Origin of the sequence: Magnetospirillum moscoviense (genome assembly GCF_001650635.1) — a bacterium.
Classification (GTDB): domain Bacteria; phylum Pseudomonadota; class Alphaproteobacteria; order Rhodospirillales; family Magnetospirillaceae; genus Magnetospirillum; species Magnetospirillum moscoviense.
This window is the reverse complement of the sequence record NZ_LWQU01000141.1, coordinates 1-54,275: the sequence shown is the minus strand read 5'-3', so window position 1 is coordinate 54,275 and position 54,275 is coordinate 1. Positions and strand designations below refer to the sequence as shown.

The following is a 54,275-nucleotide window of genomic DNA, read 5'->3' as shown; positions in this document are numbered from 1 at the left end:
TCACCATCCGCTTCGACCGGCCCAACGTGTCGTATGAAAGCGCCCTTTACACCGCGGTCAAGAGCGCCATGGATCGCCGCCCCGGCGCGTCCTTCGATGTCGTCGCGGTGTCGCCGGCCGGCTCGACCCCGGGCGGTGCCGCCCTCGGCCAGAGCTCGGCCCGACGCAACGCCGAGCAGGTGGTTCGCTCGCTGACCCAGATGGGTCTGCCGGCCAGCCGCATCCGCGTGTCGCAAAGCGCCAGCGCCTCGACCCAGACCGGCGAGGTCCAGGTTTTCGTCCGCTAAGACGTTTCGCTTACAAAAAACCCCGGAAGCGCCGCTTCCGGGGTTTTTTCATTGAGGCGCGTCACGCTTCCAGCAGATGAAGCAGCTGGCCGCCCGGCCCGAAACAGGCCGCCGTCAGCGGGCCGCCGAAGCCGCAGCCGGCATCCAGGGTGGCGGAAAAGGCCCCGACGCGGACGCCGCCGCGACGGCGGTCGGATCCGCGCACCACCAAACGATAGGAACCGTAAGGCGCTTCCATCATCTCGAAGGCGGTCGAGCCCCACCAGAAGGCATCCATCTGGGCCGACAGCGGACGCGAGGGATCAATGCCGGCATGGACGAACAGCAGGCCGTTATCGTCAGTGTAGGCGGCGTGGCGCAGCACGCTCATCAGCGTGGTGTGGCCGTCATGGGTCCGCATGTTCTGACGCAACTGGCCGGTCCAGCGGGTCAAGGCCAGAACGCCCTCGCGGGCGTTGGCGAAGCCTTCCTCGACCGAACCGCCATAGCAGGCGAGCGTCGGCTCCAACCCATGCTCGATCATCCATTTCAGGACGTCTTGCGGCGCCGGCGCGAACTGCAATTGCAGCAGCTTCTGCCACATCTCCTCCTGGGCGCCGCGCAGATAGACGATGTCATCGACCTCGACGCCGGGACGGGCCAGGAAGGCGCGGCGGAACAGCAGCAATTCATCGATGGTGTCGCGCACGGCCGGGCCATAGCCCAGATAATCGCCGAGATAGACGATCTGATCGCCGGCGGCCATGTCGTCGGCCAGGCGGCGATGCAGGGATTGCAGCCGCTGCAACTCGCCGTGAATGGCGGCAACCGCCCACACCCGGCCGGAACCGCGCAAGCTGGCGAAGACATTGTTATCGGACAAAGGCCCTGCCCCACAAAAGCAAACCGGCGGCAGGGGCACCCCAGCCGCCGGTCCATCGTACAGCGACGGAAGAATCCGTCAATCGTGTCGGCACATTAGGCCGCTTGCAACAGCTGCTCCAGCTTGGCGGCGGCGGCTTCCGGCTCGATCCGCTCGACGGCGGCCAGTTCCGAGGCCAGACGCTCGAGCGCGGCTTCATAGATCTGGCGTTCGCTATAGGACTGATCGGGCTGATTGGCGTTGCGGTAAAGGTCGCGGACCACTTCGGCGATGGAAACGGGATCGCCGGAATTGATCTTGGCCTCGTATTCCTGGGCGCGACGGCTCCACATGGTGCGCTTGACCTTGGCGCGGCCCTTCAGAGTGGTCAGGGCGGTGTCCATGATGGTCCGCGACGACAGCTTGCGCAGGCCCGACTTGGTGGCCTTGGCCACCGGCACCCGCAGCGTCATGCGGTCGCGATCGAAGGTGATGACGAACAGTTGGAGTTTCAGGCCCCCGATCTCCTGGTTCTCGATGGCCACCACCTGACCCACTCCATGGGTCGGGTACACCACGTAGTCACCTTCGGCGAAAGACATGCTCGACATCTGTTCAATTCCTCGGAATGTCCACCCGCGAAACGCAGGCCCCCTTGCCCGAATCCTTGCCGATGACGGCAGGGACTCCGGCCTCGGCCAAAGGGCGGGCGGAAGGTTTAGACTTCAGTTGTTACCGTTTAAGGGGCGGCAGGCCGCCCGTAGGCTCGCACCATCAAAAAAAAAGCCCGTGTTCGCCGAGCTTCGCGTTCCACCGAGCCTGATGCGGCGGACTGGCTCTTATAGCACGATGGGACGATCGAATGACAGTGAAAAAGCCCGGCCACCTTGCGGTGAGCCGGGCCATTTCTGCATTGCTGCCAACCAAGATTGGCAGGCGTGACGGCGAACCGATCAGGACTGGCCGGGCTTGTCCGACAGCATCGAGGCCTTGCCGGGCTTGCCATTCCAATCCTGGGCGTCGGCGGGGGCGTCGCCCTTCTTGGTGATGTTGGGCCAGATGCTCGCGAACTTGCGATTGGTCTCGGTCCAGTCGGCGGTCTTGGGGTCGCTGTCCGGGAAGATCGCCTCGGCCGGGCATTCCGGCTCGCAGACGCCGCAATCGATGCATTCGTCCGGGTTGATCACCAGGAAGTTCTCGCCCTCATAGAAGCAATCCACCGGGCACACTTCGACGCAATCCTGGAACTTGCACTTGATGCAGTTCTCGGTCACCACATAGGCCATAACACCACTCCCTTGAACCTGATAGCTGGCACATAGCACAGCCCGGCCCGAGGCTCAACCCCGGCCGGGCTGAGGTCTTTACAGCGAGTTTCGCAGCTTGACCGCCTGGCGGCGGCGCCTGGCGATCAGGTTGAGCGCCTCGACCAGAACCGAGAAGCCCATCGAGAAGTACAAGTAACCCTTGGGAATATGGTAGCCCAGGCCGTCGGCGATCAGCGCCGTGCCGACCAGCAGCAGGAAGGACAAGGCCAGCATCTTGACGGTGGGGTGCTTCGACACGAAGCCGGCCAGCGGGCCGGCGGCGAACAGCATCACCACCATGGCGATGACGACCGCGGCGACCATCACCTCCAGTTCATCGACCATGCCGACGGCGGTGATGACCGAATCCAGCGAGAACACGATGTCCAGGATGCCGATCTGGATGATGGTGGTGACGAAGCCGGCGGCGACCACCTTGCCGGCTCCGGCCTCGCCCTCGTCCTCGCCTTCCAGCGAGCCGTGGATTTCGTGGGTGGCCTTGGCCAGCAGGAACAATCCGCCGCCGATCAGGATGATGTCGCGCCACGACACCGCCCGCTCCCAGATCGAGAAGACCGGCTCGGTCAGGCCGATGATCCACGACAGCGAGCCCAGCAGGGCCAGCCTGGTCAACAGGGCGAAGGCCAGGCCGGCGCGGCGGGCGGTAGGGCGCTGCGCTTCGGGCAGGCGGTCGGACAGAATGGTCAGAAAGACCAGATTGTCGATGCCCAATACGATTTCCAGCGCGGCAAGCGTCGCCAGACTGATCCAGATTTGCGGATCGGCAAGCCATTCCATGTCGGTGATGTCCCCGGGGTGAAAGCAGTGGGCCGCAGTGTAAGTGAATTTGCCGAGGATTAAAGGGGAAGCTCGACAAAAACCTCGTCGGCATAAAGGCCTTGCGCCTCGGCGGCCGGCCCGCGACGCCCCCCCAGGGCGACGACTTGCACCTGGCGGAAACGGCGTCCGGCCGGGAAACACACCACATCGCCGACCCTGACCGCTTGGGCGACCTTGCCGACGGCTCGGCCGCCCACGGTCACCAACCCGTCCTCGATCGCCTTCTGGGCCAGGCCGCGGGTCTTGAAGAAGCGGGCGAACCACAGCCACTTGTCGAGACGCAGTCCGTCCGCCACCCTTTTACCCGCACTTGGAATAGCCGCACGAGGTGCAGGTGTCGCAGCCTTCCGACCGGATCAGGGCCGGTTGATTGCATTTCGGGCAGTGGCGCAGGCGGCTGCTGTCCAGATTGACCACCTTGCGGTCGTCGCGGGCCTCGGGCGGCTCGCGGGCGGCCTTGGGATCGGCGATGAAGCCGATATCGATCATGTGGCGCTCGATCACCTCGCCGATCGCCGCCAGCAGCGACGGCACATAGCGACCGCCGACCCATTGGCCGCCGCGCGGGTCGAACACCGCCTTCAGTTCCTCGACCACGAAGGCGACGTCGCCGCCCCGGCGGAACACCGCCGAGATCATCCGGGTCAGCGCCACCGTCCAGGCGTAATGCTCCATGTTCTTCGAGTTGATGAACACCTCGAACGGGCGGCGCCGGCTGTCTTGGATGACATCGTTGATGGTGATGTACATGGCGTGCTCGCTTTCCGGCCAGCGGACCTTGTAGGTCTTGCCGGGCAGATCCTCGGGCCGATCCAGCGGGCGGGTCAGATGGATCACCGCGCCGGCCTCCAGATGGTCCTCGGGCCGTGGGGTGGGCTTTTCCAGCGGCAATTGCGGCTCGTCGACCGGGGCCTGGGTCCGGCTGTCGGTCTTGACCTCGAGCACCGCGCCGGTGATGTCGTTGGGGCGATAGGTGGTGCAGCCCTTGCAGCCCAGTTCATAGGCCTGTTCATAGACGTCGCGGAACGCCTCGAAGCCGATGCTTTCCGGCACGTTGATGGTCTTCGAGATCGAGCTGTCGATGTATTTCTGCACCGCCGCCTGCATCACCACATGCTCGGACGGCGTCAGGCGCTGGGCATCGACGAAGGCCGAGGGCAACGGCGCGCCGTCGCCCTTCATGCGGCGGAACAGGCGATAGGCGTAGTCGCTGACCTCTTCCTCGCGGCGCGAGCCGTCGGGCTGCAGCACCGAGCGTGTATAGGTGAACGAGAACACCGGCTCGAGCCCCGACGACACATTGTCGGCGAACAGCGAAATGGTGCCGGTCGGCGCGATCGAGGTCAAAAGCGCGTTGCGGATGCCCTTTTCGGCGATGGCGGCCCGCACGTCGTCGTCCAGTTCCTTGACCGTCTCGCCGGCCAGATAGGCATCGCGGTCGTACAGCGGGAAGGCGCCTTTCTCGGCGGCCAGGTCGGCCGAGGCGAGATAGGCCTCGCGGCGGATGGCGGCCATCCATTGCTCGGTCAGGCGGATCGCCTCGCGGCCGCCATAACGGGCCCCGCACATGATCAGCGCATCGGCCAGCCCGGTGATGCCTAGGCCGATGCGGCGCTTGGACCGCGCCTCGGTCCGGTGGGCTTCCAGCGGGAAGCCCGAGACTTCGATGACATTGTCCATCATGCGCACGGCGACGCGGACGATGTCCTTCAGCCGCGCCATGTTCAGCCGGGCGCCGTCCTCGAACGGCTTGTCCACCAGCCGGGCCAGGTTGACCGACCCCAGCAGGCAGACGCCATAGGCCGGCAAAGGCTGTTCGCCGCACGGGTTGGTGGCGTGGATGGTCTCGCAATAATGAAGGTTGTTCATGCGGTTGATGCGGTCGATGAAGATCACGCCCGGCTCGGCATAGGCATAGGTCGCCCGCATGATCTTGTCCCACAGCGCACGCGCCGGCATCGAGCGATAGACCGTGCCGTTGAAGGTCAGCTCCCACGATTGGTCGGTCTTGACCGCGTCCATGAAGGCGTCGGTGACCAGCACCGACAGGTTGAACATGCGCAGCCGGCCGGGTTCCTGCTTGGCGTCGATGAAGGCTTCGATGTCCGGGTGGTCGCAGCGCATGGTCGCCATCATGGCGCCGCGGCGCGACCCGGCGCTCATAATGGTGCGGCACATGGCGTCCCACACATCCATGAACGACAACGGCCCCGAGGCGTCGGCGCCGACCCCCTTGACCGGCGCGCCCTTGGGCCGAAGCGGCGAGAAATCATAGCCGATGCCGCCGCCCTGCTGCATGGTCAGCGCGGCTTCCTTCAGATGCTCGAAGATGCCGCTCATGTCGTCGGGGATGTCGCCCATGACGAAGCAATTGAACAAGGTGACGCGGCGGTCCGAGCCGGCGCCCGACAGGATGCGGCCGGCCGGCAGGAACTGGAAGTCGCTCATGGAATCGTAGAAGCGCTCTTCCCACAAGGCGGGATCGGCCTCGGGCTCGGCCAGGGCGCGGGCGACGCGGCGCCAGCTTTCCTCGATGGTTTTGTCCACAGGACGCTGGTCAGCGCCCTTCAGTCGGTACTTCATGTCCCAGATCTGCTGGGAAATGGAAGCCACCTGCGTCATCGCCCCGTCCTCCACGCCGCCACGCTTCGGCGGCGACGCCTCCGAAGTCCTGTCGCTCTGATTGGAAACCGGGTTCGACCCCCGTTTCGACGCCAGTCTAGGCTTGGCGGAATGGCGTCGTCAAGAACCGTGTTCTTTTTTTGTTTCCACAGGACAAGCGCTTGATTCGGCAGGCCGGAACCGGCTTATCCACGCTTATCCACAGGCGACCTCGGGGGGAGACCCGAGCCATCTTCCACACACTTATCCACAGGCGGCAATCGCCGGCCCGCTGGATCGCGGCCAGGAAGAGGACACCAACTTTTGGAATTGTGAGGTGATTGCGATGTCCGCATTCCGATGAGAACGTCGGAAGCACCACAACAGGGTCTATGCGGAGATGCCGACCGCTTCGGCCACCAAACGGCCGGTGGCCCCTTCGATGCGGGCCTGCAGTTCGACCATGAAGGCCTTACGGTCCATGCCCGCCGGGATCGGCTCTAGGAACTCGATGATCGCGCGGCCCGGCTTCTTGGCAAACGAACCGCGTCCCCAGAAGCAGCCGGTGTTCAGCGCCACCGGCACGCAAGCCTGGCCCAGGGCGCCATACAGCATGGCGATGCCGGTATGATAATCGGGGGCGGCGCCGACATCCATGCGGTGCCCCTCGGGGAAGATCAACACCGGACGGCCGGCGGCGGCGGCGGCCTCGGCGCCCTTGACCATTTCCTTCAGCGCCTTGGTGCCGGCTGCGCGGTCGATGGCGATCGCCCCGGTCTTGCCCAGATACCAGCCGAAGATCGGAATCTTCAGCAATTCCTTCTTCAAGATCACCGCCGGGCTGCCGAGCATCAGGAAGAAGGCGAAGGTCTCGAGCGTCGATTGATGCTTCGAGGCGACCAGCGCCGCCCCCTGGGGGACCGTGCCGCGCACTTCCCAGCTCAGGCCGCAGGTCACCTTCAGCAAGATGAACACGCCGCGGATCCAGAACGAGGCCGCCGCCGAGACCGCCCGCTCGCCGGCCAGCAGCAGGGGCAGGTACAAGGTCCCCAGGATCAGGGTCCAGGTCTGAAGCAGCACGAAGAACAGGGCGGAACGGAACGCGGTCACGGCAGGGCCTTCCTTGGCAGGAACCAGTGGCGGACGATGGCGGCGCCATATTTGGCATATTCGGTGGCCAACAGCAAAGCCGTCCCCGGCCAGCGCCACCATTCGCGGCTCTTGACGCTGTCGGGGAAGACCGGATGCGGCACGATCATCGCGTCGGGCAGGGCGCGGCGGAATTCCAACAGGGCGCGCGGCATATGGTAGGCGCCGGTCACCAGCCGCACCGACGAAACCTGCCGACCGGCGGCCCAGCCGGCGGTCTCGATGGCGTTGCCGACGGTGTCCTCGGCGGCGTGGCCCAGCACCACCTGATCGGACCGGGCATGCTGCCCCGGGCCGGCATGGCGCAGAATGTCGGCCAGATCGACGCCGCGCGGTACGCCCGAGACGAACAATTGGCCGGCCATGTCGGATTGCAGCAGCGCCAGGCCGGTATTGACCCGCTCGCGCCCGCCGGTCAGCACCACGATGGCGTCGGTCCGGGTGGTTTCGTCCTCGACGCTCTCGGGCACCGCCACGGCGACGAACCACAGGAAGCCGGCCGCCCAGGCGCACGCAAGGGTCAGCAGCAGGGCGACGACCCGGATCATGGCATCCGGGACAGCACGCCGTGAACGGTCAGGCGCGCCGTATACATGGCCAGGATCGCCGCCAGCACCGGCAACAGGCCGACCACCACCCAGCCGGACAAGGGCACAGACAGCGACGGCAGGAATCCGCCCTCGACCCGTTTGGCGGCCCAGCCGATGGCGGTCAGGGTCGGCACCGCCATGGCCAGGCCGATCATGCCGCCCGAAAAGCCCAGCGAGAAGGCGCGGTCGGCGAACTGACGGGCGATATAATCGTCGTGGGCGCCGATCAGGTGCAGCACCTCGATCACGCTGCGATGCACGCTCATGCCGGTCTTGGTGGCATAGACCACGGTGGCCGAGGTGACGAAGCCGATCAGCACCAGGATGGCGATGGCCACCCATTCGGTGGTCCGCGACAGGTTGATCAGCCGCGACAGCCACACCCGATGATCGTCGATGGTCGCTCCCGGCACCGACTTGCCCAGCCGGTCGGCCAGCCCGCCCAGGTCCAGACGCACCGCCGTATCGATCGACACGTCGATCAGGCGCGGCAGCGGCAGGTCCTTGACCAACTCGGCCGAGCCCAGCCACGGCTCCAACAGCGCCAGGGTCTGGCGCTTGTCGAGCGGCCGGACGGCGGTCACGCCCGGGGTGCGCCGCATCAGGTCGGCGGCCTGGCGCACCCGGTCGTCGGTCAGCAATTCGCCGGCTTCGCCGGGGACCGGCTGGACCTGCACGGTCAGGGTGCCCGACACGTCGTGGTCCCAGCGTTCGACCAGGCCGGCCAGCACCAGCACGCAGGCCACGGCGATCGACGACAGATAGACCATCAGCGCCACCAGCCAGGGCAGGAAGCGGCTGTTGGGGTCGCCCTTGAGCGGCAGGTCCGAGCGGCGCGACAGCAGGCTCATGCTTCGTCCTCGGGTTCGACCACGGTGCCGCGTTCGATATGCAGGCGCGAATGCTGCGAGAAGCGGTCGACCAGAAACTGGTTGTGGGTGGCGATCACCACCGTCGTCCCCAGCTTGTTCAGTTCCTCGAACAGGTGCAACAGGCGCATGGCGATGTGGTCGTCGACATTGCCGGTCGGCTCGTCGGCCAGCAGCAGGTCGGGGCGGCCGATCACCGCCCGGGCGATGGCGACGCGCTGCTTCTGGCCGCCCGACAGGGTCGGCGGCTTCGAATGCATCTGATCGGCCAGCCCGACCCAGGACAGCAATTCGGGGACGTGCTTTTGCACCTCGGATTCCTTGACGCCGCGCACCCGCAACGGAAGCGCCACATTGTCCAGCGTCGAGAGATGGTCGAGCAGGCGGAAATCCTGGAACACCACGCCGATCCGGCGCCTGAGCGCCGGCAATTCATAACGCCGGGTCAGGGCGATGTCCTTGTCAAACAAGGTGACGCGGCCACGGCTGGGACGCAGCCCCAGATACATCAGGCGCAGCAGCGACGACTTGCCGGCGCCCGACGCGCCGGTCAAAAAGTGGAACGATCCGGCCGGCAAGGCGAAATCGACGTCCTGCAGCACTTCCGGCCCCAGGCCGTAGCGCAGTCCGACGCCTTCGAACCGGATGATATGTTGCCCCCGTGGACGGTGCCGCACAGTCTGCCTCTCCCGACGAAGCCGGAGGATGCCATGGCGCGCGCGGCTTCGTCCAGGGCGCTTGTGTCGATTTGGCCTTGCGCCTATAAGGGAGAACGTCCTGGGGGAACGTTGACGACATGCAGATCTCTTGCCCGGCCTGCACCACTTCTTTCTCGGTACCCGACAAGGCCCTGCAGCCGAAGGGTCGAACGCTGAAGTGTGCCAAGTGCGGCCATAAGTGGTTCCAAGACCCGCCGGCCGCCGCCGCCGCGGCGCCGCGCCCAAGCTTCGGCCTGGATGCCGACGCTTTCCCGCCGCCGCCCAAGCCGGTGGTCGCGCCGGATTTTTCGTTCAACCCGGTGCGCGAACCCGACCCCGATCTGGAATTCGATACCCCGGCCCGCGTCACCTCGGCCTCGAAGGCGACGGCCGACCTTGATGTCGACCTTGACGAACCGCCGATCCCCGATTTCGGCAACCGGGCCAGCGGGCCGGCAGAAAAGCCGATGGATTTCGACCTCGACCCGGACTCGGCGCCGCGCGATGTCCCCGAGATGTTCGCCAACAAGACCGAAAAGAAGGGCACCGGCGGCCTGTGGCTGCTGCTGTTGCTGCTGCTGCTGAGCGGCGTCGGCGGCGCCGGCTATTACTTCCAGGACATGGTCGTCGATTACGTCCCGCAGGCGCACGAGCTTCTTTCCCAGGCCGGCCTGCGCCACGAGAAGCTGGGCGTCGGGCTGGAACTGCGCAATGCCGGAACGCCGGAACGCTTCGTCCATAACGACACCGAAGTCCTGATCGTGCGCGGCATCGTCGCCAACATCTCGGACCGCACCCGCCCGGTGCCGACCCTGAAGCTGGTGCTGCTGGACAAGGACAAGAAAGCGGTGCAGGAAAAGACCAACCCGCCGCCGGTCAACTCGCTGGATTCAGGGGCCACCGCCGGCTTCCGCATCATCCTGGAACGCCCCGACCCCAACGCGGTCGAGGTCAACGTCCTGTTCGTCGAAACCCCGGGCCAGGCGGCCAAGTAGGCGGCCCTTGGCATTAGGAAATCCGGTAACCATTTCCATGCTATCATCAGTCCCGATGATGCATTGAGACCCGCCGGAGCGTTTGATGCAAACCCCAGCCGTCGCTTCCCGTACCGAGCTTGCCGAAGCACGCGACACCCGCATGGCCGGGCATATCCGCGAGGCTTCGGATGTCACCGGCGTTCCCTTCGAATATCTGCTGGCCCAGGCCAACCAGGAAAGCCGCCTGAACCCGGATGCCCGCTCGGCCCGCTCGTCGGCCATGGGGCTTTACCAGTTCACCGCCGGCACCTGGCTGGACATGATCAAGAACCACGGCGCCGAGCACGGGCTGGGCAAATATGCCGACGCCATCACCAAGAACTCCGACGGCCGCTGGACCGTCGCCGACAAGGCGATGAAGAAAGAGATTCTGGACCTGCGCCGCGACCCCAAGGTGTCGTCGCTGATGGCCGGCGAATACGCCAAGGAAAATGAAGCCTTCCTGGAACGCAAACTGGGCCGCGAAGTGTCGGCCCAGGACCTGTACCTGGCCCATTTCCTGGGAGCCGGCGGGGCGTTGCGGGTGCTGAAGGGCATGCAGGAAACCCCCAAGGCCGAGGCCGCCGAGCACCTGCCCGAAGCCGCCGACGCCAACCCCGAGATGTTCACCCATGCCGAGAGCGGCCAGTCGAAGTCGCTGGCCCAGCTTTACAAGACGGTGTTGTCGCGCTTCCAGCACTCCATGAACGACGTTAACGCGGTCGCCAAACGCGAACGCCCGCAGATCGATCTGGCCGCCCTGAAGCCGCCGGGGCGCCAGCCCGAGGCGGCGCCCGAACCGGCCGAGCCGTTGATCGAGGCCTTCACCGCCCCGCCGCCGGTCCATACCGCCAGCGCCGACACCAACCGGATGTTCCCGGTGGCGCTGCCGCCGCCGGTGTCGGGAACCAAGACCGACGGGCCGATGCTGCGCATCTTGCTGGACAATCAGGGCCGGAAGGCCTGAACGGCGATCGGTTATGGGAGCGGACTGGCGCCGATCACCATTTCGTGACCGGCCACCAGGATGGCCCACAGGGCCGGCCCGGCCAGCAGGCGCCAAACCCCCATTTCCGTGATCATCGCCCACCGTGGCCTGCCGGTCAGTGCGGCCAGCCGAGCCCATTCGGACCATCCCAACCCAGCCCGACGTTTGGCATCCAGGATGCGGGGACCGACCAGCGCCAAGCCCAGCAGCGGCAAGAACACCATCAAGGCGCCGACATCGCCGTTGGGCACGATATGCGCGGCCGCCCACAGGGCCAGCCCCCACAGGACCGGATGGCGGGTCAGCCGCAGCAGGCCGGGCCGGGCCGGATCGAACCCCTTGCCGCCCGGGCCGATGGAAAAGGGATTGGCGCTGACCATGCCGCCGGCCAGCAGCACGCAGCCGGGAAGCATGGCGACCGGCGGTACCCACCGCATCCAGGCAGCCTGCTCCCACAGCAGAACCACCGGCGCGGCGCGGTAGGCGGCGACGATCCAGGCCAGCAAGGCCAGCGACAGAACCGAATAGGCCAGGATGAAGCCCAGCTTGCCGCCCAGGCGGGCCTCGGCGCGGCGGCGAAAACCCGGGCGATTGGTCAGGCTGTGCGAAAACAGGAACAGGGCTATGGCCAGCCCCAGTTCCGCTAGTTCCACGGATGCGCCTCGGGGATGTCCAGCCGGTGCAGGCGGGCCGCCGCGGTCAGGGTGTTGCGCAGCAGGCAGGCGATGGTCATCGGCCCGACGCCGCCCGGGACCGGGGTGATGGCGCCGGCCACCTGGACCGCGCCGGCGAAATCGACGTCGCCGACCAGCCGGGTCTTGCCGCCTTCGGCCGCCACGCGGTTGATGCCGACATCGATCACCGTGGCACCCGGCTTGATCCAGTCGCCCTTGATCATTTCCGGCTTGCCGACGGCGGCGATGACGATGTCGGCGGCCCGGACCTCGCCCGGCAGGTCGCGAGTCTGGGAATGGGCCACGGTGACCGTGCAGTTCTCGCGGATCAACAAATGGGCCATCGGCTTGCCGACGATGTTCGAGCGGCCGACCACGATGGCCTTCATGCCGGCCAGCGAGCCCAGATGGTCGCGCAGCATCATCATCGAGCCCAACGGTGTGCAGGGGATCAGCCCGACGCCGCCGGCCGCCAGCTTGCCGACATTCCACGGATGGAAGCCGTCGACATCCTTGTCCGGACGGATGGCTTCGATGACCTTCTGGGAATCGATGTGACGCGGCAGCGGCAACTGAACCAGGATGCCATGGACCATCGGATCGTCGTTCAGACCCTCGATCAGGGTCAGCAGGTGCCTTTCGGGGGTGTCGGCCGGCAAGATGTGCTCGAACGATGTCATGCCGCATTCGGCGGCGCGTTTGTTCTTGTTGCGGACATACACCTGGCTGGCCGGGTCCTCGCCCACCAGCACCACCGCCAGGCCGGGGGTGATCCGATGGCCGTCGCGAATTTCGTGGACGCGCGCGGTGATTTCGTCGCGCAATCCGGCCGAGAACGCGTTGCCGTCGATGAGCTTGGCCTGGGTCATGATCGTTTCGCCATCCATTGGTCAAGGCGGTCGGCCAGTTCGGCCGCGTCGCCGGAGATGAAAACCACTTTGCGCCGGTCGGTGGCGCCCTGGACGATCTCCATCGTCGATTTGGGCACCTTCCATTCCTTCGACAACATCTTCAGCAGGGCCTGGTTGGCCTTGCCGTCCTCGGGCACCGCGGTCACCGTGGCCTTCAGCGCCTGGTTGCCGCAGGCGTCGGCGACCACCTGCTCGACGCGATCGCGTGAGGCCTTGGGCGTCAGGCGGATGGCGACGCGAACACCGCCCGCCACCACCGTGACCGGCCCGCCGGTCGCGTCAACCTTCGTGACCGGCCCGCCGGTCACAGGCCGCGAACCGCCATGATCAGCTTCTGCACCACCATCTGCAGGAACAGCAAGATCAGCCACAGCGCCACCGGCGACAGATCGACGGCGCCGAAATCGGGAATCCAGCGGCGGATCGGCCGCAGCGCCGGCTCGGTCAGCCGGTTCAGCACGTCGCCGATGGTGCGCACCGCGTGGTTGTAGGTGTTGATCACCCCGAAGGCCAGCAGCCAACTAAAGATCACCGTCGCCAGGACGATGTACCAATAGAGTTCCAGGGCGAAATAGATGACCGTCAGCAACGGCTCCAGGATGATGCTCATGGAACGGGGCTTCCCCTCAAAGGTGGCGCGACCGATGGAAACCTAGCCGCACAAGGCTCGCGGCGCAAGAGGCGCCGGCCCGATCAGCCGCCCGAACCATCGCTTGACAGCCCCAGGGCCTTCCCATATTTTCGGCGCCCTTGATGGGGCCGTAGCTCAGATGGGAGAGCGCCGCAATCGCACTGCGGAGGTCAGGGGTTCGATTCCCCTCGGCTCCACCAATTTTCAGACCCGCCGAATCCGCTGATTTGTTAACTGGACTTGCCCAGAAAGAGGCGAGAGCGTTTTTCCGTTTATGCGCCTTCGGCCTCGAAGCGGAATGGGCTTTTGTATCCCAGGGCGGAATATCGCCTGACGGGATTATAGAAGCCGTCGATGTACCGGCCAATGGCTTAGGCAAGTTGGTTTTTGTAGATACAGAAACCTTGACGGCCGAGGTTTTTGTATCTACGATCGATCCTTGATCACCTGGGATGAAGCCAAGCGAGCCGTCACCCTTGCCGAGCGCGGCCTGGACTTCGCCGATGCGGCGAAGGTGTTCGCCCATCGGAATTTCACCTTCGCCGACGAGCGGTTCGCTTACGGCGAGGCCCGTTTCATCACGGCGGGATATCTGGACGATCGCTTCGTCGTCATCGTCTGGACGTGGCGGGAGGGGGCGAAGCGCATCATTTCCATGAGGTATGGCCATGCCAAAGAAGAACGACAGTACCAAGACGCCCTGGGTTGACCCCGACGATGCCCCCGAGCTGACCCAGGAATGGTTCGCCAAGGCCGATTTGTACGAAGGCGACAGGCTGATCCGGAAGGGCGGCCGCCCCAAGGCGGAGGCGCCGAAGAAGCCGGTGAGCATCCGCCTCGACCCTGACCTGCTGGAATATTTCCGCGCCTCGGGGCCGGGCTGGCAGACCCGGGTCAACGACCTTTTGCGCCAGGCCGCCGGACTGCCCAAGGCGGGGTGAACTGCCGCGTTCATGCCGCCGCCCTTTCCAGCAGCCGGCCGTCTTGCATCACCCAGCGATCGGCGCGGGGTTCGTAGATGTCGGTGATGCGCCGAAAACCGTCGGTGTCGCGCTTGGTTTCTGAATCTAGGCCACCAAACAAAAGCACCCGCGATTTCGCGGGTTTTTTTGTGCCCGGACGCCGGCCACACTCTCGCCACATTCGACGCATCAAATAACTCCCATCGGAAATTTCGATCCATGCGAGGCCCCGCATGCGTACCCCCAGTGCCGAACAAGGCACCCGCTGATGCGGATGTCCCTTCGCTTCATCCTTCCCTTGCTTCTGGTTTTGGGCGCCATCGCCTGGTCCGGCGCCCCGCTGGTCGGCAGCCTGATCGAACGATGGTTTCGCGCCGACGTCGAGATGCGCTCGGAGCTGGTGTTCAACTCGATCCGCGACACCGTCGTCGAATTGGCCACCGCGCCCGGCGATCGCAAGGCGCAGCGCCGGATCGACGAATTGTTCAAGACCATTGCCCAGGACGAGCGATTGCTGGCGGTCGGACTGTGCTCGCCCGACGGGAAGCTGACCAACCAGTCGCCGGCCTGGCCGAAAAGGCTGGCCTGCCCGAAGGTGACGCCGGCTCCGCATGCCTTCGTCGTCGAGGCGATCGAGACCGGCCCGATCCTGGTCGCCACCTTCTCGCTGGCCGCCAATGACAGCCTCTCGCCGCGATTGGTGATCCTGCACGATTTGAAGTTCATCGAACGGCGCAGTTCCAGCGCCGAGGGCTATCTGGCCGCCGCCTTGGGCTTGCTGGCCCTGAGCGCCGCGACAGTGACAGTCCTGGTCGCGCGCATCACGCTGCAGGGCTGGGTCAGGGCGGTCAAGCAGGGATTGACGCCACCGGCGGCCGACGGGGCAAACGACCAACCTGTGCCGCCCGAGGTCGCCCCCCTGATCAGCAATATCCGCAAGATCTTGCGCGACATGGATGCTCCGCGCGGCCTGGGCGAGGCGATCAAGGTCGATTGGGGGCCGGAAAGCTTGCGCACCTTGCTGCGCAGCGAACTTCCCAACGCCGAAATCCTGGTGGTGTCCAATCGCGAACCCTACATCCACAACGACGATGACGGCCAGATCGCCCTGCAACGCCCGGCCAGCGGCCTGGTCACTGCGCTGGAACCGATCATGCGGGCGTGCGGCGGCACCTGGGTCGCCCATGGCAGCGGATCGGCCGACCGCCTGACCGTCGATGAGAACGATCACATCCAGGTGCCGCCGGAAGCACCGACCTATACCTTGCGACGAATCTGGCTCAGCGAGGAAGAGCAGGACGGCTATTATTTCGGACTGGCCAACGAAGGCCTGTGGCCGCTGTGCCATATCGCCTTCGTCCGCCCGGTGTTCCGCTCGTCGGACTGGGAGCATTACGTCGCGGTCAACCGGAAATTCGCCGACGCGGTGGTGGCGGAATGCAAGACCACCAACCCGACCGTCCTGATCCAGGACTATCATTTCGCCCTGCTGCCCGCGATGATCCGCGAGAAACTGCCCGACGCGACCATCATCACCTTTTGGCACATTCCGTGGCCCAACCCCGAGGTCTTCAGCATCTGCCCGTGGAAAGAGGAACTGCTATCGGGCCTGCTGGGCAGTTCGATCCTGGGATTTCACACCCAGTTCCATTGCCTGAACTTCCTGGAATCCGTCGATCGCTTCCTGGAATGCCACATCGACCGCGAGCGCAGCAACGTCCGGGCCGGCAACGCGACCACCCTGGTCCGCCCCTATCCGATCTCCATCGAATGGCCGCCGCTCGCCCTGGCAGGCCAGCCGCCGGTCCCCGAGTGCCGCAAGCGGATTCTCGAGCGCTACGGACTGAAACCCTCGGTCCGCTTGGCGGTCGGCGTCGAGAGATTCGACTACACCAAGGGCATCGCCGACCGGTTCCGCGCGGTCGGCAGCCTGCTGGAGCGCCACCCGGAATGGATCGAACGATTCACCCTGGTCCAGGTCGCCGCCCCGACCCGCAGCAGATTGGAGGCCTATCGCGACACCCAGGTCGAAGCGCAAAATCAGGCCGATGCCATCAACAACCGATTTGGCACCGACAACTGGAAACCCATCATTCTGGTTCCCACCCACCACGAACCGGACGAGGTCTTCACCTTGTTTCGCGCCGCCGACATCTGCCTGGTGTCCAGTCTGCACGACGGCATGAATCTGGTCGCCAAGGAATTCGTCGCGGCACGCGACGACGAAGACGGCGTCTTGATCCTGTCGACCTTCGCCGGCGCCTCACGCGAACTGCACGAGGCCCTGATCGTCAATCCCTATGACATTCAAGCCATGGGTGAGGCACTTGCCGATGGGCTGTCGATGCCCGCCGAGCAGCGCCGCGACCGCATGCGCCTGATGCGCGAGATCGTCGGCGAGCACAATATCTATTTCTGGGCCGGGCGCATGCTGCTGGACGCCTCGCGCATCCGCAAACGGAGCAATCTGGAACGCCAGATCGCCATCGCCACCACCCCCGGCAAGCCGCGCCAGCCATGACCGAGCCGATCCCGGTCATCGACGGCGCTTCCTGGGCCTTGTTTCTGGACATCGACGGCACCTTGCTGGATTTGGCGCCGGCACCGGAGCTGGTCAGCGTGCCGGCGGGCCTTGCGGCATTGCTGACGCGGTTGTCGGATCGCTTCGGCGGCGCGCTGGCGCTGGTCAGCGGCCGCACCCTGGACAGCATCGATCGATTGTTCCCCGGCGGATTCGATGCCGTCGGCTGCCACGGAGTCCAATGGCGCCTGGCCGGTCACCAATCGAACGATGGACGCCCCGTCCCCGTCCCCGTCACCACCCGGTTGACGACCCTGGTCGCCCAACGCCCCGGTCTGGCCCTGGAACATAAGGGCGTGGCTTTGGCCGTTCACTACCGCGGCGCCCCAGAATTGGCCGACGAGCTGCGCGCGACGGCGGCAGCCGCGATCATCGGGGCAAGCCCGCCCCTGCGGCTGCAGGACGGCAAGGCGGTGGTCGAGATCGTGCCTGCCGGCTTCACCAAAGGCCGCGCCATCAAGGATTTCATGAGACGACACCCCTATCTGGGCCGTCGCCCGATTTTCGTCGGAGACGATTCCACCGATGAAAGCGGCTTCGCGGCCGTCAACGATCTGGGCGGCGTGTCGATCCATGTCGGCGACAGCGCCGACACGCTGGCAGGATTCCGGGTTTCGTCGCCCACGGCGCTGCGGCGCTGGCTCGCGACCCAGGACAAGGAGGGTCAAGTATGAGCAACCTGGAACTGGGCGTCATCGGAAACTGCAACATCGCCGCCCTGATCGACGCCCATGCGACCTTGGTGTGGGGATGCTTCCCGCGCATGGACGGCGACGCGGTGTTCCACGGCTTGCTGAACACCGATTCCCAAGGAAGACCGCCGCCGGACCGGGCCGGGGAATTCTCGATCCAACTGGTCGACCAGCTCCATGGTGAGCAGGCCTATGTTCCCAACACCGCGATCCTGCGGACCACGCTTTACGACCATCACGGCGGCATCGTCGAGATCACCGATTTCGCGCCTCGCTTCGCCCTTTACGAGCGGATCTACCGCCCGCCGATGATCGTGCGCCGCATCCAGCCGGTAAAGGGGCGCCCGCGCATCCTGATCCGCCTGTCGCCCCGCTTCGAGAACGGCGCGCTGGTCCCGGAAATCACCCGTGGCAGCAATCATATCCGCTACGTGTCGCCGGCCCAGACCTTGCGGCTGACCACCAACGCGCCGGTATCCTATGTCCTCGAGGGGCGCTCGTTCGTCCTTGAACGCCCCATCGACCTTCTGCTGGGCGGCGACGAAAGCCTGCAGGCCGGCATCGAGGCGACGGCGCGCGACCTGTTCGAACACACCCAGGACCATTGGCGCAGCTGGGTGCGGGCCTTGTCGATCCCGTTCGAATGGCAAGACGCGGTGATCCGCGCAGCCATCACCCTCAAGCTGTGCAATTTCGAGGAAACCGGGGCGATCGTCGCCGCCTTGACCACATCGATCCCCGAAGCCCAGAACACCGAGCGCAATTGGGATTATCGGTTCTGCTGGCTGCGCGACGCCTATTTCGTCATTCACGCCCTGAACCGGCTGGGCGTCACCCGTACCATGGAGGATTACCTCCGCTTCATCACCGACATCGTCGAGGACGCCACCGAGGGGGAACTGCGCCCGGTCTACGGCATCACCCGTGACACGGCGATCGACGAGGTGGCGTTGGATCACCTTTCGGGCTATCGCGGGCACCGGCCCGTCCGGGTCGGCAATCAGGCCCATATCCAAGTTCAGAACGACGTCTACGGCAGCGTGGTGCTGGCATCGACCCACGCCTTCTTCGATCGCCGCCTGACCCATCCGGCGGGCGAGGCCTTGTTCGAGCAACTGGAACGCCTGGGCAATCGAGCCATCGCGGTGTTCGACAAGCCCGATGCCGGCCCGTGGGAATTGCGCAGCATCGAATCGGTCCATACCTTCTCGGCCGTGATGTGCTGGGCGGCCTGCGATCGTCTGGCCAAGATCGCCCGTCATATCGGCCTGGCCGACCGCTCGGCCTTTTGGCGGCGCGAGGCCAATCGCCTCCACGCTATCATCTGCGAGCGCGCGTGGAACGAAGCGATGGGGTGCTTCGTCTCGAGCTTCGACGGCCAGGACCTCGACGCCACGTTGCTGCTGCTGCACGAGGTGGACTTCCTCGACGCCTCGGACCCGCGGTTCGCCGCCACCGTCACCCAGGTCGGCCGCCACCTGCGGACCGGCGACTTCCTGTTCCGCTATGTCGCCAAGGACGATTTCGGCACGCCCAAGACCGCCTTCATCATCTGCATCTTCTGGTACATCGACGCGCTGGCGGCGATCGGGCGCCAAGACGAGGCCCGCACCCTGTTCGAGACCGTGCTGGAACGGCGCAACAACCTGGGTCTGTTGCCCGAGGACATCGACCCGGCAACGGGCGAGCTGTGGGGAAACTTCCCCCAGACCTATTCCATGGTCGGCCTGATCAATTCGGCCATGCGACTGTCCCGTCACTGGGAGGACGCCTTCTAACCCCCCTTTTCGCTAGGGGTGGCTAACCAACCGAAGCCGCGCTACAATCGTGCCGAACCAAGTTGATGGAACCGCATTCATGTCCAAGCCCACCAAGAATGATCGCCGTTTTGACGACCGTCATGTCGGGACCGGCCTTGTCACCCGCTTCGAGGGGCATGAATTCGAGGTGCTCGACATCTCCATCGGCGGCATGAAGGTCCCCGTGCCGGCCGGCACCCGCGTGTGGAAAGGACTGGAAGTCGATTTCGAACTGGATTCGACCAATTGGCCCGACATGCGCTCCGCTAAGGGCAAGGCCGAAATCCGCGCAGTGGTCGGCGATTGGATGGCGCTGCAATTCGTCCGCCCGTCCTATGACCTGATGAAGATGGTCAGTCGTCACGTCGCGACGCTGATCTGGGGCTCGGACAAGCCCTACGGGTACTAAAGCTGCAAGCGGCTTATATCTTTGGCCTAAGCCTGCCAGGCCGACCCGGCGGATTTCCGCGCTTTTAGCACGGTCGCCTTCCCCCTCCGCACATATACAAATCGTTCACATTCGCCGTCACACGGCGACACATCGAGTCGCAACTCGCGGGTGGAAGCTGGTGCGCACATGCGCACAATAGCACCATGTCTAGTGTTCAATTTTGGGGGTTCCCGATGTCCATCGCCCTGGCCGAAATCCGCTCCGCACAGGCCCCGACTCTCCGTTATCGCGTCAGCGATCCGTTCGTGGCCGACGTTATCGCCGCCGTGGCCGCCGAATTCGGACTGTCCGAGCGGGAGATGATGGTTCATTCGCGCGATCACCGCCTGTGGAAGCCGCGAATGGCCGCCATGTACTATTGCCGCCTGCTGACCTCGTGCTCGCTGCCCGAACTGGGCCGTGTGTTCGGCGGCCGCAGCCACACCACGGTTTTGCGCGCCTTCCGCCGCTGCCGCGAGATGATCGACGCCGACGAAAGCTGGGCCGGCCGTATGGATCGCCTGCTGGTCAAGTTGGTTGAAAAGATCGTCGCGCCGCGCCTGTAAGGTTACTTGCCGTTTGACCTTGGGGCGGCGCGATGCTTCCCTAGAGGTGCTCGGATGTGGCTAGAGGGTTTGGGATGGCTCGCATTGCGATTGTCGAGGATGAGACCTCGCTGCGGGCGGATGTGGTTGAGTACCTGTCCGCCTGCGGGCACGAAGCATTAGGCTGCGGGGACGGCCGGGAATTGGACGCCGTCCTTGCCGACAAGCCGGTCGACATCGTCATTCTTGACGTCAATTTGCCTGGCGAGGATGGCTTTTCCATCGCCAAGCGTCTGCGCGACCATTCCGATGTCGGCATCATCATGCTGACGGCGCGCAATGTCGGCATCGACCGCGTGGTCGGCCTGGAAATCGGCGCCGACGTCTATCTGGTCAAGCCGGTCGAACTGCGGGAGCTGGAAGCCCAGATCCGCACGCTGTCCCGTCGCCTCAAACTGTTCCCGCCCTGCGCGCCCACGGTGTCGCGCACCGCTTCCCCGTCCCTATCGGGCTGGGCCTACGACGCGGTCGGCTGGACCGTGCTGGCGCCCGACGGACAATCGGTCAAGCTGACCGCCAATGAACGGGTCTTCGTGTCGCTGCTGGTCGAACAGCCGGGCGAGCCGGTGTCGCGCGACGACATCTTCAAGGCGCTGGGCAAGCGCCAATGGGACCCCAGCGACCGCTCGGTCGATTCGATGGTGCGGCGCCTGCGCGCCAAGGCCCAGGATGCTCTGGGCTGCGAATTGCCGATCGAGGCGGTGCACGGCACCGGCTACGCCTTCGCGGCGCCGATCGCGGTGATCTAGCCCCATGGCCCGCGCCGCCCGGCTGATCTTTAGTCAAAAGGGCGACAAGGGCGGAGCGCGCGCCGGGGTCACACCCTGGCCGATCCTGGTGGTCGATGACGATTCCCAGGTCCACGACATGACCCGGGTCCTGCTGCGCGACTATTCCTACGAAGGCCGCGACTTCGAGGTGCTGTCGGCCTTTTCGGCCGCCGAGGCGGCCGAACTGCTGGGCCGGCGCGCGGATATCCCGGTGGTGCTGCTGGACGTGGTGATGGAAACCGGCGATGCCGGCCTGCAATTGGTCCGTCGCATCAGGGGCGATATCGGCAACCGCGACATCCGCATCATCCTGCGCACCGGCCAGCCGGGCGAGGCCCCCGAGCGCGACGTCGTCCTGGCCTATGACATCAACGATTACAAAAGCAAATCCGAGCTGACCGCGCAGAAGCTGTTCACCTCGATCGTCGGCGGCGTTCGCGCTTGGCGCGACATCGTCACCATCGGCCGGCTTAACCGCGAGCTGGTCGAATTGAACGCCCAACTCGAGACCAAGGTTCAAGAGCGCACCGCCGAGTTGGAGGCCCGCACCGCCGAACTGGGCCGCGCGCGCGATCGCGCCGAAATGGCCCTCGAGCGCGAGACCGAGGCGCGCGGCCAATTGCGCCAGTTCCTCGGCATGGTCAGCCACGAGTTCCGCACGCCGCTGGCGATCATCGATTCGGCGGCGCAAATGCTGACCATGCGGGCGGAACGCGCCGATACCGGGATGCTGCCACGCCTCAAGACCATCCGCGAGGCCGTCGGCCGGCTGATCGACCTGATCACCACCTGCCTGGCCGACGAACAATTGGAAAGCGGCCGGATCGTCATGCAGGAACAGGCGTTCGAATTGGCGCCGATCCTGCTGGCCGCTGTCGATCATCACCGCGCCGCCTCGCCCGGCCGCCTCATCGAACTGGAAGCCGAGATGGCCGCCCCGGTCTGGGGCGATCCCGGGCTGATCGCGTTGGTGATCAACAACCTGCTCGCCAACGCGCTGAAATACTCGACCGAAGGCGCGGTCCGGATCAGCGCGACACCGGAACATAGCGGCGCGTCGGTGTCGGTTCAGGACAGCGGCATCGGCATCCCGGCCGACGACGTGCCGAAGATCTTCGACCGCTTCTTCCGCGCCTCGAACACCCAGACCATGCCGGGGTCGGGCATCGGCCTGCACATGGTCCGCCAGATCATGGACCTGCACGGCGGCAGCCTTTCGGTCGATAGCAGCCTGGGCGAGGGCAGCACCTTCACCATCTGGCTGCGGATGCCGCCGCGCGGGAAAGGTGCAGGCGGCAGCCGTGGCAAGGATGACATCGGCGTCGATCCACGCTAGGCTGTGGGGCGGGGTTAGATCGTGACCAAGGGGGTCGGGGTGTCGGCGATGCTGGCGAGAGACTATCGCGAATTCAAATCGATCCTTGATACCCGGGGAGTGATCTTCTCGTTCTCGGGCTATCTGTCCGAGGGGATTCTTTATTCCCTGGGCGACGCGCTGCGCCACAAGATGGCGCTGGAGGACACCGACCTGACCACCGTCAAGAAGGTGTTCTCGGTGTTCATCGAGCAGGCGCAGAACATCATCCGCTATTCCGCCGAGAAGGTTCAGGGCAACCTCGGCAAGGCCATCGAGTTGTCGTCGGGCATGGTCACCATCGGCACCGACGGCGACAAATTCTTCATCGTCTGCGCCAACACCATGTTGAACGAGGATGTCCCGAAGCTGAAGGCGCGCCTCGAGCAACTGGCCGGCATGGATAAGGACGCCATCAAGGCCTATTACAAGGAACAACTGCGTGAGCCGCCGGAGGAAAACAGCCGGGGCGCCACCATCGGCCTGATCGAGATCGCCAGGCGTGCCAGCGAACCGATCCAGTTCGATTTCGACCCGGTCGGCGACAAGCAGCAATTCTTCTGCCTCAAAGTGTCCATCTGAGGAAAACCATGGATCATCTCAAGATTGCGGCGACCGATCGCTCGCCGGATGTCGATTTCGACTTCGAGGCAGGTGTGTTCTCGCTGAAGGGCGAATCCTATCCCGAGGATGCCTCGACCGTGTTCGGCCCGATCTTCGCCGCCCTCGACCGGTTCTTTTCCAGCGCCGACATCCGTGAACTGCGCTTCGATTTCGACCTGATCTACTTCAACAGTTCCAGCGCCAAGGCGTTGATGAACATGTTCCAGATGATGGAAAACGCGGCGGGTCGCGGCACCAAGGTGGTGGTCAACTGGCACTATGCCGCCGACGACGAGACCATGAAGGAATTCGGCGAGGACTTCTCGGAAGACCTGGAAAACGTCACCTTCAACCTGGTGCCCTCGTCCTCGGCCGCTTGATGAGCAGCGGCGATTCCGAATCCGGCGGTGGCTTCAACCTTTTCGATGCCGAAGAGCGGGTGCTGGCCGCCGCCGCCCGGCTGCAACGGCGCCTGACCAACGCCGACCCCGACACCCGCCAGGGAGTCGAGGCGCTGACCGAGGCCTATTCCCGTTCGGTGCGCGAACAACGCCGCCTGGTCAAGGTCAGCGACCGCCTGCAGAACCAGTTGGCCAACCTGAACCAGGAACTGGGCAAGCGCCGCGCCGAGGCGGAAGAGGCGCTGGCCCAGTTGAAGGAAACCCAGGAAACCCTGGTCCAGGCCGAAAAGCTGGCGTCGCTGGGTGCCTTGGTCGGCGGCGTCGCCCACGAGATCAACACGCCGGTCGGCATCGCGCTGTCCTGCGCCTCGCACCTCGCGGATTCCACCAAACGCCTGGCCGCCCTGTTCGAGGCCGACGACATTGGAGTCGAGGATTTCCAGGCCTATCTGGCCACCGCCACCGACACCGCCCGCCTGATTCAGGCCAATTGCGAGCGGGCGGCGGCATTGATCGGCAGCTTCAAGCAGGTGGCGGTCGATCGCACCAGCTCGGAACGGCGCAATTTCGAACTGGCCGGCTATATCGCCGAGACCCTGTCGAGCCTGAGCCCGAAACTGCGCCAGAACGGCCACAAGGTGGTGATCGACTGCCCCGCCGGGATCGAGATGGACGGCTATCCCGGCGCGCTCAGCCAGGTTCTGACCAACCTGGTCCTGAATTCCGCCACCCACGGCTATGACCTTGGTCAGTCCGGCACGCTGCGCATCGCGGTGGAACAACCGGCGCCCGACCAGATTCGCCTGGTCTATTCCGACGACGGCAAGGGCATCCCGGAAGAATACCGAAACCGGGTGTTCGACCCGTTCTTCACCACCCGGCGCGGCCAGGGCGGCACCGGCCTGGGTCTGCACATTCTCTATAATCTGGTCACCGGCCCGATGCAGGGCACCGTCGCGATGGAAAGCGAATCGGGCGGCGGCACGCGCTTCGTCCTGACCTTCCCCCGGCTGATCGCCGACAAAAGCTAATCTTCATCCTTGCGGGGGCGGAAGATTCCCGGCGGCAGCTTGGTCTTCATGTCGCACAAAGCCTTCTCGACCTGGGACTGCTTCAGGTTCTCGACCTTGGACAGATCGGCCTCGCACAGGTCGGCGCTGATCAGGGTGACGCCGCCGAAATCGGCGCCTTCCAGCTTCGATCCCGCCAACCTGGCTCCGGACAGGTCGGCGCCGCGCAGGTTGGCGCCTTCCAGGTTGGCGAGGCGCAGATCGGCATGGCGCAGTTGGGCGACGCCCAGCTCGGCCCGGGCCAGATTGGCCGCGCCCATCACCGCATAACGGAAGTCGGCGCCGTCCAGGCGGCTTTCCACCAGATGGGCGTCGGACAGATCGACCTCGCGGAAGGTGGCATTGGCCAGAATCGCCCCAGACAGGTCGGCTCCGGCCAGATCCATGCCCTGGAAGGTGGCGCGCTTGCCCTCGCCCCCCTTCGACGTCAGCCACAAACCATGCTCGGCGACGATGGCATCGACGTTCAGGGCGGCGACATCCTTGCCGGTGCGGGTTTCGTGGCCGGCTTCCTCAAGCAATTCCTTCCACTTGGCCTTGGCGTCCTCGGCCCGCTTCTTGGCCGCCTGATCGCGGGCATCCTGGCGCAAGTCGATGGCCTGGTCGCGCTTGGCCGGCGCCGGGCCGTCATCCTCGATCAGCTTGCCGCCCGACGCCTTGGGGGCGACCACGGCGAAATCGTCGAAATCCAGCTTGCCGCCAGACTTGACCGACGCAGCCGGCCGGTCATCGACCAGCAGGCCACCACCGCCCGCCCCCTTGGCGGCCGGCAGGTCGGCGCCGCCATAGGTCCCGCCGCCGGGTCGCACCGGAGCAGAGGAACCGCCGCCCATCGACCCGCCCCCGATCGAGCCTGTCCCATGGCCGCCGGTCATCGTGCCACCGGGGGCCTTGCCCGAGACCACCGGGCTTTGCCCCAGCTTTGCCGTCAGCGCCGCCAGTTCGCGCTTCAAGGCGTCGCCATCGGCCGGAGCCGCGGCGGCTGTCGCGGGCGTCGGCGCGGCGGCCTCGACCTTGACCGGGGTCGGCGGCACTTTCTCCAGCACGATGGGGGCGCGGGGTTTGATTTCGGCCGGAGCCGGCAGGCGCTTCGGCGTCTTCAGGGTCTGCGACACCCGGTGCGCCAGTTCATGGCCCGAAACCCGTTTGGGCACCGCGCCTTCGATGCCGGCCTTGAGCGCCGGGTGCATCAACGCTTTGTCATCGGACCGCGCCACCACCAGCACCGGAATTTCCGCGTCGGCGCCGCGCACCCGCTCCAGGCAGGCGAAGCCGGCCGTGGGGTCGGTTTCCAGGTCGATCAGGGCGATGTCGGGCGATTGGCCCATGAAGGTCTGGGCATCGGCGGCGACGCTGGTGGACAAGACATCGCGGACATTGAGCTTGCGAAAGGTCTGGCGCACCAGGAATCGAAAGGCATCGTCGGCGCTGAACAGCAGCAGCCGCACGGATTTCCAGTCGATGTCGCCCGAATGCAGGGTCGGTGGATGGCGCATGCGCCGCAGCATAAGCAGCCATGCACATAAGAGCAATCTTTCCCGACTTAAGCACAGATCGAGCGGTTGCGCCTCGGCCGATCGCCCCTCATGTTAGGAGACGATGAGACGACGCGACCCCTCGAATTACTGGCGCAACCCGCAAACCGGGTCCCGCAACGACTGGCAGACCCTGCGCACGCTGGCCCCCTATCTGTGGCCGGCCGAGCAGCCGATGCTGCGGCTTCGGGTGGTGATCGCCGTGATCTTCCTGGCCTTGGCCAAGCTGATCACCGTCGGCGTGCCCTTGATCTACAAGCAAGCCATCGACGCGCTCGGCCAACCGATGATCGCCGTGCCGCTGGGGCTGCTGGTGGCTTACGGCGCGGCGCGCACCCTGGCCGGCCTGTTCGCCGAAGCGCGCGACATCGCCTTCGCCCGCGTCGGCCAGGCGGCGATCCGCGCGGTCGGCCTGAAGGTGTTCCGCCACCTGCACCGACTGGCGCTGCGCTTCCATCTCGACCGCCAGACCGGCGGCGTGTCGCGCGCCATCGAGCGCGGCACCAAGGGCATCGAGTTCCTGCTGAATTTCATGCTGTTCAACATCCTGCCGACGCTTCTGGAAATCGGCCTGGTGACCATCGTGCTGTGGCAGATGTACGACGCCCGCTTCGCGCTGGTCACCTTCGGCACCATCGCCCTTTACATCACCTACACCCTGACCGTCACCGAATGGCGCACCAAGTTCCGCCGCGCTATGAACGAGACCGATTCCGAGGCCAGCACCAAGGCCATCGATTCGCTGTTGAACTTCGAGACGGTCAAATATTTCTGCAACGAGGCGCACGAGGCCGAACGCTACGACCGCGCCCTGGGCCGCTACGAGGCGGCGGCGGTCAAAAGCAAGGTCACCCTGGCCCTTTTGAACATGGGCCAGGGCGCCATCATCGCCCTGGGGCTGACCGTGGTGATGATCATGGCGGCCCAGGGGGTGGCCGACGGCAGCATGACCATGGGCGACTTCGTGCTGGTCAATGCCTATCTGGTCCAGCTGTACCTGCCCCTGAACTTCCTGGGCTTCGTCTATCGCGAGATCAAGCAGTCGCTGACCGACATGGAGGCGATGTTCCGCCTGCTGGAACAGAACGCCGAGATCAGGGACGAGGACGGCGCCGCCGATCTGAAGGTGAATGGCGGCGAGGTCCGGTTCCAGGCGGTGTCGTTCGGCTATGACCCCGAGCGGCGCATCCTCGACAATGTCGATTTCACCGTGCCGGCCGGGCGCACCGTGGCCATCGTCGGCCCGTCGGGAGCCGGCAAAAGCACCATTTCCCGTCTGCTGTTCCGCTTCTACGATGTGACGGGGGGCTGGATCACCATCGACGGCCAGGACATCCGCCAGGTGACGCAATCCTCGTTGCGCGCCGCCATCGGCATCGTGCCGCAGGACACCGTGCTGTTCAACGACACCATCCGCTACAACATCGCCTATGGCAAACCGGGCGCCACCCAGGATGAAATCGAGGCTGCCGCCCGCCTGGCCCGCATCCATGATTTCGTCGTCACCCTGCCAGCCGGCTATGACACCCGGGTCGGCGAGCGCGGCCTGAAATTGTCGGGCGGCGAGAAGCAGCGCGTCGCCATCGCGCGGACCATCTTGAAGCGCCCGGCGATCTTGCTGTTCGACGAGGCGACCAGTGCGCTGGACACCCACACCGAAAAGGAAATCCAGGCCTCCTTGCGCGAGGTGTCGAAGGACCGCACCACCCTGGTCATCGCCCACCGGCTATCAACGGTGGTCGATTCCGACGAAATCATCGTGCTGGACAAGGGCCGCATCGTCGAACGGGGCCGCCACCCCGACCTGCTGGCGGCCGACGGCGCCTACGCCGCCATGTGGCGCAAGCAGCAAGAGGCGGCCGCGTTGCGCGACCGCCTGGAAACAGAACTGGTGGAATAATTCCCCGTTAGGCGGTTTTGATGCCGGCGCAGACGCGGTGGATGAAGCCGTCGATGTCGTCATTCATCGACACCGTGCGCCCGGCCATCTCGCCCGCCGCCATCAGCACCTGATCGGCCGCCTCGGTGGCGGTGCCGGCGACTTCCGACACTTCGGAAATGGTCACCGCGACGGTCTGGACGCCGGCCGCCACGGTGCGGATGGCCCGGCTGATCTCGGCGATCGCCGCCGATTGCTGTTCGGTGGCGGTGGCGATACCGGTGGAATTGTCGTTGATTTCGCGAATGCGTCCGGCGATGCCCCGCACCGCATCGACCGCCGCCGCGGTGGCCTCGCGCATGCCGTTGATCTGCGTCGAGATCTCGTCGGTGGCCCTGGCGGTCTGGTTGGCCAGATGCTTGACCTCGTTGGCGACAACCGCGAAGCCCTTGCCGGCCTCGCCCGCGCGGGCGGCTTCAATCGTGGCGTTCAGGGCCAGCAGGTTGGTCTGACTGGCGATCTGGGTGATCAAGTTGACGACGTCACCGATCTTGCGGGTGGCATCCAGCAGGCCCTGGATCACCGTGTCGGCCTGACCAGCGACCCGCACGGTTTCCCGGGCCATGTCGGCCGATGTCTGGATGCGGGCGGCGACCTCGCGGATGCCCGACGACACCTGCTCGGCTGCCGAGGCCACCGATTCGACGCTAGCCGAGGCATCCTCGGCGGCACGCGCCACCGTCGCCGACTGGCTGCTGGTCTGGCTGGCGATGTGGCTCATCTGCTGTGCCGTCGCCTCCAGTTCGGTGGCGGTGGCGGCCACCGCCTGGCTCATCTTCTTGATCGAAGCTCCCACCGCGTTGGCCTCGGTGGCGAAATCCTTCGACTTGTCTTCCATGCTGGTCAAAGCCGAATTGATCAGACGGGCATGGCCGGCGAACTCGCCCACCAGGCCTTCCAGCAGGATGTGCCGGAAATAGCGGCCCTGGGCGGTCATGGCCATGGCGGCGTCGGCCTCCTTGGTGAAGGCCTCGGTCAGGTCCAGCAGGCGGTTGACGGCATGGTCCAATTCACCCAGCACGCCGGCCTCGCGGATGCCGATGACCCGCACGTCCAGCCGGCCGACAGCGGCCTGTTCCAACACCATGGCGGTGCGGTGAACCGACTGGCGGGTCTTCAGGACCGACATCAGGGCGAAACCGGCCGCCAGGGTGGTGATGGCCCCCAAGGCCGCGGACAGTTGGTCGCCGTGCGACAGTTCCAGGATGACCACCATCAGTCCGGCCAGGGCGGCCAAGGCGGCCGCCTGCCAGGCCTTAGAGAGCGAAGACGAATTCATCGTAAGGCACTCCCAGTCCTTCGAGCTTGGATAGCATCGCTGAAAACGAAGCCTGAAGACCGGCCTTGCGGTCGGAATGGCCGTTTTCAATGGCGCGCAATTCGGCATAAAGCGCCGCGGCCTTGGCCACCGCCTCGGGGCGCGGGGTGCGGCGGTTGGAATGGAAACTGACGATCTTGCCGGCGGCATCGAAGGTCGGCGTTACGTGGGCCAGCACCCAGTAATGGTCGCCGTTCTTGGACCGGTTGACCACATAGGCGAAAATCTCGGCCCCGGTGTTGATGGTGTCCCACAGCAGCTTGAAGACGCACCGGGGCATCTCGGGATGACGGATGATGCTGTGCGGCTTGCCCAGGATCTCGGCTTCGGTGAAGCCGGCCATGCGCAGGAACACTTCGTTCGCATAGATGATGCGGCCGGTGGTGTCGGTCTTGCTGACGATGATTTCGTCGGGTCTGAAAGTCTTCTCGACGCCGGTCAGATGCACGTTTGCCATGTCCCCCCCCCCCAAACGGAACGGCTAGCGCTGGGCCTAGCCGTGGTCTTACCACGACAGCCAAACTAATGACCGTAAAGAATTAAAACAAGATTAATTCGCGTTCACATTCATACCCAGGGAACAAGGTTCAACCTGTGCTTTATAAGCCACCAGCGCAGATAGGGAAGCGAAGTATAATATGAGAACTTTACATGATTTCTAAAATCATGCTGCGCGTATTGATCGCATGATCCGCAGCGATAGGCGGCTCTTGCCAGCAAGACCGCAATCGGTCATGACACTGGCCATGAATTATCGCCACGCCTACCACGCCGGAAACTTCGCCGACGTCCACAAGCACGCCACCCTGGGGTTGATGATCGAACATCTGACCCGCAAGGAGGCGGCCTTCGCCTATCTCGACACCCATGCCGGCCTGGGCCTTTACGACCTGACCTCGGTCCAGGCGGAGAAGACCGGCGAATGGCAGGCCGGCATCGCCCGGGTGATGGCGGCCCCGAACCCACCCCCCAGCGCGGCCCCGCTGCTGCGGGTGGTGCGCACCCTCAATCCCGACGGGGCCTTGCGGTTCTATCCCGGGTCGCCCGCCGTGGTGGCCGCGCTGTCGCGCCCGCACGACCGGCTGGCCCTGTGCGAGTTGCACCCCGAGGATGCGGCCGATCTGCGCCGACGCTTCGCCGCCGATGCGCGCGTCGGCGTTCATCACCGCGACGGCTATGACGGCATCAAGGCGCTGGTGCCCCCGCCCGAGCGGCGCGGCCTGGTGCTGGTCGACCCGCCGTTCGAGAAGCCGGGCGAGTTCGAGCGCATGCGCGGGGGCCTGGCCCAGGGGCTGAAGCGCTGGTCCACCGGCATCTACGCCCTGTGGTACCCCATCAAGGACCGCGAGCCGGTCGCCCGCTTCCATGCCGATCTTTCGATGATGGGTCTGAAAAGCGCCTTCGCCGCCGAGCTGATGATCAAGCCGGGCGACAACCCGCAGACCTTGAACGGCTGCGGTCTGGTGGTGGTCAACCCGCCGTGGCAATTGGATACGGCGATGGCCGAGCTGTTGCCGTGGCTGGCCGAAGCGCTGGCGCCCGGGATCGGCAGCTGGCGGGTGGAACCGCTTACGTTGCGGTGACGTTGACGCATTCGACCCGCCAGCCCTCGGGCGTCAGGTCCAGACGGGTCAGCGACAGCGGCTGAACGGCGAAGCGCAACGCGATGTCGGGCGGCAGCGACAAAGCGGCGGCCAGGGCGGCGCGCACGGTGCCGGCATGCACCACCGCCAGCACGTCGCGACCGGCCAGCGGCCCCGACAGCCGGACCAGGGCGGCGCCGACACGGTCGCACAAGGCGGCGAAGCTCTCGCCGCCCGGCGGAACCGCGAAGGCCGGCTCGGCCCAGAAGGCCTCGAGGTCGGCATCCTTGGCTGCTTCCAGCTCCATCCAGCTGCGCCCTTGCCAGCGGCCGAAATTCTGTTCCATCAAATCGGGCTCGACCAGCGGCGGCGGCACCACCAGACCGGACGCCTCCAAGGCGCCGGTGGTCTGGCGGCAGCGCATCAGGCCGCTTTCCACCAAGGTCGCCTGCGGCGGCACCCGGGCGGCCAATTGCCGGAAATCATCCTCATCCGAGGTGTCGCAGGCGACGTCCAGCTGACCGTGGATGCGCCCGTGCGGACACGGCACCGGCGCATGGCGGACCAGCCACCAGCGGGTGGTGGCGTTGCTCATGGCCCCGCCCCCGCCCAGATTCCCGCTGCCGCCAGCAGAATGGCGATTTCGGCCAATTGCTGATGGGCGCCCAGGATGTCGCCGGTATAGCCGCCGAAAGCGCGCCGGGCCAGAACGGTGGCGGCCGCCACCGCCAGGCCAGCGGCGGCCACGGCGGCCACGGCGCCGCCGCCCAGCCCGATGAAGGCGAAGATCAGCCCCACCACGCCCGCGACAGCGGCGATGGTGATGTCGGGACAGCCGGCCCCGGCCCCCAGCCCGTCGGCGCGAGCCGGTGGCAACACCTGCATCACCGCCGGCACCAACGCCCGCGACAACGCCCCGGCCGCCACCAGCGCCCCCAACCCGGCCAGCGCGTCGGGCGCCTCGGCCAGGGCGGTGGCGCGTAACCCCACCGAAAAGATCAAGGCCAGCACCCCGAAGGCGCCCGACCGGGAATCGCGCATGACCTCTAGCCGGCGGTCGCGATCACCCCTGGCCCCCAGCCCGTCGGCGGCATCGGCCAGTCCGTCTTCGTGCAGCGCCCCGGTCAGCAGCACCAGCGCCAGCACCGCCAGCAGCGCCGCCGGCAAGGCCGGCAGCCAGGAATCGGCCAGCAGCAGCACCAGCCCACCCAGCCCGCCGATCACGGCGCCGACCACGGGAAACACCCGCATCGACCGCGCCAGCCCACCGGCCGGAACGATCCTGCAATCGGGCAGCGGCAGCCGGGTCAGGAACGAGGCGGCCAAGTGAAGGTCGGCGCCCAGCGTGCGGGCAGAAGAAATGGGTGGTTCAGTCATCGGGCATAGTGACGTTGAAGGATGGATGGTTTATAGAGCAGATCACCGCGCCGCCGCAATATGTTGGGGAGAGTTTTCTTGAATACCTCCATTTCTAGTGTTGCCGATGTCGCGACCCTGCTGAACTCACTGCCCGGTCCCGACGCTGACGCGCGGGCTGCCTGGAGCGCGCGCGAGCCCCAGCTGACCAAGCCGGCCGGCTCGCTGGGCCGGCTGGAGGAAATCTCGGGCTGGCTGTCTGCCTGGCAGGGGCGCCATCCGCCGCGCCTGGACCGGGTCCGCGCCCGGGTGTTCGCCGGCAACCACGGAATCGCCGCGCTGGGGGTCTCGGCCTTTCCGCCGGAAGTGACGGTGCAGATGGTCGCCAATTTCCGCCATGGCGGCGCCGCCATCAATCAATTGTGCAAGACCTTCGGCATCGAGCTGGACGTCATCGCCCTGGAGCTTGACCGCCCCACCGCCGACTTCACCCAGGGCCCGGCGATGGACGAGGCCGAGTTCGCACGCGCCTTCAATACCGGCATGGACTCGGTGCCCGACGACACCGACCTGTTATGCATCGGCGAGATGGGCATCGGCAACACCACCCCGGCCGCCGCCATCCCCGGCGCCCTGTATGGCGGCGAGGCCAGGTTCTGGACCGGGCGCGGCACCGGAATCGAAGGCGCCGGCCTGACCCGCAAGACCGAGGTGGTCGCCGCCGGCATCGAACGCCATCGGCACGAAGCGCCGCTCGCCATCCTGCGCTGCCTGGGCGGACGCGAACTGGCGGCGATGGCCGGCGCCGTTCTGGCTGCCCGCCTGAAGCGGGTACCGGTGCTGCTGGACGGCTATGTCTGCACCGCCGCCGTGGCGCCGCTGGAAGCCCACACCCCCGGGGCGCTGGACCATTGCCTGGTCGCCCATGCCTCGGCCGAGCCCGGCCACCGGCGCGTCCTGGAAAAGCTGGGCAAGGCGCCGCTGCTGGATCTGGGCATGCGCCTGGGCGAGGCGTCGGGCGCCGCCCTGGCGGTCGGCACCGTGCGCGCCGCCCTGGCCTGCCATGTCGGCATGGCCACCTTCGCCGAGGCCGGCGTGGCGGCAGGCGGCTAATCCTGGATTCGAAGGACATGGAGGACTATACTTAGGTCTGGCGCACCGTCGTCCGCCAGACCTGAGGAGCCTCCCCCTGCCCCATCAGAGCATTCCCAAGACCGGGAACCGGTTCATCGACAGCGACCATGCTAGGCTGGCCTCGATCATCCGTCGCGCCGCCCTGCTGGCGCGCGAGGAAGGTATCCACCCGGATTTCCTGCCGACATTGCATGAGTTCCGCCGGCTGTTGACCCTGCACTTCGACGTCGAGGAGGTCATCGTCGGCGGAGCCGGCTTCGCCGCCGCCCCGGCCCATCGCGCGCGTCACCGCCAGATCCTGACCGACATCGACGCCATGATCGATCACTTCGCCGTCGATCGCTCGCCCGCACTGCGTCACGAGGCGGTCGATAGCATGGAGCAGGTGCTGTTCGAGCACGAGATCGTCGAGGACACCCAATATTGGGAATTCCTGCACGACCATCGCGGCGAAGACATGGCGTCACCGCTGTTGGAATGGAAATCGGTTTACGCCATCGGTGTCGATTGGATCGACGACCAGCATCGCGCGCTCATGGCCGATCTGGCCAAGGTGATCGTCTGCGCCCACGATGCCGACACTCGAGACCAGGCCGGGGCCATGCTGGACGACTTCGTCGAACACACGCGGGGCCATTTCGCCGAGGAAGAGAAGGAACTTCTCCGCCGGGGCAGCTCGGTCACCGAGCACCGCCGGCATCATCAAAGCATGCTGGACCGCCTGACCGAGATGGCGGCCGCCAGCAAGGCCAATCCCGGCGCGCTGGCGGCGGAATACCTGACCTTCTGGCTGCTGGATCACATTTGCGGCCTCGACCGCACCGACTTCGCCGCGTCGTAAGGAGTTAACGCGGAGCGTGATTCGGCTAAATCACGCTCCGCTCAGCGGCCATTGCGGCCGCGGCCAAGCCGCCGGAAGGCGGCGCCCGGCGAGGGGCAAGAATGTGACTAACGCGCGCGGTCGAGGGCGCCCAGTACCTCGGCTTCCGACAACAGCTCGGGCAGGGCGATGCCGGCGGTGGCCTTGGGGCCATAAACGGCATTGAACGGAATGCCGTAGCGTCCGAACGAGGCGAGATAACGGGCGATAGCCTGATCCGGCTTGGTCCAGTCGGCGCGCATGGCGACGATGGTGCCGCCGGCCAGACGGGCGGCCACCTCGCCGCGATCCAGCACCGCCGCCTTGTTGACTTTGCAGGTGATGCACCAATCGGCGGTGACATCGACGAACACCACGCGGCCGGCGGCGACATGGGCCGCGATCGCCGTCTCGTCGAAGCTTTCCCAGCGGACGGCCGGCCCGGCTCCGGACTCGCGGGTCGGGGCCAGCCAGCCGGTCTGGGTGGCGAGGATGCCCCCCAGCCACAGCGCGGTCGCCGCCAGCGCCACCCCCATCGCCTTCTTGACCGTCACCATCCACCGCCCCGGCCGGGGCAGCCGGCGAGCCGCTTCCGGCCAGGCGGCAACCAGCAGGTAGGGCGCGGCCATGCCGGTGCCCAGCATGGCGAAGATGACCATGATCTCGGCCGGGCCGCGCGCCAGGGCGAAGCCGATGGCGGTGCCCAGGAACGGCGCCGAGCAGGGCGTCGCCAGCAAAGTGGCGAAGGCGCCAGACAGGAAGTGACCGGCCAGGGTGTGGTGGGGTTGACCACCGGCGCCGACATTCATCAGGACCGACGGCAGCCGAATGTCGAACCACCCCCACAGATTGGCGGCGAAGGCCAGCAGCAGGGCGACCATCACCGCCAGGAAGACCGGTTGCTGGAACTGGATGCCCCAGCCGACCGAGGCACCGGCCAGTTTCAAGGCCACCGCCGCCCCGGCCAATCCCAGGAACGACACCACGATACCGGCGGCCGAGGCCAGGAAGGCGGCGCGGATATGGGTACGCTCGGCGCCACCATGGCCGATGGCGCCCAGAACCTTGATGGACAGAACCGGCAACACGCAGGGCATCAGGTTAAGGATCAGGCCACCCAGCAAGGCGATCCCCAGCATGGCGACCAGCGACGCATTGTCCGGAAGACCCGCCTCGGCGGCGCCAATGACCCTTTCCGCTTCCATCGAGCGCAGGCCATCGACCACGGTCACGGTGACGCCGGCGCCGACCAGCGGGCCGGTGGCGCTGCCCGGAGCCGCCACCAATTCGATCACCGCCACGGCCCCGCCTTGTTCCAGCCGGACCTTGGGGGCGCCGAACGCCCCCAGTTCGGCCGGCTCGACGAACAGGTCCGGGCTTTGGAACCCCGGATTGGCCCGCGCGGTGACGAACAAGGTGTCGCCCAGCGCCGTCACCTTGTCGATGCCGATGCCGTGACGGGCACCGTCACCCGGCACCAGCGCCGCGAAGCGCGACAGGTCATGGATGGCAGCCGAGGGCTGGCCGGTCCCGGCCGGCAGGTCCAAGCTGACCTGGGCATTCATCGGCACGCAGATCTTCTCGCAGGCCAGATACTCGATGGCGGCGCGAAGGCGGGCCGGCTGGCCCGGCCGGGCCAGCGTCATCGCCACCGGCAGCACCACCTCGCCGGCATAGCCGAAATTCTGCAGCCCGGCCAATTCGAACCGCTTGGGGGCCGGCCACGACAGCACGGGACCTTCGGCATTGTCGGTTCCGCTCCAGTCGATCTTCGGCGGATAGCCGGCATCGCCCGGGGTGCGCCAATACATCTTCCAGCCGGGCTGCAATTGGAACTGCAGCCCCAGGCGCAGCTGCGCGTCCGAGCCGGTGGCGGTGGTGGCGGCGATCAGCCTGACCCGGCCGGTCTCGTTGACCGACCAGTCCGATGCCCCCGGCTCGGCGGCCAGCGCCCCCGACAGCCCGACCAGGCCCGCCACCATGACCGCCAACATTCTCAAGACCATGACCAAGCGTATCCCGCCTTTTAAGGATAATCGGCGACACGACACCAGAGCCGGACCCCACCTGTCAACTTAACTGCTGGTCATCCGGGGTTGCGTTCTTGGGTTTTGGGGCCTATCTCTGAACCATGGTTATGCAAAAGACCCAGGGTTATCTGGCAGGCCAGTTGTTGATCGCCATGCCGCAAATGCAGGACCCGCGCTTCGCGCGGTCGGTGGTCTATCTGTGCGCCCACAGCGCCGAAGGGGCGATGGGACTGGTGGTCAACCGCCTGCTGGACGGCATCAGCTTCCCGGAATTGCTGGAGCAATTGGGCATCGAGGCGACGGGGCGCTGCGACCAGATCCGCGTCCATCTGGGCGGCCCGGTCGAGGGCGGGCGCGGCTTCGTGCTGCATTCCACCGACTACATGCACGAAAGCTCGATGATCGTCGAAGGCGGCGTGGCGCTGTCGGCCACCGTCGATGTGCTGCGTGCCATCGCGTTGGGCGGCGGGCCGCGCAACAGCCTGCTGGCGTTGGGCTATGCCGGCTGGGGCGCCGGCCAGCTGGACGCCGAAATCCGCGAGAATGTCTGGTTGAACGCGCCGGCCGACGACCGGCTGCTGTTCGGCAAAGACCTGGACGCCAAGTGGGAAAGCGCCATCCACAAGCTGGGCATCGATTTCGCCGCCCTGTCCGTCGATGCCGGGCATGCTTGATGCGCGAGGCGGGTTATGCGCGAGGCGCTGCCCGTGCCGGGCGGCTCAATCGCCGCTCGGGCTTTTTGGCACAGCGCCAAGGTCTGGCACCCCGCCAAGCCCGGCGGCGTTTGAGCCGGCCCGGCTACGGGCATGCCACAGGCATAACAATAACACCTTCTAGCTTGCATCCGACCCGCCCCTTGCGGTAAAGCTGCCCCGGATGGAGGTTTTCATGTCGGTTCACGGATTTTTCCTGGACATGATCGACGCCCCGGCTGACGCCTGGGCGCGGGGCTTCGTCGTCACCACCAAAACCGGCACCAAGACCACCGCCTGACGGCGGGCCGGTTCGTTGCAGTCAAAACGAAAAGGCCCGCGGAAGTATCCCGCGGGCTTTTCGCTTGATGCGATAAGTGTCCTGCCCCCGAAATTTGCGTCACGAATTTAGGGGATCGGCAGGCCACTAATTTGTTGAATTGTGTGGCGATTCTGAAATTCGCAAAATGCTGCGAATTTCAGAATCGCCACACTGGCCGGGGAGCTTCAAGGGCTCCTGAAGAACGGAGAGAACAACATGGGTTACAAGGTTGCTGTGATCGGTGCCACCGGCAATGTGGGCCGCGAAATGCTGCAGACGCTGGTGGAACGCAAGTTCCCGGTGTCCGAGGTCGTCGCCCTGGCGTCGTCGCGCTCGGTCGGCCGCGAAGTGTCGTTCGGTGACGACAAGGTGCTGAAGGTCCAGGACCTGGCCACGTTCAACTTCAAGGGCTGGGACATCGCCCTGTCCTCGCCGGGCGCCAAGGTTTCGGCCGAGCACAGCCCGCGCGCGGCGGCCGCCGGCTGCGTGGTGGTCGATAACACCTCGCATTTCCGCATGGATCCCGACGTGCCGCTGGTGGTGCCCGAGGTCAATCCGGAAGCCATCGCCCAGTACACCAAGAAGGGCATCATCGCCAATCCGAACTGCTCGACCATCCAGATGGTCGTCGCCTTGAAGCCCCTGCATGCGCTGGGCACCATCAAGCGCGTCGTCGTCTCGACCTACCAGTCGGTGTCGGGCGCCGGCAAGGACGGCATGGACGAATTGTTCGAGCAAACCCGCGCCGTCTATGTCGGCGATCCCAAGGAACCCAGGAAGTTCCCCAAGCCGATCGCCTTCAACCTGATTCCGCAGATCGACGTCTTCATGGAAGACGGCTCGACCAAGGAAGAATGGAAGATGACCGTCGAGACCAAGAAGATTCTCGACCCCAACATCGAGGTGCACGCCACCTGCGTCCGCGTGCCGGTGTTCGTCGGCCATTCCGAATGCGTCAACGTCCAGTTCGACAAGCCGGTCAGCGTCGAAGCCGCCCGCAAGGCCCTGTCGGCGGCGCCGGGCGTGATCGTCGTCGATACCCACGAGCCGGGCGGCTATGTCACCCCGGTCGAGTGCGTCGGCGAGGACGCGGTCTATATCAGCCGCATCCGCAAGGACCCGACCATCGCCAACGGCCTGTCCTTCTGGTGCGTGTCGGACAACCTGCGCAAGGGCGCGGCGCTGAACGCCGTGCAGATCGCCGAGGTCCTGGCCCGCGATTACCTGAAGAAGTAATCCGCCGTTCCGGCGCGAATGAAGAAGGCGGAGGCCACTCAAGGCCCTCCGCCTTTTTTCGTGGTCTATCCGCGACGCAAAGACTGCTTGGCGTCGCGCGCCCGCAGGTTGGAATCCTTGCGGGCCTGGGCCTCGGCCTCCTCGCACGCCCGGTAATCCTGACGGTTTTCGGCCTTGGCGATGCAGCGGTCGGCCTGCTCGAGGATCTTGATCCGCTCGCGGTGCGACTGGCTTTCGATTCGCTTCAATTCGCGGGCGCGGGTGGCGGCTTCGGCGAAGGCGTCGGCCGGATAGGCCAGAAAGGCAAGGCCGGCGGCCAGGATCAGGAACAAGACGGGGATGGGCATGGTGGGCCTCCGAGGTTCGGTCTGGCCCCATGTCACCATCCCATTGTGGCGAAAATCAGCCCAAGGGCCGCCGTGGCGCAATCCGGATGCGCGACCGCCCCCGACCGGCTATCATCGCCCCGGAAATCGACGGAGCCGATCAGGTTGCGAATATTACCGACATTGCGTCAATTGCGTTATCTGGTGGCCCTGGCCGAGCATCGCCATTTCGGCCATGCCGCCGAAGCCTGCCTGGCGACCCAATCGACCTTGTCGGCCGGCCTGCAGGAGCTGGAAAACCTGCTGGGCGCCACCTTGGTCGAACGCACCAAGCGCAAGGTGATGCTGACTCCCCTGGGCGAAGAGATCGTCGCCCGCGCCCGCATCGTCCTCAAGGGCGCCGAGGACATCGCCGAACTGGCCGCCGCCTCGGGCCAGATCCTCAGCGGGGCGCTGCGCCTGGGCGTCATTCCGACCATCGGCCCCTATCTGCTGCCCAGGGTCTTGCCGGCCCTGCGCCAGGCCTTTCCCGCCTTGAAACTGTATCTGCGCGAGGAGCAAAGCGCCCGGCTGGTCGCCCGCGTCGGTGCCGGCGATCTCGACATCGCCCTGCTGGCGCTGCCCTATCCGGCGCCCGAGCTTGAAAGCCGGGTCATCGGCACCGATTCCTTCGTGCTGGCCTGCCCGCCCGACCATCCGCTGGCGGCCAATTCCAGCGTCGACTCCGCCCAATTGGCCGAACACGATTTGCTGCTGATGGAAGAAGGCCATTGCCTGCGCGACCATGCGCTGGCCGCCTGCCACCTGCCCGGCCCGTCGCGCGGCGACGGCATCTTGGCCACCAGCCTGACCACCCTGGTCCAGATGGTCGCCAACGGGCTGGGCATCACCTTGTTGCCGGCGATGGCGGTGTCGTCGGGCATTCTGGCCGGCACTGGGCTGGTGACGCGGCCGCTGGTCGATGCCGGCAGCCGGTCCATCGGGTTGATGTGGCGGCCCAGTTCGCCGCGCAAGGCGGAATTTGCCAAACTGGCCGAATTTCTGATGGCGCAGGACCAAATCGCCGGGTACCAATGAACCGCAAACGGGGGAGAGCATCGATGCGACCTGCGGTCTTGATCGCCGCCATCACCTTGGCCTTGGCCGCCTGCGCCGAGGTCACGCCGCTGCGCAATCCCGACGGTTCGCTTGATTATTACATCGATTGCGAGAATTCGCTGCGCCTGGAAAGCTGCCGTGCGGCGATGGCCCGCACCTGCCCGACCGGATACGATTTGCGCCCGGCCGCACCTCCGTCCAAGCCCGACCCCAAGCGCCCCGATTTGCCGGTGCCGACCCGCAATGACGGGTTGTTCCGCTGCCGCTGACTTAGCCGCCGAAGCCGGCACGCACCAGCAATTGGTGGAAGTCGCGCAGCGCCTTTTGCGCCCTGGCCGGATCGGGAATCCCCTCGACGAAGTGGGCGTCGAAATCCTTCTGACGCAGCAGGCCCAGGATGCGCGTGCGGGCGCGCGTCATCGCCTTGCCCTCGGGCAGGACGCCGGCGGCACAGAACTGCACCAGACGCACCGCGCGGTCCCTGAGCGGGCTTTCGTGGTGGTCCAGCTTCTCGACGATCTGCTCGTCGATCAAATAGCGCTCGAGGATCGAATCGATCCGCTCGGTGACCTGAGCCTTCAATTCGGCGGGAAAACATGACGCGGCCATCGCCTTGTGGGCCATGGTCGCGCGGATCATCCGCTCTTTCGGGGTCAGGTTGCGCTGGCACAATTGGCCGATGTTGGTGGTGTCCATGATGCGGTCGAACATCGCCGCGATGTCGTCGGCGGCGCCCTGGGCGAATTCGCTGGCCGCCAGATCACACAGATAGACCACGCCGAACGCCTTGTCGGGCATGGCGCCAAAGGTGGCGGCGATGGCCGCGCGCTTGCCGGCGGCGCCGCCCTCCACCACCATGCGGGTCTGGCGCGAGGTCAACGCATCGGCGGTTTCCGGGCCGAACAACAGACCCGTCGGCGTCAGCACCCGCTGGACCAGATTGCCGAACGCTTCCAGCTCTTTCGACGAATCGCTGCGGTTCAGCGGATTGGCCGACTTGATCTGGCGGTGCGCGCGATCGATCAGGCACAGACGGCTGGTCGGCAGCTTTTTTTCCTTGAACAACCGGTTCAGCATCTCGGCCGATTCGCCGGCATCGCTGGTCTCGACCGGTAGGTTACCGTCGGCCAGGTCGAACATCCGCCCGATCGCCGAGGCCAGGTTGGGCTGCCAGCCCAGAATTTCCTGCACCACGTTGGCGCCCAGCACGTCGGCGATCACACCGTCCAGCAGTTCGACCGCGTGGGGATCGCTGTCCTCGACCGCCAGCCGACACAGCCGGTCCAGCTTGCCGATCCAACTGCGCAGATTGACCAGTTCGCGCGACAGCACCACCATCGCCAGATAGTCGGCATCGACCTCGCCATTGGCCATGCCCGACACGGCGCGGTACATGTCCGAGAACGAGCCGGTCAGCTTGGGAAGCGTCATGGCATCGGCCTTGCGGGCCTTGGCCGAAACGGCATCGACGGACTTGAAGATGTCCTCGCGCCGGCTTTTGGAATCGCCCTCGCCGTCCTTGGTCTGCAGGAAGGCCACGCGGTCCACCGCCGACGGCAGCAAGGTGTCCTTGTCCTGCAGCCGCTTCAATTCCTTGAAGTTGTACATCAGCTCGGTGGGGGTGACGAAGGTCTTCTCCATGTAGGTACGGAACAGACGGTTCATCACGTTGCGGGCATCGTCGCCGAAATAATCGTCGGGAACCTCGCACTTGGTGGGCGGCAGGCTATCGACCTGGGCGATGCGGACCGGCCCGTCATCCTTGACCGTGCGGGTCTCGCAGAACACTTCCTTCTCGACGACGGTGCCGTCGGCGCGCATCCAGTTGCGGATGACCTTGGCGCCCTCGCATTTCTTGTCGTTCAGATATTTCTTCGCCGCGGCAACGGCAGTCTTCTCGTCCTCGAGAAAGCTTTGCGCCCCCCAACGGCCGTCCTTCATCACCTGAACTTCGTAACTGGCCCGTTCCGCCGCCATCATCCCGCTCCCGCCACCTGCGCACATTCTCCGCACAGGCCTTCGCTCCTTAGAAATACAAACTCACGTCCATCGATTCCATGTCTTTCTGACGGGATCATGCATATTTCGATCGCTGAGCCATCCACTTGGCAATAGTGAAACGCCCAAAAATCAGCGAGAATTATCGGATAAAGGGTGGGCTTTGCAAGGCGAGGCGCGAAAATGTCCGGCAGCATTAGATTTACTTGGCTTCGCCCCGGCGGTTGGACGCGGATCGGGACGGTTGCGGCCATCGCCATCTTATTCGCCACACCGATGTTGTGGGCGATGGGAACTTTCGGCGCCGACGAGGATTCGGTCCGCCGCGCCATAGTCTTCGCCGCCGCGGGGATCTGGTTCTTCTTTCTGATCGGCTGGGGGGCCGGTTGGGCCATGCGCGGCTTCATCGTCCGCCAAAGGGACGATGACGAAGGCGACGATTCCCCCCCGCGCCGCCCGCCAGCCGCCGCCCCCCATCCGGCTCCGCATCGCCCGGCCGGGCATTAGGCGCAAGGCGGCCCGTGCCGGGCCCGCTCACACGCCGCGCGGGCTTGGGGCGCGAGGCGCGGCCCGTCCCGGGCCCGCTCAAACGCCGCGCGGGCTTGGGGCGCGAGGCGCGGCCTTAGGCCGCCAGGATCGCGAAGGTCGCCAGTTCGATCCCGCGTTCGGCCAGATGGGTGCGGATGTCGGGGTTGGACAGCATCTCCGTCTCGCGTTCGCGCCCGTCGGTGAAGCTGCTGAGCGCGCGTAAGACGTCGTCGCACAGGCCGGGGTGGCACATCGCCTCGGCCACCTGGCCGGACCGCAAGGCCAGCGCCAAGGCATCGCCGGCCGACCGGCCGCGCCCCAGATAGTTGGTCACCAATCCCTCGGGATGGCCAATGCCGGCCCAGTCCCCGGCCAGGGCGGTCACCGCCCGCTGGGCCGATTTCTCGCCGTCGCCCAAAACCTGGGCCTGGCTGGCGAATCCCAGCGGATTGCGCACCGGCACCCTTAGTTCGTCCGCCAGCGTCAGCATCGCCTGCAAGGCCAGCGGATGAGCGTAGGACAGATGATGATGGCTGTCGAGATGGGTGGGCGAGCGCCCGGCCGCCTCGACGAACAGGTCGATCTGCGCCCGCCACTCGTCCCTCAACTGGTCGGGCCGCACCGCCTGCCAGCGCGCCTCGGTCCAATCGGTCAGCTTGGCGAAGCTGGCATCGGGGCGCACCAACGACGCGACCTTGGCCGCTGGCCGTACCGGGGCGCCGGCGCTGACCACCAGATGGACCCCCAGCCCCAGATCGGGGCATTCGACGCCGGCTCGGGCGACTTCGCCCATGGCCAGCGGGAAATTCATCATCGCGGTGGTCGAGGTCACCACGCCCGATCGATGGGCGCGGCGAATTCCTTCGGACACCCCGGCGGTCAGGCCATAATCGTCGGCGTTGACGATCAGATGGCGCACGCCGGTCATAACAGAGTCTGCGCCAGGCGGTAGGTGACGAAAGCGGCGCCATAGGCCAGCGCGGTCAACAGGACGAACATCAAGGCCGGCCAGGCCCGGGAATTCAACTCGCGCCGGACCACGCTCAGCGTCGACAGGCATTGAGGCGCGAAGACGTACCACGCCAGCAGCGACAGGGCGGTCGGCAGGCCCCAGCTTTGGCCCAGCACCCCGGCCAGCGAGGACTGCAGCGCGTCGCCCGATTCCGACAGGGCGTAGATGGTGCCCAGAACGCCGACCGCCACCTCGCGGGCGGCCATGCCCGGCACCAGGGCCAGGGCGATCTGCCAGTTGAAGCCGATCGGCGCCACCAGCGGTTCCAGCGCATAGCCCAGGGCTCCGGCGATGGAGTAACGGATCGCCGGCTCGGTGGCGCCGTCGGGCGGCGCCGGGAAGTTGCCCAGGAACCACACCACCACCATCAGGGCGAAGATGGTAGTGCCGGCCCGGGTCAGGAACGCCTTGGCCCGATCGAACAACCCCAAGGCCACGTTGCGCACCCGGGGCAGGCGATAGGCCGGCAGCTCCATCAAAAGCGGCTCGCGCGCGCCCTTCAGCCAGAAACTCTTCATCACCAGCGCGACCAGCAGGCCGGACAGGATGCCGCTGGCGTAAAGGGCGAACATCACCAGCCCGGGCAGGCCGATCCAGCCGCCCACCAAGGTCCGGTCGGGCACGAAGGCGGCGATGATCAGGGTATAGACCGGCAGCCGGGCCGAGCAGGTCATCAGCGGCGCGATCATGATGGTGGCGATGCGGTCGGCGCGGTTCTCGATGGTGCGGGCCGCCATGATGCCGGGCACCGCGCAGGCGAAGCTGGACAGCAGCGGGATGAAGGCGCGCCCATGCAGCCCCACCCCACCCATCAGCCGATCCAGCAAGAAGGCGGCCCGGGCCATGTAGCCCGAATCCTCAAGCACCTGGATGAACAGGAACAGCACCAGGATTTGCGGCAGGAAAATCACCACGCTGCCGACGCCCGCGATGATGCCGTCATTGACCAGGCTTTTGGCCAGGCCGTCGGGCAGCGCCTGATCCAGCCAGCCGGTCAGCGCCCCCAGGGCCAGGTCGATGGCCTCCATCGGTGCCGCCGCCCAGGCGAACACCGCCTGGAACATCAAGAACAGCACCGTCAGCAAAATCAGCAGGCCGGTCAGCGGATGCAGCAGCACCCGGTCGATTGTCCGCGTCCTGGAATGGCCGCGGCCGGGGGTCAGGATGCACAGCGACAAGATGCGCAGGACCTCGCGGTGATAGTCGCGCAAATCGTGCGAGCTGGGTTCGTGCCAGTGGCAGACCGCCCCCGACGGCGCCATCCCCTCGGCGTTCGCGACCAGGATGTCGCGGTCGATCTGGTCCAGCAGGGCCTGGACGCCGCCGGCCTGCACGGCGATTGTGGGAACCACCGGCACCCCCAGTTCGGCCGAAAGGCGGGCGGAATCGACGCCAAGGCCCATCTTCTCGGCCTCGTCCATCATGTTGAGCGCCAGGATCAGCGGATGGCCCAGGCGCTTGAGTTCCAGCACCAGCCGCAGGTTCTGGCGCAGATTGGTGGCATCGGCGACGAAGACGATGGCGTCGGGCAGGTCCTCGCCCTCGAAGCGCCCCAGCACCACGTCGCGGGTCACTTCCTCGTCCGGCGAGCGGGCCCTGAGCGAATAGGTGCCGGGCAGGTCGATCACCTTGACGCGGGTGCCGGCCGGGCTGACGAACAGCCCTTCCTTGCGCTCGACGGTGACGCCGGCATAGTTGGCGACCTTCTGGCGGCTGCCGGTCAAGGCGTTGAACAGCGCGGTCTTGCCGCAATTGGGATTGCCGACCAGGGCCAGACGCGGCTCTGCCCGACGCCTGGACATCAGACAGCCACCTTGGGCAGCCGGACCAGCACCGCCGCAGCCTCGGCCCGGCGCAGCGCCACGGTGTGGTCATCGACCCTGACGGCGATCGGATCGCGTCCGGGGAAGCCTTCGTGCAGGACTTCAAGGTGGGCGCCTTCGACCAGCCCCATCTCGATCAGGCGCCGTTCAAGCTCGCCGGCCTGCAAGGTCGAGACGACGCCCAGCTCGTCCAGACCGACCACCTCGGCCTTCTGGCCCTTGCCCAGTCGCCCCAACGAAACAGTCAGCCCCTCAACCATCGCCGCCCAACCCTGAGAACGCATTGGATTTGCTAATATTGCAGCGCACAGGCCGGCCGGGCAAGGGTTTTGCGGCGCCCCCTTTTCGAATCCTCCCGGCGCAGCCATATCAATGGGAAGGATAAGGGAGATTCGATGCCCCGCGACACAGACGATCATGGCCCGCGCCGGCCGCCGCGCCGCAACGTCCTGGGTGGAATCCTGGAACCGTGCTCGGTCAAGCCGATGACCGGCTTCTTCCGCAACGGCTGTTGCGACACCGCGCCCGAGGATGTCGGCAGCCACACCGTCTGCATCGTCGCCACCCCGGCTTTCCTGCGTTTTTCCGCCGCGCACGGCAACGACCTGTCGACCCCGATGCCGCAATACGGCTTCCCCGGCCTGGCCGAGGGCGACCGCTGGTGTCTGTGCGCCCCGCGCTGGCAAGAGGCGCTGATGGCCGGCCAGGCGCCGCGGGTGGTGCTGCGCGCCACCCATGAAGGCGCCCTGGCATGGTGCGATCTGGGCGACCTGAAGCGACTGGCCATCGACCTGGGGTGACGGGCGCGGCCCCGCCCGCTATCATCCGGCTATGCGCACGCTTCTGCTGCTTTCGGTCATCTTCACCTGGTTGTGTGCCGGCTCGGCCCGGGCGGGCGACGACATCGACCTGGCCAACGTTCCGGTGGCGCCCGGAATGGACCAGCCGCCGCCGGTCGGCCGCGCCCAGATCATCGGGCTGGACCGCTTATCGTCGCCGCATTCCTGGTTCGGCGGCTGGTCGGGCATGGCCTGGGACGGCGACGATTTGGTGCTGGTCTCGGATCTTGGCCATTGGGCCCGGCTGCGCCCGGTCCTGGCCGCCAGCGGACGCCCGACCGCCGTGGACCTGGTCGCCCATGGCCCGCTGGGCGATGTCGGCACCGACAAGAAATGGGCCGATGCCGAGGAGATCCTGCGCACCGATCACGGCTGGGCGGTGGCCTTCGAACGTCGCCACCGCGTATGGATCTATCCCGACCGACTGGACGGCCCGCACGTCGCGCTTTCGACCCCTGTCGCCATGGCCGATTTGTCCGCCAATGGCGGCATCGAGGCGATGACCATCCTGGCCGACGGGCGTTGGCTGCTGATCGCCGAAGGGGACCAGGATCGCCCCGATTCCCCGGCTTGGGTCGGCCGCCCCGGCGAATGGCGCCCGTTGCGCTTTCGCCACCACGGGCTGTTCCGCCCGACCGGAGCCGTGACCTTGCCGGGCGGTGACGTCGTGGTGGTCGAGCGGCGCTTCACCATGATCGGCGGGCCGGCCCTGCGGCTGGTCGGGATCAAGGCGTCCGCGATCGGCGAGGACGAAACCATCGGCGGCGAGGAACTGGCGCTGATCCTGGCGCCGCTGGCGGTGGACAATTTCGAATCCATCGCCGTCCGCCGCCGCCCCGATGGTCGTCTGGTCGCCCTGATCCTGGCCGACGACAATTTCAATCCGCTGCAATCGACGCTGCTGCTGACCGTGCTGTTGCCAGAGTGACGCGATGCCGCGCGGGCTTCCGATCGGGCGGTGAGCGGGTTATCCTGCCTGCGACCGGCGAGGGGGCGAGATGACACAGGTGCAACCACACGCGCAAGCCATGCCCCGGATCGATCAGCCCCATCCCGACGTCGAATTGGGCTTTCCGCGCCAGGCCGTGCATTACGCGGTGGTGCTGCCCGATGCCGGGATCGGCCCCCGCACCGGTTTGGTCTTCTACATTTTCGGCTTCGGCAGTTCCTACGACGATTCCTATGCCCGTCGCCTGTTGCCCTATCTGGCCAACGACCATGATTGCGTCGCCGTCGCGGTGGATTATCAGGGCGCCAAGGCACAAAGCACGCTGGACGCCGATTTCGCCCCCGATTTCTTCGTCAACCTGCAGCGGATTTACCAGATCAGCGTCAGCGCCACCCCGGAATTGACCCAGGACGTCTACGCCTTCATGGGGGAATTGTGCCAAATCCTGGCCCAGGCCGGAATCACCCGGCTGGACCCGTCCTGCCGCCTGATCAAACGCGGCGACCGATACGTCAATTTCGGAATCCTGCCGGCCCTGGACCTTCTTCAGGTCGCGGCCAGGACCATCGCCGAATACGGCATCGACCGGCGCAGGATCTTCGCCATCGGCACCTCCTATGGCGGTTACCTGGCCTTACTGCTGACCAAGCTGGCCCCCAACACCTTTCGCTTCGTGGTCGATAATTGCGGCTTTTCCGGCATCGACAACGTGATCTATGGCGCCACCACCTGGCCGGGGCCGGTTCGCGTGCTGATCGTCTCACCCCAGGCCTTCAGCATGAACCCCGAATCACCGTCCTATCTTGGCCCGGCCCGTCAGGCGATCCGCAACCTGGCCACGCCCGAGCATTATCAGCTGCCCAGCGCCACCTTCGCCTATTCCTATCACGGCGAAATCGACGACATCGCCAGCCCCGAGGCCAAGCAGGCCTTGTCCGAATTGCTGCGGCAAAAGGGCCGCCACCATGCCCTGCGGCTGATCGGCCCCGACGATCTGGACGGGCGGGTGTTCAAGGTTCCGGGTCACGGCCTGCAGGCTTCGATGCGCGGGCTGTTCCAGCTCAGCATGGAGCGCTGGCTGGCCGATGCCCGGCCCGCCGAGCCCGTGACCGATTTCGATCTGGGCACCACCAACGTATTGGCCTGCGCCGATCGCGACTATGTCTTCGAATTTGGCGCGGACGGCGCCCGCCTGACCATCTGCTAGCCGAGGGAAATGGTGCCGGTTACAGGATTCGAACCCGTGACCCCCTGATTACAAAGCAACTTCCCCTGAACTTTTGCGGGATGCAACAACAGCCTGAAACCCAGGATACATGCGGCTCAACACTAGACTTTTAGCCACTTTCAACGAGAGATATTGACTTTTTAGTCCCAAGGCAATAGGTGTTTTGGCGGGTTTCCTGGGGTGCGATGTCGGTTTTCGCGTGTCCCAAGATTGTCCCAAGCCGGATGCAACACCCTGCAACATCGAGCCTCACCATGCCGAAGGACAACAAGGTCAACTTCACCCAACGATACATTGATGCCCTCAAGCCTCCTGCGGAGGGGGAGACCTTGATCATGGACTCCAAGGTTCCAGGACTGGGGATCAGGGTCCGCTATACCGGCAAGGTGGTCTACGTCCTGCGATACCAGCTTGGCGGGCTGCACAAGAAGATGACCATCGGCGACGCCAAGTTGATCAAGCTGGAGAGTGCCAGGGACAGGGCGCTCGAACTCCTTGGCGACGTCCAGGCGGAAAATGACCCCATAGCCCAACGAAACGATTGGCGGAACAACCCGCCGGTCAGGCAGTTGGGGGCGGAAACGATTGAACACCTCAAGTCCCTCGACAGGTCCGCCACCTATATCGAGGACAGCCAGCGGCTCCTTGATCGCTACATCCTTCCCGCCATCGGGGATATGCGGGTTCGGGACGTGGGGGCCAGGGACATTGAAAAGATCATCCATCAACTGAAGGGCAAGACCCGCACCGGCAACCTTGTCCGCTCCTTCCTGTCCCGCATGTTCAAGCTGGCCCGCAAGTGGACCTACCGCATGGATGATCCGACCTATGGGGTGGAGAAGTTCGAGGAACAGGCGCGAGAGCGGTTCTACTCCCTGGCGGAACTGGACAAGATCAGGACGGTTCTGGGACAGAAGCTGACCGAGACCCGCTTTCGGCAGAGCGCGGGGGCAACTCTGCTGCTGCTGTACACCGGGGCGCGGCCAAGGGAGTTGTTCAAGTCCACCTGGGAGATGTTCGACCTTGAAGCTGGGGTCTGGACGAAGCCCAGCCACCACACCAAGCAGAAGAAGGTTCATTCCCACAAGCTGGCCCAAGAGGCCATTGACCTGTTGAAGTCGATCCGCTCGGCGGCAGAGGCCGATGCCAAGGGCAAGGCAGAGAAGATCGGCCAGCCCGTAGAGGTCTCCCCGTTCGTCTTCCCCAGCGACAGCAAGGGTGGACATCTGACCACCATCAAGAAGTTCTGGGCAGAGGTCTGCAAACTGGCCGAACTGACGGACGCCCATCTGTATGACCTGAGAAAGACCTTTGCCACCCTGCTGTTGTCCCGAGGGGTAGACATCAAGACGGTGATGAAGCTGACCGGCCACACCCAGGCCAGCACTCTGTTGAGGCACTATGCAATGGTGGTCGGCGGGGCAGAGGAGAAGGCCCTTGAAGGGCTGTTCGGCTGAACCCTATGAGGATTGCCGGGGTCGCGCCGTCCAGCCCTTGGGATAGGGCCGGTCATCGTACCGGCCTTGCTTGCCCCGGTCGCACTTGAAGGAATGGATCGCCTCGATCCGGTGATCCACCAACAACTCGACCGCCTGTTCCAGGGCTTCGCCGATGTGGCGCAGAACCCGGCCACGGCTGCGGGGGTAGACGTGCATCTCCTCGACCACCGTCTTGCTGCGTAGCCCGGACCAATTGGGATCGGGGACATCCCGCTCCCATCGCTTGTGGCTGCCAGAGACCATGCGGTGAACCACCTTGGCGGCTTGGACACGGCGATACTCGGCCTTGGTGATCGCCTCGGGATCATCTCGAAGGGCCATCTCCACGGCAAGCCATACGGCCACCACCAGGATCGGCTCGACCTCATGCTTCCTGAGACGTGCCCAGGCCGCGTTGGCCCGATCCTGCGGAGACAGCCCCCGCAACCGGAAGGCTTCCACATGGGGGCCTGCACCGTCGTAAAGACCCTGGACACGCTGGATGGCGTTCTTGGCCCATGGGTCTTCGGCATTGCCCAACAGCCAAGCCAAGGCTGCCTGTCGGTAGGGATTGAGATGCTTGGCGGTATAGCTGCCCTTGTAGACGCTGCCGTGGCGCTGGTGATGATCGGCATGGGATCGACAGAACCGCATGTCCAGACCATCCGATGTCCCGGCTCTGGCGGGATTGCGACAGCCCATGACCCGGCAATAGCCATACATATGGTCCGGCAGTTCAGCCCTGGCCTTGACCTCATCCTTGCGCTTCTGGCGCTGGCTCCACTCGGTCACCCTTCAGGTCCGGGTTCTCATCCTCGATGGCCTTCATGGCCTCGTTGATGGCCTTGCCGATGTTGTCGCCTTCGGTCAGGGACTGGAGCGCAGAGAACCGGGCCTCGGGCCGCAGGAAGATGACGCCCTCGGCCTCGTAATCCGCCTTGCCGATCTTGCGACGACCGCCACTGCCCACCGGCCCCAGCTTGGCTTCGGCCAAGGCGAACTTCTTCTCGGCATAGCGCAGGAAGACCAGCCCCAGCACCGGCACCGAGAACTGGGCGGGCTTGAGGCCGGTATTGGCCCAAAGCTGATCGGCTGCCGCCCACAGACGCTTCTCCACATCCCCGTTGACCAAGTCACATCCCCCCTGAACTTCAAGACAAGAACCCTACACGGATTAGATGACCTATGCCACCGCCTGAACAGCCCCAAGGTCGAGCCTTTGCAACAGGTTCCGCACCGACGACTTGTGCCAACGACCACCTCGGGGCGTCAACATCCCTCGCTGGTTCAAGGCATCGGCCACCGCCCCCAGGCTGACAATGCCTTCCTGGTGCAACGCCTCGACCACCGGGGCCAAGTTGGCCGCGTGTTGGCTGGCCTTGTCCTTGATGGCCTCGACGCTGGCGGTGTTGCCCTTGCCCGCTCGACGCAAGGCGGCTGCCCCGTTGGGATTGCCCAGAGCCTTGCCCCGCGCCTTGGCTGCGGCCAGGGCCTCGCGGGTCCGCTTGGAGGTGGCTTCGCGTTCCTGCTGCGCCACCAGGGCCATGATGCCCACGGTCAGGTCGTTCGCCTCGGGCATATCGGCAGCGATGAACGCCACCCCGCTGTCTCTCAGGGTCAGCAGGAAGGCCGCGTTGCGCGACAGTCGGTCGAGCTTGGCGATGACCAGGGTTGCCCCGGTAACCTTTGCGAGGTGCAGGGCCTTGGCCAACTGGGGCCGCTGGTTGCTCTTGCCGCTCTCGACCTCAGTGAACGAGCCGATCAGGGAGCCGCCCCTCGACGCGGCATAGTCCTCGATGGCCTTGGCCTGGGCTTCAAGGCCCAAGCCGCTGGTTCCCTGCTTGGCGGTGGAGACCCGGTGATAGGCGACGATCTTCATGGCATCCTCTGATGTACAAAATGGCGTAACGCTCGTTAGACCATTTTGTACCGCACCCAAGCTTCACCGTCCAGAGGCAAGAACGTCTTGGAGCGGACGCCAGATGGGAAAGCCCCGCGTTGCTCCAACAATGACATGCGCCCTGTTTGAAGGAACCGTTCCTGCCACCATTAAGCAGCCCAAGGTCGTCGCCCTTGGGTCTGGCTGGAGGTCAAGCCCCAATGCCGGAAGCCGAACAACAACCGGGGTTCGGTGCAGCCCATCCCTTCGACCTCGGGAACAATGGCAAGCGGTTTCGGCCCAGGTCATTGCGCCCCGCCATGAAGAGGTGAAGAACACAGAGGACGTGAGGAAGTCGCTCGGAACATGCCGCTCCTTCCAGACAGGGGCCTTCCCTGGGATGAGGCCCTCTCTGGCTATACCAGCAAGGCGACCATAGATGGTGCCGTGATAGACATAGGCATCGTCACGGACCCTGCGCCTCAGTTCGGCGGCCAGGGCATTGGGCCTCTGTCTGTTTCCCAGGGCCTGCTCCATTTCGGGGACTGTGGCCACCTCCCTGAAGTAAGTCGCCACAGACTGGAGAAGATCGCAGATTTCAGCCGGGGCATCGCCCCCTTCAATCACCTGCTGGATGAAGGTCAGATGGTCTTGGCGCTCGTTCCCGTCCCAACCCGGCCCTCCAAGCGCGTCAATGCACTCGATCAGCAGTTCATCAAGGTCCACTTGATTTGCTCCGAAACCATTGCATCAAGAGGGGGGGGCATGGGGGTAGTTCACAATCTGCCATGTGATGATACCCGCTCCCATTTTTTGGCGAAACATCCGGGTTGCTATGGCCGGGACAGGAAAGCCACTTGGGACAACTTGGGACAAAAGCCAAGAGCGACTACGCTCTGCACCACCACTATATAGGTAGAGAGACCAGAGCCACGGAAAGGTGCTGAAAGGCTGGGCTTCCGGGTAGACAAAAATCTAATGCGCCCCGGCTCTGAATGTCCCAAGAGTGTCCCAGGCAAGAAAAAGGGGCTAGACTACGAAGCCTAACCCCTTGAAATACTTGGTGCCGGTTGCAAGGTTCGAACTCGCGACCCCCTGATTACAAATCAGGTGCTCTACCAGCTGAGCTAAACCGGCATCGGGGGCAACCTAAGACGAAGGCCGCCGCTTCGCAAGTGCTAGCGGAACAGTTCGTACAGGGCCACGGCGGCCGCGTTCGACACGTTCAGGCTTTCCATCTCGCCGGTCATCGGCAGCCGCACCAACAAGTCGCAATGCTCGCGCGTCAGCCGACGCAGACCGTCGCCCTCGGCCCCCAGGACCAGGGCGACGCGGCCCGACAGCTTGGCTCCGGCCAGGGTGTCCTTGGCCTCGCCGGCCAGACCGGCGACCCAAAAGCCGTGCGCCTTCAGGGCTTCCAGGGCGCGGACCAGATTGGTGACCCGGACCAGCGGCATCCGTTCCAGCGCGCCCGAGGCCGATTTGGCCAGGGTGCCGGTCTCGTCGGGGGCGTGGCGGTCGGGCGCGATCACCGCCAGGGCGCCGAACGCCGCCGCCGAACGCAAGATGGCGCCGACATTGTGCGGGTCGGTGACCTGATCCAGCAGAACCACCACCGCGCGCTCCTGCATCTGACCCTGGCGGGCGATGTCCTCCAGCCCGATCTCGGGCAGCGGATCGACCAGGGCGGCAATGCCCTGGTGCACCGCGCCGGGCGGCAGATGGCGGTCCAGCTCGGCCCGCTCGACCACCTCGCCCTGCCGGTTGGGAAGGCTTTTGGCCATCTCGGCACTCATCAGCAGGCGGCGCAGCTTGCGGGCCGGGTTGTCCAGCGCCGCCGACACCGCGTGAACTCCGTAAAGCCAGGTGCCGCCGCCGGACGGGCGCTCGGGCCTGCGGCCACGATCGCGGTCGTGCGTCGGCTTCGCGCCGGCCTTGGGCCGGTCGGGATGATTGCGGGCGGGCGGACGGGGTCGGGAATCGCGTTGAGTCATAAGGGAATGTCTTAGACCTCTCTTTTCGAGTTGACAAGCCGACGAAAATTCCCATAGTTCCGGTCTCCCGTCGCCGGGCTTTCGGGTCCGATGGCGGCGTGGAGGGGTGGCCGAGCGGTCAATGGCAGCAGACTGTAAATCTGCCGGGGTAACCCTACGTTGGTTCAAATCCAACCCCCTCCACCATTCCTTTCAGGGGCCGCGCGGGCGTGGGCGCAAGCGGGTGTAGCTCAATGGTAGAGCAGAAGCCTTCCAAGCTTACGACGAGGGTTCGATTCCCTTCACCCGCTCCAAGCGCTGTCCTACGGGTTTGATTTGTTCGACGACCAATGCGGCCCTTTCCGGCGCCGCCGAACCGACGGGTTGAGAAGAGATGGCCAAGGCTAAATTCGAGCGTAACAAGCCGCACTGCAACATCGGCACCATCGGTCACGTCGACCATGGCAAGAC

The 54,275-nt window shown here is 65.6% G+C and carries 58 protein-coding genes and 4 tRNA genes (1 of these 62 running past the window's edge); 31 read left to right on the top strand and 31 right to left on the bottom strand.

Going from position 1 to position 54,275, the window contains the following annotated elements; genetic code table 11:
- On the top strand, positions 1-287 hold the final stretch of the coding sequence (locus A6A05_RS11115; protein ID WP_068500665.1) for a hypothetical protein. 814 nt of this gene lie to the left of the window's left edge; the window shows 287 of its 1,101 coding nt (coding positions 815-1,101); its start codon lies beyond the left edge, outside the window; its stop codon occupies positions 285-287.
- A gap of 61 nt (positions 288-348) precedes the next feature.
- Here A6A05_RS11115 and A6A05_RS11110 read toward each other — a convergent pair whose 3' ends face one another.
- From A6A05_RS11110 to ftsE, 10 genes are all read right to left on the bottom strand, one after another.
- Positions 349-1,149, bottom strand: a complete 801-nt coding sequence (locus A6A05_RS11110; RefSeq protein ID WP_068500662.1) for a hypothetical protein — start codon at positions 1,147-1,149, stop codon at positions 349-351.
- A gap of 95 nt (positions 1,150-1,244) precedes the next feature.
- A complete protein-coding gene (locus A6A05_RS11105) occupies positions 1,245-1,739 on the bottom strand; it encodes a CarD family transcriptional regulator (protein ID WP_068500660.1) in 495 nt (164 codons plus the stop codon).
- A gap of 342 nt (positions 1,740-2,081) precedes the next feature.
- Complete coding sequence (fdxA, locus tag A6A05_RS11100) at positions 2,082-2,414, bottom strand: ferredoxin FdxA (RefSeq protein ID WP_068500658.1); 333 nt, start codon at positions 2,412-2,414, stop codon at positions 2,082-2,084.
- Between the two features lie 78 nt (positions 2,415-2,492).
- Entirely contained in the window at positions 2,493-3,233 is a 741-nt protein-coding gene (locus A6A05_RS11095; RefSeq protein ID WP_068500656.1) for a TerC family protein, read from the bottom strand.
- A gap of 59 nt (positions 3,234-3,292) precedes the next feature.
- Positions 3,293-3,571: an RNA-binding S4 domain-containing protein gene (locus A6A05_RS11090; RefSeq protein ID WP_068500654.1), complete on the bottom strand. Its 279-nt coding sequence runs from the start codon at positions 3,569-3,571 to the stop codon at positions 3,293-3,295.
- A gap of 4 nt (positions 3,572-3,575) precedes the next feature.
- Entirely contained in the window at positions 3,576-5,897 is a 2,322-nt protein-coding gene (locus tag A6A05_RS11085; protein WP_068500650.1) for an adenosylcobalamin-dependent ribonucleoside-diphosphate reductase, read from the bottom strand.
- Positions 5,898-6,266: 369 nt separating this feature from the next.
- Positions 6,267-6,986 (bottom strand): lysophospholipid acyltransferase family protein, encoded by a 720-nt coding sequence (locus tag A6A05_RS11080; RefSeq protein WP_068500647.1) that lies wholly within the window; start codon positions 6,984-6,986, stop codon positions 6,267-6,269.
- Complete coding sequence (locus A6A05_RS11075; RefSeq protein WP_068500644.1) at positions 6,983-7,573, bottom strand: YdcF family protein; 591 nt, start codon at positions 7,571-7,573, stop codon at positions 6,983-6,985. The genes A6A05_RS11080 and A6A05_RS11075 overlap by 4 nt, the downstream gene beginning before the upstream one ends.
- Positions 7,570-8,466, bottom strand: coding sequence for a cell division protein FtsX (locus A6A05_RS11070; RefSeq protein WP_068500642.1), 897 nt, complete (start codon positions 8,464-8,466; stop codon positions 7,570-7,572). Before A6A05_RS11070 ends, A6A05_RS11075 begins: the two co-directional genes overlap by 4 nt.
- Complete coding sequence (ftsE, locus tag A6A05_RS11065; RefSeq protein WP_068500640.1) at positions 8,463-9,161, bottom strand: cell division ATP-binding protein FtsE; 699 nt, start codon at positions 9,159-9,161, stop codon at positions 8,463-8,465. The genes A6A05_RS11070 and ftsE overlap by 4 nt, the downstream gene beginning before the upstream one ends.
- A gap of 119 nt (positions 9,162-9,280) precedes the next feature.
- On the opposite strand from ftsE, the gene A6A05_RS11060 reads away from it, so the two are divergent.
- Complete coding sequence (locus A6A05_RS11060; RefSeq protein WP_068500637.1) at positions 9,281-10,177, top strand: DUF3426 domain-containing protein; 897 nt, start codon at positions 9,281-9,283, stop codon at positions 10,175-10,177.
- A gap of 85 nt (positions 10,178-10,262) precedes the next feature.
- A complete protein-coding gene (locus A6A05_RS11055) occupies positions 10,263-11,165 on the top strand; it encodes a transglycosylase SLT domain-containing protein (RefSeq protein ID WP_068500635.1) in 903 nt (300 codons plus the stop codon).
- Between the two features lie 11 nt (positions 11,166-11,176).
- On the opposite strand, the gene A6A05_RS11050 is transcribed toward A6A05_RS11055, so the two are convergent.
- Genes A6A05_RS11050 through A6A05_RS11035 form a run of 4 tightly spaced genes read right to left on the bottom strand, consistent with a single transcriptional unit; the run spans position 11,177 to position 13,381 of the window.
- Entirely contained in the window at positions 11,177-11,839 is a 663-nt protein-coding gene (locus A6A05_RS11050; RefSeq protein WP_068500634.1) for an NnrU family protein, read from the bottom strand.
- Entirely contained in the window at positions 11,830-12,729 is a 900-nt protein-coding gene (gene folD, locus A6A05_RS11045) for a bifunctional methylenetetrahydrofolate dehydrogenase/methenyltetrahydrofolate cyclohydrolase FolD (RefSeq protein WP_068500965.1), read from the bottom strand. The genes A6A05_RS11050 and folD overlap by 10 nt, the downstream gene beginning before the upstream one ends.
- Positions 12,726-13,079 (bottom strand): DUF167 domain-containing protein, encoded by a 354-nt coding sequence (locus tag A6A05_RS11040; RefSeq protein WP_068500631.1) that lies wholly within the window; start codon positions 13,077-13,079, stop codon positions 12,726-12,728. The genes folD and A6A05_RS11040 overlap by 4 nt, the downstream gene beginning before the upstream one ends.
- Positions 13,076-13,381: a YggT family protein gene (locus A6A05_RS11035; protein WP_068500628.1), complete on the bottom strand. Its 306-nt coding sequence runs from the start codon at positions 13,379-13,381 to the stop codon at positions 13,076-13,078. Before A6A05_RS11035 ends, A6A05_RS11040 begins: the two co-directional genes overlap by 4 nt.
- 145 nt (positions 13,382-13,526) lie before the next feature.
- Here A6A05_RS11035 and A6A05_RS11030 point away from each other — a divergent pair.
- The 3 genes from A6A05_RS11030 to A6A05_RS11020 all read left to right on the top strand — a co-directional run bounded on the left by A6A05_RS11030 (position 13,527) and on the right by A6A05_RS11020 (position 14,343).
- Positions 13,527-13,602: transfer RNA gene (locus A6A05_RS11030), tRNA-Ala, on the top strand.
- Positions 13,603-13,841: 239 nt separating this feature from the next.
- Positions 13,842-14,111 (top strand): BrnT family toxin, encoded by a 270-nt coding sequence (locus A6A05_RS11025; RefSeq protein WP_068500625.1) that lies wholly within the window; start codon positions 13,842-13,844, stop codon positions 14,109-14,111.
- Positions 14,071-14,343, top strand: a complete 273-nt coding sequence (locus A6A05_RS11020; RefSeq protein WP_068500962.1) for a BrnA antitoxin family protein — start codon at positions 14,071-14,073, stop codon at positions 14,341-14,343. Before A6A05_RS11025 ends, A6A05_RS11020 begins: the two co-directional genes overlap by 41 nt.
- Before the next feature lie 10 nt (positions 14,344-14,353).
- Here the strand turns inward: A6A05_RS11020 and A6A05_RS21500 are convergent, their stop codons facing one another.
- The gene (locus A6A05_RS21500; RefSeq protein ID WP_216635786.1) at positions 14,354-14,599 is read right to left on the bottom strand and encodes a hypothetical protein; all 246 of its coding nucleotides are present in this window, start codon (positions 14,597-14,599) and stop codon (positions 14,354-14,356) included.
- A gap of 33 nt (positions 14,600-14,632) precedes the next feature.
- Here A6A05_RS21500 and A6A05_RS11015 point away from each other — a divergent pair, with 33 nt between their 5' ends.
- The 10 genes from A6A05_RS11015 to A6A05_RS10970 all read left to right on the top strand — a co-directional run bounded on the left by A6A05_RS11015 (position 14,633) and on the right by A6A05_RS10970 (position 24,630).
- Positions 14,633-16,885 carry an alpha,alpha-trehalose-phosphate synthase (UDP-forming) gene (locus tag A6A05_RS11015; protein WP_068500623.1) on the top strand — a complete coding sequence of 751 codons (2,253 nt, stop codon included), beginning with the start codon at positions 14,633-14,635 and terminating at the stop codon, positions 16,883-16,885.
- Positions 16,882-17,619 (top strand): trehalose-phosphatase, encoded by a 738-nt coding sequence (otsB, locus tag A6A05_RS11010; RefSeq protein ID WP_068500621.1) that lies wholly within the window; start codon positions 16,882-16,884, stop codon positions 17,617-17,619. Before A6A05_RS11015 ends, otsB begins: the two co-directional genes overlap by 4 nt.
- Positions 17,616-19,415, top strand: coding sequence for a glycoside hydrolase family 15 protein (locus tag A6A05_RS11005; RefSeq protein WP_068500618.1), 1,800 nt, complete (start codon positions 17,616-17,618; stop codon positions 19,413-19,415). Before otsB ends, A6A05_RS11005 begins: the two co-directional genes overlap by 4 nt.
- Positions 19,416-19,494: 79 nt before the next feature.
- Positions 19,495-19,845: a hypothetical protein gene (locus tag A6A05_RS11000; protein ID WP_068500615.1), complete on the top strand. Its 351-nt coding sequence runs from the start codon at positions 19,495-19,497 to the stop codon at positions 19,843-19,845.
- Between the two features lie 215 nt (positions 19,846-20,060).
- On the top strand, positions 20,061-20,432 hold the full coding sequence (locus tag A6A05_RS10995; protein WP_068500611.1) for a helix-turn-helix domain-containing protein: 372 nt from the start codon (positions 20,061-20,063) through the stop codon (positions 20,430-20,432).
- 74 nt (positions 20,433-20,506) lie between these two features.
- Positions 20,507-21,220: a response regulator transcription factor gene (locus A6A05_RS10990; RefSeq protein WP_068500608.1), complete on the top strand. Its 714-nt coding sequence runs from the start codon at positions 20,507-20,509 to the stop codon at positions 21,218-21,220.
- Between the two features lie 4 nt (positions 21,221-21,224).
- Positions 21,225-22,577: a hybrid sensor histidine kinase/response regulator gene (locus A6A05_RS20195; RefSeq protein WP_082910879.1), complete on the top strand. Its 1,353-nt coding sequence runs from the start codon at positions 21,225-21,227 to the stop codon at positions 22,575-22,577.
- Between the two features lie 21 nt (positions 22,578-22,598).
- Positions 22,599-23,177, top strand: a complete 579-nt coding sequence (locus A6A05_RS10980) for a SiaB family protein kinase (RefSeq protein ID WP_245644271.1) — start codon at positions 22,599-22,601, stop codon at positions 23,175-23,177.
- An 8-nt stretch (positions 23,178-23,185) separates the two neighbouring features.
- Positions 23,186-23,578 (top strand): DUF1987 domain-containing protein, encoded by a 393-nt coding sequence (locus tag A6A05_RS10975; RefSeq protein ID WP_068500605.1) that lies wholly within the window; start codon positions 23,186-23,188, stop codon positions 23,576-23,578.
- Positions 23,578-24,630, top strand: coding sequence for a sensor histidine kinase (locus tag A6A05_RS10970; protein WP_068500598.1), 1,053 nt, complete (start codon positions 23,578-23,580; stop codon positions 24,628-24,630). Before A6A05_RS10975 ends, A6A05_RS10970 begins: the two co-directional genes overlap by 1 nt.
- On the opposite strand, the gene A6A05_RS10965 is transcribed toward A6A05_RS10970, so the two are convergent.
- Positions 24,627-26,165, bottom strand: a complete 1,539-nt coding sequence (locus A6A05_RS10965) for a pentapeptide repeat-containing protein (protein ID WP_068500956.1) — start codon at positions 26,163-26,165, stop codon at positions 24,627-24,629. The genes A6A05_RS10970 and A6A05_RS10965 overlap by 4 nt on opposite strands.
- Before the next feature lie 103 nt (positions 26,166-26,268).
- Between A6A05_RS10965 and A6A05_RS10960 the strand changes: the two genes are divergently transcribed.
- Entirely contained in the window at positions 26,269-28,104 is a 1,836-nt protein-coding gene (locus tag A6A05_RS10960) for an ABCB family ABC transporter ATP-binding protein/permease (RefSeq protein WP_068500597.1), read from the top strand.
- 7 nt (positions 28,105-28,111) lie between these two features.
- Here A6A05_RS10960 and A6A05_RS22120 read toward each other — a convergent pair whose 3' ends face one another.
- Positions 28,112-29,422 carry a methyl-accepting chemotaxis protein gene (locus A6A05_RS22120; protein WP_068500594.1) on the bottom strand — a complete coding sequence of 437 codons (1,311 nt, stop codon included), beginning with the start codon at positions 29,420-29,422 and terminating at the stop codon, positions 28,112-28,114.
- Positions 29,400-29,918: a PAS domain-containing protein gene (locus tag A6A05_RS10950; RefSeq protein WP_068500591.1), complete on the bottom strand. Its 519-nt coding sequence runs from the start codon at positions 29,916-29,918 to the stop codon at positions 29,400-29,402. Before A6A05_RS10950 ends, A6A05_RS22120 begins: the two co-directional genes overlap by 23 nt.
- 277 nt (positions 29,919-30,195) lie before the next feature.
- On the opposite strand from A6A05_RS10950, the gene A6A05_RS10945 reads away from it, so the two are divergent.
- On the top strand, positions 30,196-31,044 hold the full coding sequence (locus tag A6A05_RS10945) for a 23S rRNA (adenine(2030)-N(6))-methyltransferase RlmJ (RefSeq protein ID WP_245644270.1): 849 nt from the start codon (positions 30,196-30,198) through the stop codon (positions 31,042-31,044).
- Here A6A05_RS10945 and A6A05_RS10940 read toward each other — a convergent pair.
- Both A6A05_RS10940 and cobS read right to left on the bottom strand, forming a co-directional pair.
- Positions 31,031-31,639 carry a histidine phosphatase family protein gene (locus tag A6A05_RS10940; RefSeq protein ID WP_068500588.1) on the bottom strand — a complete coding sequence of 203 codons (609 nt, stop codon included), beginning with the start codon at positions 31,637-31,639 and terminating at the stop codon, positions 31,031-31,033. The two genes, A6A05_RS10945 and A6A05_RS10940, sit on opposite strands and share 14 nt — an antisense overlap.
- Complete coding sequence (gene cobS / locus A6A05_RS10935) at positions 31,636-32,421, bottom strand: adenosylcobinamide-GDP ribazoletransferase (RefSeq protein ID WP_068500585.1); 786 nt, start codon at positions 32,419-32,421, stop codon at positions 31,636-31,638. The genes A6A05_RS10940 and cobS overlap by 4 nt, the downstream gene beginning before the upstream one ends.
- A 78-nt stretch (positions 32,422-32,499) precedes the next feature.
- Here cobS and cobT point away from each other — a divergent pair, with 78 nt between their 5' ends.
- Positions 32,500-33,513, top strand: a complete 1,014-nt coding sequence (gene cobT, locus A6A05_RS10930) for a nicotinate-nucleotide--dimethylbenzimidazole phosphoribosyltransferase (RefSeq protein ID WP_245644269.1) — start codon at positions 32,500-32,502, stop codon at positions 33,511-33,513.
- Between the two features lie 208 nt (positions 33,514-33,721).
- Complete coding sequence (locus tag A6A05_RS10920) at positions 33,722-34,375, top strand: bacteriohemerythrin (RefSeq protein WP_068500577.1); 654 nt, start codon at positions 33,722-33,724, stop codon at positions 34,373-34,375.
- A gap of 107 nt (positions 34,376-34,482) precedes the next feature.
- Here A6A05_RS10920 and A6A05_RS10915 read toward each other — a convergent pair whose 3' ends face one another.
- Positions 34,483-36,387: a protein-disulfide reductase DsbD family protein gene (locus tag A6A05_RS10915; protein ID WP_245644268.1), complete on the bottom strand. Its 1,905-nt coding sequence runs from the start codon at positions 36,385-36,387 to the stop codon at positions 34,483-34,485.
- Between the two features lie 137 nt (positions 36,388-36,524).
- Here A6A05_RS10915 and A6A05_RS10910 point away from each other — a divergent pair, with 137 nt between their 5' ends.
- Both A6A05_RS10910 and A6A05_RS10905 read left to right on the top strand, forming a co-directional pair.
- Entirely contained in the window at positions 36,525-37,097 is a 573-nt protein-coding gene (locus tag A6A05_RS10910; protein WP_068500572.1) for a YqgE/AlgH family protein, read from the top strand.
- 556 nt (positions 37,098-37,653) lie between these two features.
- A complete protein-coding gene (locus A6A05_RS10905) occupies positions 37,654-38,673 on the top strand; it encodes an aspartate-semialdehyde dehydrogenase (RefSeq protein WP_068500568.1) in 1,020 nt (339 codons plus the stop codon).
- A gap of 65 nt (positions 38,674-38,738) precedes the next feature.
- Here the strand turns inward: A6A05_RS10905 and A6A05_RS10900 are convergent, their stop codons facing one another.
- Complete coding sequence (locus A6A05_RS10900; protein ID WP_068500565.1) at positions 38,739-39,020, bottom strand: hypothetical protein; 282 nt, start codon at positions 39,018-39,020, stop codon at positions 38,739-38,741.
- Between the two features lie 171 nt (positions 39,021-39,191).
- On the opposite strand from A6A05_RS10900, the gene A6A05_RS10895 reads away from it, so the two are divergent.
- Positions 39,192-40,076 carry a hydrogen peroxide-inducible genes activator gene (locus tag A6A05_RS10895; RefSeq protein ID WP_245644267.1) on the top strand — a complete coding sequence of 295 codons (885 nt, stop codon included), beginning with the start codon at positions 39,192-39,194 and terminating at the stop codon, positions 40,074-40,076.
- A gap of 23 nt (positions 40,077-40,099) precedes the next feature.
- The gene (locus A6A05_RS10890) at positions 40,100-40,366 is read left to right on the top strand and encodes a hypothetical protein (RefSeq protein WP_156521011.1); all 267 of its coding nucleotides are present in this window, start codon (positions 40,100-40,102) and stop codon (positions 40,364-40,366) included.
- Position 40,367: 1 nt separating this feature from the next.
- On the opposite strand, the gene A6A05_RS10885 is transcribed toward A6A05_RS10890, so the two are convergent.
- On the bottom strand, positions 40,368-42,077 hold the full coding sequence (locus A6A05_RS10885) for a hypothetical protein (RefSeq protein WP_245644266.1): 1,710 nt from the start codon (positions 42,075-42,077) through the stop codon (positions 40,368-40,370).
- Between the two features lie 306 nt (positions 42,078-42,383).
- Here A6A05_RS10885 and A6A05_RS10880 point away from each other — a divergent pair, with 306 nt between their 5' ends.
- On the top strand, positions 42,384-42,602 hold the full coding sequence (locus A6A05_RS10880; protein ID WP_156521010.1) for a hypothetical protein: 219 nt from the start codon (positions 42,384-42,386) through the stop codon (positions 42,600-42,602).
- Between the two features lie 115 nt (positions 42,603-42,717).
- On the opposite strand, the gene A6A05_RS10875 is transcribed toward A6A05_RS10880, so the two are convergent.
- From A6A05_RS10875 to A6A05_RS10865, 3 genes are read right to left on the bottom strand one after another with little or no spacing between them, the layout of a single operon-like run.
- A complete protein-coding gene (locus A6A05_RS10875; protein WP_068500558.1) occupies positions 42,718-43,551 on the bottom strand; it encodes a carbohydrate deacetylase in 834 nt (277 codons plus the stop codon).
- Entirely contained in the window at positions 43,548-45,437 is a 1,890-nt protein-coding gene (gene feoB, locus A6A05_RS10870; protein WP_068500555.1) for a ferrous iron transporter B, read from the bottom strand. The genes A6A05_RS10875 and feoB overlap by 4 nt, the downstream gene beginning before the upstream one ends.
- A complete protein-coding gene (locus tag A6A05_RS10865; protein WP_068500551.1) occupies positions 45,437-45,718 on the bottom strand; it encodes a FeoA family protein in 282 nt (93 codons plus the stop codon). The genes feoB and A6A05_RS10865 overlap by 1 nt, the downstream gene beginning before the upstream one ends.
- A 135-nt stretch (positions 45,719-45,853) precedes the next feature.
- Here A6A05_RS10865 and A6A05_RS10860 point away from each other — a divergent pair, with 135 nt between their 5' ends.
- From A6A05_RS10860 to A6A05_RS10845, 4 genes are all read left to right on the top strand, one after another.
- Positions 45,854-46,258, top strand: a complete 405-nt coding sequence (locus tag A6A05_RS10860) for a DUF2237 family protein (RefSeq protein WP_068500548.1) — start codon at positions 45,854-45,856, stop codon at positions 46,256-46,258.
- 31 nt (positions 46,259-46,289) lie between these two features.
- Positions 46,290-47,225 (top strand): esterase-like activity of phytase family protein, encoded by a 936-nt coding sequence (locus A6A05_RS10855; RefSeq protein WP_068500544.1) that lies wholly within the window; start codon positions 46,290-46,292, stop codon positions 47,223-47,225.
- 100 nt (positions 47,226-47,325) lie between these two features.
- Positions 47,326-48,453: a DUF2920 family protein gene (locus A6A05_RS10850; protein ID WP_068500541.1), complete on the top strand. Its 1,128-nt coding sequence runs from the start codon at positions 47,326-47,328 to the stop codon at positions 48,451-48,453.
- Between the two features lie 275 nt (positions 48,454-48,728).
- Positions 48,729-49,931: a tyrosine-type recombinase/integrase gene (locus A6A05_RS10845; RefSeq protein WP_172822263.1), complete on the top strand. Its 1,203-nt coding sequence runs from the start codon at positions 48,729-48,731 to the stop codon at positions 49,929-49,931.
- A gap of 3 nt (positions 49,932-49,934) precedes the next feature.
- On the opposite strand, the gene A6A05_RS10840 is transcribed toward A6A05_RS10845, so the two are convergent.
- From A6A05_RS10840 to rlmB, 5 genes are all read right to left on the bottom strand, one after another.
- Positions 49,935-50,744: a hypothetical protein gene (locus tag A6A05_RS10840; RefSeq protein WP_068500537.1), complete on the bottom strand. Its 810-nt coding sequence runs from the start codon at positions 50,742-50,744 to the stop codon at positions 49,935-49,937.
- On the bottom strand, positions 50,707-51,084 hold the full coding sequence (locus A6A05_RS10835) for a type I restriction-modification system subunit M N-terminal domain-containing protein (protein ID WP_068500534.1): 378 nt from the start codon (positions 51,082-51,084) through the stop codon (positions 50,707-50,709). The genes A6A05_RS10840 and A6A05_RS10835 overlap by 38 nt, the downstream gene beginning before the upstream one ends.
- A gap of 51 nt (positions 51,085-51,135) precedes the next feature.
- Complete coding sequence (locus tag A6A05_RS10830; RefSeq protein ID WP_068500531.1) at positions 51,136-51,831, bottom strand: recombinase family protein; 696 nt, start codon at positions 51,829-51,831, stop codon at positions 51,136-51,138.
- Between the two features lie 1,061 nt (positions 51,832-52,892).
- Positions 52,893-52,968: transfer RNA gene (locus A6A05_RS10820), tRNA-Thr, on the bottom strand.
- A gap of 41 nt (positions 52,969-53,009) precedes the next feature.
- Complete coding sequence (gene rlmB / locus A6A05_RS10815; RefSeq protein ID WP_068500527.1) at positions 53,010-53,825, bottom strand: 23S rRNA (guanosine(2251)-2'-O)-methyltransferase RlmB; 816 nt, start codon at positions 53,823-53,825, stop codon at positions 53,010-53,012.
- Between the two features lie 100 nt (positions 53,826-53,925).
- Between rlmB and A6A05_RS10810 the strand changes: the two genes are divergently transcribed.
- Positions 53,926-54,011, top strand: a tRNA-Tyr gene (locus tag A6A05_RS10810).
- 33 nt (positions 54,012-54,044) lie between these two features.
- Positions 54,045-54,118: transfer RNA gene (locus tag A6A05_RS10805), tRNA-Gly, on the top strand.
- The last annotated feature ends 157 nt before the right edge of the window (positions 54,119-54,275 follow it).

Excerpts from the sequence above, each read along its gene's own strand:
- A6A05_RS10960 (WP_068500597.1), top strand. The coding sequence starts at position 26,269 with ATGAGACGACGCGACCCCTCGAATTACTGGCGCAACCCGCAAACCGGG.
- A6A05_RS10845 (WP_172822263.1), top strand. The coding sequence starts at position 48,729 with ATGCCGAAGGACAACAAGGTCAACTTCACCCAACGATACATTGATGCC.
- cobS (WP_068500585.1), bottom strand. The coding sequence starts at position 32,421 with ATGACTGAACCACCCATTTCTTCTGCCCGCACGCTGGGCGCCGACCTT.
- A6A05_RS10885 (WP_245644266.1), bottom strand. The coding sequence starts at position 42,077 with ATGATGGCGGCGGAACGGGCCAGTTACGAAGTTCAGGTGATGAAGGAC.
- A6A05_RS11015 (WP_068500623.1), top strand. The coding sequence starts at position 14,633 with ATGCGGATGTCCCTTCGCTTCATCCTTCCCTTGCTTCTGGTTTTGGGC.
- A6A05_RS10910 (WP_068500572.1), top strand. The coding sequence starts at position 36,525 with ATGGTTATGCAAAAGACCCAGGGTTATCTGGCAGGCCAGTTGTTGATC.
- A6A05_RS10995 (WP_068500611.1), top strand. The coding sequence starts at position 20,061 with ATGTCCATCGCCCTGGCCGAAATCCGCTCCGCACAGGCCCCGACTCTC.
- A6A05_RS10965 (WP_068500956.1), bottom strand. The coding sequence starts at position 26,165 with ATGCGCCATCCACCGACCCTGCATTCGGGCGACATCGACTGGAAATCC.
- otsB (WP_068500621.1), top strand. The coding sequence starts at position 16,882 with ATGACCGAGCCGATCCCGGTCATCGACGGCGCTTCCTGGGCCTTGTTT.
- A6A05_RS21500 (WP_216635786.1), bottom strand. The coding sequence starts at position 14,599 with ATGCGGGGCCTCGCATGGATCGAAATTTCCGATGGGAGTTATTTGATG.
- A6A05_RS10915 (WP_245644268.1), bottom strand. The coding sequence starts at position 36,387 with ATGTTGGCGGTCATGGTGGCGGGCCTGGTCGGGCTGTCGGGGGCGCTG.
- A6A05_RS11035 (WP_068500628.1), bottom strand. The coding sequence starts at position 13,381 with ATGAGCATCATCCTGGAGCCGTTGCTGACGGTCATCTATTTCGCCCTG.
- A6A05_RS11070 (WP_068500642.1), bottom strand. The coding sequence starts at position 8,466 with ATGAGCCTGCTGTCGCGCCGCTCGGACCTGCCGCTCAAGGGCGACCCC.
- A6A05_RS11020 (WP_068500962.1), top strand. The coding sequence starts at position 14,071 with ATGCCAAAGAAGAACGACAGTACCAAGACGCCCTGGGTTGACCCCGAC.
- A6A05_RS11085 (WP_068500650.1), bottom strand. The coding sequence starts at position 5,897 with ATGACGCAGGTGGCTTCCATTTCCCAGCAGATCTGGGACATGAAGTAC.
- A6A05_RS10880 (WP_156521010.1), top strand. The coding sequence starts at position 42,384 with ATGGGAACTTTCGGCGCCGACGAGGATTCGGTCCGCCGCGCCATAGTC.
- A6A05_RS10940 (WP_068500588.1), bottom strand. The coding sequence starts at position 31,639 with ATGAGCAACGCCACCACCCGCTGGTGGCTGGTCCGCCATGCGCCGGTG.
- A6A05_RS10975 (WP_068500605.1), top strand. The coding sequence starts at position 23,186 with ATGGATCATCTCAAGATTGCGGCGACCGATCGCTCGCCGGATGTCGAT.
- A6A05_RS10950 (WP_068500591.1), bottom strand. The coding sequence starts at position 29,918 with ATGGCAAACGTGCATCTGACCGGCGTCGAGAAGACTTTCAGACCCGAC.
- A6A05_RS10860 (WP_068500548.1), top strand. The coding sequence starts at position 45,854 with ATGCCCCGCGACACAGACGATCATGGCCCGCGCCGGCCGCCGCGCCGC.
- folD (WP_068500965.1), bottom strand. The coding sequence starts at position 12,729 with ATGACCCAGGCCAAGCTCATCGACGGCAACGCGTTCTCGGCCGGATTG.
- A6A05_RS10990 (WP_068500608.1), top strand. The coding sequence starts at position 20,507 with ATGGCTCGCATTGCGATTGTCGAGGATGAGACCTCGCTGCGGGCGGAT.
- rlmB (WP_068500527.1), bottom strand. The coding sequence starts at position 53,825 with ATGACTCAACGCGATTCCCGACCCCGTCCGCCCGCCCGCAATCATCCC.
- A6A05_RS10875 (WP_068500558.1), bottom strand. The coding sequence starts at position 43,551 with ATGACCGGCGTGCGCCATCTGATCGTCAACGCCGACGATTATGGCCTG.
- A6A05_RS10900 (WP_068500565.1), bottom strand. The coding sequence starts at position 39,020 with ATGCCCATCCCCGTCTTGTTCCTGATCCTGGCCGCCGGCCTTGCCTTT.
- A6A05_RS11075 (WP_068500644.1), bottom strand. The coding sequence starts at position 7,573 with ATGATCCGGGTCGTCGCCCTGCTGCTGACCCTTGCGTGCGCCTGGGCG.
- A6A05_RS10850 (WP_068500541.1), top strand. The coding sequence starts at position 47,326 with ATGCCCCGGATCGATCAGCCCCATCCCGACGTCGAATTGGGCTTTCCG.
- A6A05_RS10855 (WP_068500544.1), top strand. The coding sequence starts at position 46,290 with ATGCGCACGCTTCTGCTGCTTTCGGTCATCTTCACCTGGTTGTGTGCC.
- A6A05_RS11005 (WP_068500618.1), top strand. The coding sequence starts at position 17,616 with ATGAGCAACCTGGAACTGGGCGTCATCGGAAACTGCAACATCGCCGCC.
- A6A05_RS22120 (WP_068500594.1), bottom strand. The coding sequence starts at position 29,422 with ATGAATTCGTCTTCGCTCTCTAAGGCCTGGCAGGCGGCCGCCTTGGCC.
- A6A05_RS10945 (WP_245644270.1), top strand. The coding sequence starts at position 30,196 with ATGACACTGGCCATGAATTATCGCCACGCCTACCACGCCGGAAACTTC.
- A6A05_RS11055 (WP_068500635.1), top strand. The coding sequence starts at position 10,263 with ATGCAAACCCCAGCCGTCGCTTCCCGTACCGAGCTTGCCGAAGCACGC.
- A6A05_RS11060 (WP_068500637.1), top strand. The coding sequence starts at position 9,281 with ATGCAGATCTCTTGCCCGGCCTGCACCACTTCTTTCTCGGTACCCGAC.
- A6A05_RS10865 (WP_068500551.1), bottom strand. The coding sequence starts at position 45,718 with ATGGTTGAGGGGCTGACTGTTTCGTTGGGGCGACTGGGCAAGGGCCAG.
- A6A05_RS11105 (WP_068500660.1), bottom strand. The coding sequence starts at position 1,739 with ATGTCGAGCATGTCTTTCGCCGAAGGTGACTACGTGGTGTACCCGACC.
- fdxA (WP_068500658.1), bottom strand. The coding sequence starts at position 2,414 with ATGGCCTATGTGGTGACCGAGAACTGCATCAAGTGCAAGTTCCAGGAT.
- A6A05_RS10970 (WP_068500598.1), top strand. The coding sequence starts at position 23,578 with ATGAGCAGCGGCGATTCCGAATCCGGCGGTGGCTTCAACCTTTTCGAT.
- A6A05_RS11095 (WP_068500656.1), bottom strand. The coding sequence starts at position 3,233 with ATGGAATGGCTTGCCGATCCGCAAATCTGGATCAGTCTGGCGACGCTT.
- A6A05_RS10905 (WP_068500568.1), top strand. The coding sequence starts at position 37,654 with ATGGGTTACAAGGTTGCTGTGATCGGTGCCACCGGCAATGTGGGCCGC.
- A6A05_RS11000 (WP_068500615.1), top strand. The coding sequence starts at position 19,495 with ATGTCCAAGCCCACCAAGAATGATCGCCGTTTTGACGACCGTCATGTC.
- A6A05_RS10890 (WP_156521011.1), top strand. The coding sequence starts at position 40,100 with ATGCGACCTGCGGTCTTGATCGCCGCCATCACCTTGGCCTTGGCCGCC.
- feoB (WP_068500555.1), bottom strand. The coding sequence starts at position 45,437 with ATGTCCAGGCGTCGGGCAGAGCCGCGTCTGGCCCTGGTCGGCAATCCC.
- A6A05_RS10830 (WP_068500531.1), bottom strand. The coding sequence starts at position 51,831 with ATGAAGATCGTCGCCTATCACCGGGTCTCCACCGCCAAGCAGGGAACC.
- A6A05_RS20195 (WP_082910879.1), top strand. The coding sequence starts at position 21,225 with ATGGCCCGCGCCGCCCGGCTGATCTTTAGTCAAAAGGGCGACAAGGGC.